The organism is Holdemania sp. 1001095H_141210_F2, from assembly GCF_015558105.1.
Lineage (GTDB): Bacteria > Bacillota_I > Bacilli_A > Erysipelotrichales > Erysipelotrichaceae > Holdemania.
Genome location: NZ_JADNPO010000006.1, coordinates 1 through 57,209, shown reverse-complemented (window position 1 = coordinate 57,209; position 57,209 = coordinate 1). Strand labels below are relative to the sequence as shown.

Below are 57,209 nucleotides of genomic sequence, written 5' to 3'. Positions count from 1 at the left end.
TTCGGATAGGCAAAGGTTTTGCGTTCCTCCGAATCCAGACTCATATATTTTTCATACCAGGCGTCAAAGTCCATCGTAAACTCGACGACCGGATTCATTTTGCGGCGCGTTTCAATCTTGGCTTCCGCCGCGGCCGCGCTGATCGAAAAGCCGACGACCACAAAGTTGGCGATCAGAAAAAACGTCAGAGTAAGAAGCAGTGATTTTGTCTTGCTGCGGGATAAGTGCCGCAGCGCACGCTGAATGAAATTCATAGTGTATTTCCTTTCTACGGGCGCAAGGAAAACAACTTTCCTCAAAAGTCCGTTTTGATTTCAATTCAATGATGCAGTACAGCTCAAATGCGAAAGAGACGCTTCGGATCATCAAGCTCAGAAATTCCGATTTCGGAAGCGCTCTGTCTGTCCAGAGTCCGCTTGATTAACCTTTCGGAAGCAGAATCTGAATCTGGAATTCGCCGTCTTTCCAGACTGCCTGAATCGTTCCGCCCAGCCGGGTCACAATTTCCTGCGTGATCGCCAGGCCCAGACCGCTGCCGCCCAGTTTGCGGCTGCGCGAGGCATCCAGCCGGTAAAACGGCTGAAACAGCTGGGCGCACTGACTTTCGCTGATCGGCTGTGACGGATTGGCGATCAGGATTTGAAGCTGATCTTCCCGCTTGCTTAAATCGATCCGGATCGTGCTGTGTTCCGGGGTGTATTTCACAGCGTTTTCCACGCAGTTATACAGACAGCGAAGCAGCAGCGTCGGATCGGTATCCAGACAAGGATAAGCTTCGGCCAGCTGGACACTCAGCTGTTTCTGTCGAATCCGCGGATCCAGCTCCTCGATAATCGTGCAAAAGCAATCGTGAACGGAACAGCGCTGACGCTGCTCGATCACCTGCGCGCTGTTGAGCTGAAGCAGATTTTCGGCCAGTCGATTCAGCCGGCGGATGTTGCGCTGGGTCACTTCCAGCACCTCGGCCGCTTCCTCGGCGGTGTATTCTTCTTCCTGCCGCAGGGAGTCGAGATTGACCTGAATCGAGGCCAGCGGTGTTTTCAGCTCATGCGCTGCATCGGCAGTAAAGCGTTTCTGCCGTTCGAAGGCTTCGTCCAGCCGGCTGATCATCTGGTTGAGCGAATGGCTCAGTTCCGCGACCTCGCGGATGCCGTTTTCTTCCAGCCGGACCGACAGCTGATCTTCGTCCAGCGTACTGATCGAGGTCGACAACTGACGCAGCGGACGTGTCAGGCGGGAAACGGTCAGATAAATGCCCAACGTGCCCAACAGAATGATCGCCGTCATCAAACCGACAACCTGAATCTGAATCTGATCGTTGGCCGCGGTTGTGATCGCCACCATGCTTTGTTCCACCTGCTCAGGAAGATTTACGTTGTAAAAATCCGCAAGATTGGAATTGATGACAATTTGATCAACCTTGATCTCCTCACGGCCGCTGTTTGCGGTTGGGGCGGGCTGCAGGTTGTATGCTTCTTTAACCGAAACGGCATAATCAGTTATCACGGTCGTCGCCTGCCTGGCTACCCCGATCAATTCGTGGGAACTGAACATCATGGAGGAAAGGGTAAGCAGCACACAGGCCGCGGTCAGAATCGCCGTGCACAGCAGCGTAATCTTGACCTGTAAACTAAGCTTTTTCATCCGGATTCTCCTTCAGGCAATACCCTAGCCCGCGCTGACATTCGATCCAGTCTTCCCCACTGGCCGAGGCCAGCTTGCGGCGCAGGGAAGACAGGTGAACTTTAAAGGCGTTGGAAAACAGATCTTCGTCTTCGCCCCAAACCTGGCAGATAATCGTTTCCGCGCTCAGCCGCTTGCCGTCGTGCAGCGCCAGCGTTTCCAGAATCTGCGTTTCCCTGGCGGTCAGCCTCAGCCGCTGATCCCGCACATACACCTGATGACTGCCGGTGTCGATCCGCAATGAACCGCGGCAGACAACGGCGTCCTGGCGCACAAAACGGCGTCCGGTCAGATTGCGGATGCGCGCGAGCAGTTCCTCGAAGTGAAACGGTTTGACCAGGTAATCATCTGCGCCCAGGTCAAGCCCCCTCACCTTGTCCGCCACCGTCCCGCGGGCCGATAAAATGAGAATCTTCTGCTGCGGCTTCTCCGCGCGCAGCCGGCGAAGCAGATCCAGTCCGTCCAATCCCGGCAGATTCAAATCGAGCAGGACGCAGCCGTAATCCTCAGCCAGCGCCAGATCCAGCCCTTCCCGACCCTCGCCGGTCCAGTCGACCTCGTAGCCGTTTTTCCGCAGCCCGCGCTTCAGCCCCAGCGCCAGATCTTCCTCATCTTCCACAATCAACAGTTTCATGCGGTTCTCCTTTCACTCTCCGGACATCTACGATTATAACTATTCGCAGGTTAAGCTAAAGTTAAGAAAGCAGAGTCTGCGAACAGACTCTACCCTTTTTTGTGTTTTAACAGAACGATCACCAGACTGACGACCGCCGCGCTCAATCCGATCACATAGAGATAGCCATAGCGCCATTTCAATTCCGGCATCGCCGTAAAGTTCATACCATACCAGCCGGCGATCAGCGACAAAGGCAGGCAGATCGTCGTGACTAACGACAGCGTCTTCATCGACTTGTTCAGCTGATAGTCCAGCTGGGCCTGATAGGATTGCTGCGTCTGGGTCAGGCGGTCGCGCAGCAGCTGCACATTGTCGCGATAGCGGAGGATTCGATCGTTTAACAGTGTGAAGCTGCGCAGCTCGTCCTCGGCGAACAAGTCGTTGCTGTTTTCTTCCAGATGATCGTTGATGTTGATCAGCTGATCATAATAGCGGTTCAGCGTCAGCAGCTCTTTGCCCAACTGGAGAGTCTGCTGCCGAAAGTGCGGCGCTCTGGCGTCGAACACTTCTTTTTCCAACGTGTCGATCCGTGTTTCCAGATCTTCATGAATATCCGGATCCTGTATCAGAATCTCCCGAAAGAAGCCGGTGACCAACCGCGGCAGCGTCGCTTTCTTTGGCTGCAGCGACTGAAGCATGCGATTGACGGCTTCGCCGGTGCTGTCGTCTTCGTCGAACAGATCGACGACTAAAAAACAGTTTTTTACAATCAACAGGCCGATCTTATCCCGTTGTCCCAGAATCTGACCGGGATTGATCAGATGCAGCACGCACCAGAAGGCATTCTCGCTGACGCTGACGGCGTTGCGCATCAGGGATTCCCTTTCCGTGGGGATCGGCAGATGCAGTCCGGCCTGTCGGGCCAGCGCTTGCAGCTGTTCTTCACTGATAAAGCCGACGGTCAGATGTTCACAGGGGTAGTTCAAATTTTCTGTTTGACGACAGGTTTCTGTAATTTCAACAAGCATAACCACATCTCCCTTTTTCCTGGGCGCCGTTGATTTCCGAGGCCCGTTTGCTATCATTATACAACGAAAGTTGTTCATACCGATCGTGCGTTTTTTCAGCCGGCCTGATCTGAAACGGAAAAGAAATTTCCGCAGTCAAAAATTTCGGCGCGGACAAGAAAAAGATTTTTCCAATTCTGTACTTTGCGGACAAAGGATGGAAAAATCTTACGAATTAAGCGGTTAAGAACTTCATGGTTTTATAAGAAAGCGGAGATTGCCTTTTTTGCCCAGCCGGAATCCTTGAGGATCGCCCGGCCGACGCCGATCAGATCGGCCTTCCTGCTTTGCAAGAGCGCCTCCGCGGCCGAGACTTCCGTGATTCCGCCCGTCAGCAGCACGGGAATCGAAACCGACTGTTTTATCGCGGCGGAATAGTCCTGAAAATAGCCTTGTTCGCTGTGGCCCGGACGAACATAACCGCCTAAGCCGCCGGTGATGTCGATCAGATCAACGCCGGCTTTTTCAAATGCCGCGCATGCGGATATTGCGTCTGCCAGCGTACTTCCGTTTTCAAGCCCCTCGCACGCGCCTAACCGCAGTGCCAGCGGATACTCCGCACCAACCTGACTGCGGATCGCTTCGATGATCTGACAATGCAGGCGAATCCGGTTTTCCAGCGAGCCTCCGTAGTCGTCCGTTCTCCGGTTGGTCAGCGGCGAATAAAACTGGTTGAGCAGATAGCCGTGGGCCGAGTGGATTTCCACGCCGTCAAAGCCGGCGGCCTGGGCCCGGCGGGCAGCTTCCTTAAAATCAGCGATCACTTTTTCAAGATCCTGCGCTGTCATGGCTTTGGGCAGGCATTCGTCTTTCGCCTTGGGATGTTTGACCACGCTGGGCGCTAACGGGACATAGCCGGTAACTTCTTCTTTCGCCGCGCTTCCGGCATGATTGAGCTGAGCGAATACCGGCGAACCGTTAGCGTGAATCGCCGCTGTCAATTCGCGCAATCCCACGATATCCTCATCGCTGGAAATCGACGTCTGGTTTGCGCTGGCCTGCCCTTCCGCCGAAATAAAGCTGTGTTCCATGATGATCAAGCCCAGTGCGCCGCCTGCGGATTTTTCCTGATAGTAGTGAATCAATTCCGGCGTAACCTTGCCGTTTTCCGCCTTGGACGTCGCCATCGGCGGCATGACCAGCCGGTTTTTTAAGCGCAAATGCCCCACTTGAACGGGTGAAGTCAGTAAAATCATTTCGATTCCTCCTTTAGAACCTGATGAGAAAGTTATACCATAAAATTCCTTAATGTTAAGTCTTTCGCTCAAAACAGAAAACGGATATTTTTGATTTCCGCCTTTCAAACCGAATAAAACAAATCCGCCGGTCTATTCCCAGCGGATGACTTGTTCATCTTCAACAGCGTGAACCGATAACCAGCGGATTCATTTTGAACGTCGGTCAGTTCCATTTGTTCTATCCTCAATCCAACGTCAGAAAGACCACTCTTGCTTGGTATCACAAGCCGGATAATTTCGATAATTTGAGAAATCTTCGGAATCTCCTAAGTAGTACAATGTATTTTCTTCAATCATAAAATAACCGGAGAACACTTCCCCTTCAGTAGCAAAGTCATTGTAGGACTCAGGACCATCAAACCCATAGCGCTTCGGACTGGCATAGCTCACAGAAAATTTATAAATATGATCGCCTGATGACCGATATTCACCATCCAGCCATTTATCATATTCGGTTTCCATTCGGCTTGTTATGTGAAGTCGGGCAAAATCATTTTCTGAAGGATACAAAATGAAAACGAGACTGTCTCTTAAAAAAACGGATTCACCTTCAGGCAGACTGAAACGATCGTCAATCTTATTTTCTTTCCATTGATGACATACGAAGACGGCATTTCCAGCTTTAGGATTTTCTTCAAAATAAGTATCTCCGCTGACAGTATCGGGAGTGCTGGATATCATCGGTTCAGGATCCACTGTGGATCGAGGATTCTCCTGCACTTCAGCGGCGCAGCCATAACAGAGCAGGAGTAAGACGATCAAACCTGTTTTTTTCATTCTGTCCTCTACCTTCGTTTGAGTTTTACTTCTCTTTCTTCATACCGCGTTCCTGGATACCGCTTGTTGTGATTCATAACACACTTTACGTCATGCTTCCATTGTAAACGAAAAGTTCTTCCAGACAATCCTTGCGGATTCTATTTAATCATAGTAACTCTCTTCCTTAAAGCCATAAAAAAACGGAAGAAACGACCTCAGTCCCTGTTCCTTCCTACTCTATGAGCCTATTTATCATATCTTGAAAAATCAAGTTTGTAAATCCCCTTGCGATCAACTTTAACCTGAAGAGAAAATCATCCTATTTTCCAATTCTGAAAAATATTCATTTTTGGAAAATAGATTCGTTAAATGTGTTTACCGTCGATTCATCTTTGGGCAATAGACCTCTCAATAAAATTGTTTTATTTCTTTTTAATCTTTTTAATAACGCGCTCATGTCTGCGCTTTCTTGAACACAAATGCGTTTAAGCTCCTCGATAAACCTGAATTGATTATTCATGTCCGAATAGTTCCGCTATCCAGGATTTCGGTTTCACCGGGCGTCCGCAGCTGAACGCATCGAAGCTGCCATGGATCAGGCTGCCTTTGCCGTCCCCCTGCGTGATCACCACGATATTATTCTGATATTCCGCACGGATGTCCTCGTTCACTTCAAATCGTTTGATATTCTGAGCGACGATCACCGGGCGGGACTCTGTGTCCACGCCGTCAGTTAACTCGGAGTACACTGCATAAATCTGATTTTTCAGGCCGGCTTCCTCATGAACACGGGAATCCGCCTGAATCTGAAATCGAACTTCTTCCGTTTCTCCAACGATCGTACAAAGAGAACAGAACAAACATAGACTCATCATTACCATCAGCTTCTTCATAAAAAACCCGCCCTTCCTGTTGCTTTCAGGATGGACGGATTTTCCATTTTTATACCAGGATCTTGCACAGCACAAGCTTACAGATTGAAGTAGACGAACAACATCCGGTCCTTGCCATTGATGTCCTTGACCACCTCGGCGCGCACATCGCCGAAGGTTTTTCTGACCTCCGCCAACAGCGCCGCTTTCTGATTCCAGCCAATTTCAAACGCCATCATCGCTCTGTCCTTCAGCACCTGCGGCGCGGCCGCAAAGACCTGACGGTAGAACTTCAAGCCATCTTCGCCGCCAAACAACGCGACATGCGGTTCATAATCCTTGACCGAAGCTTCCAGTGTTTCCTCCTGCGGAATGTACGGCGGATTGCAGATCAGAAGATCGACCTTCATTCCCGCGTCGATCACCGGCTGCGCCATATCGCCGATCAGAAACTTCACGTCGACGCCTAAGCTCGCGGCGTTCGCTTTCGCCACTTCCACTGCTTCCGCGCTGATGTCGGTAGCGCTCATGCGGATTTTCGGTTCTTCCTTGGCCAGCGACAGCGCGATCGCGCCGCTGCCGGTACCGATATCCACCGCGTCGATCGTTTCCACATCCGCGAAATATTCATCCAGATCCGCCAGGATATTCGCCACCAGCTCTTCCGTTTCCGGACGGGGGATCAGGACATTTTCATTGACCTTTAACCGATAGCCATAAAACCAGGAATAGCCCAGGACATACTGCATCGGTTCCTGTTTCAGAATCCGCTTCATCCCTGCCTGATATTGTTCGACCAGCTCCGCCGGCGCTTCGTCCTCATAATGCAGATACAGATCGTAGCTTTCCTTCTGGCTTAGCTCCAACAGAAATACCTGCGCCGTTTCCTGCGGAATCTGCGCCTGTTCCAATAACGGCAGCGCTTCGTGAATCAGCTCGCGGAAACTAGGCATTATTTTCGCCCGCCAGCTTCTGCCGCTGTTCTTCCGCCAGCAGCGCCGCAATCACGTCGTCCAGCTTCCCTTCCATAATCCGGTCCAGCTGGTTGATCGTAAAGCCGATCCGATGATCGGTCACGCGGTTCTGCGGATAGTTGTAAGTCCGGATCTTTTCCGAACGGTCGCCCGTTCCGATTTTCGCCCGCCGGACTGCGCCTTCTTCTTCCTCTTTCTGACGATTGAGTTCTTCAAAGACCCGCGCGCGGATTAAGCGCAGCGCGGTTTCACGGTTTTCATGCTGGGAACGGCCTTCCTGACAGTTGACTGTAATTCCAGTCGGCACATGCACGATCCGGACCGCAGAATCAGTCTTGTTGATATGCTGCCCGCCGGCGCCGGAAGCCCGGTGTGTTTCAAAAGTCAGATCCGCAGGATCGATCTCAATATCCGTTTCCTCCGCGTCCGGCAGCACCAGGACGGTCGCTGTCGACGTATGAATCCGCCCCTGAGTCTCCGTCTTCGGCACCCGCTGCACGCGATGCGCGCCGGATTCAAATTTCAGCTGACGGTACACCTCGTCGCCCTTGACCAGAAATGAAATCATGGAGAAGCCGCCAGCTTCCGATTCGCTCATTTCCAGCACCTGGATTTTCCAGCCCTGCGTTTCCGCATACCGTACATACATCCGATACAGATCGCCGGCGAAAATATTTCCTTCGTCGCCTCCGGCTGCGCCGCGGATTTCCACGATACAGTCGTGATCGTCGTTGGGATCCTTCGGGATCAGCAGCACTTCGATCTTCGCGATCAGCGCTTCTTTCTTGGGAAGCAGTTCTTCCAGCTCCATCTGCGCCATTTCCTTCAGCTCCGGATCATGTTCCTTCGCCATTTCCTCCGCCTGCTCGATATGCGAATTCAGGCCCTTTAATTCCTCGTAAGCCTCCACGGATTGTTTCAGCGAAGCCTGTTCCTTGCCCAGCTTCGCCAGCCGTTTCGGATCGGAAACAATTTCCGGAGACATCATTTCCTCGTTGATTTCATTGTAACGTTCTTCAATCGACTGAAGCCGTTTCATCATTGCATCCATTATTTACCCTCCTTATGCAGTTTTTACTTCCTGCGTTAAATCAATCAGCCACGCGCCCTTAAAGTAACGCTTTAAGCCGATGACCATGCGTACCAGCTGTTCCACCTGAATGATCAGGAAGACCAGCGCAATGCTTGTGAAATGCAAGCCTTCAACCAGAATGAAGGCCAGCGGCAGGCCGACGATCCACATGATTCCCGCATCCAGAAACGCCAGGAATTTGGAATCCCCGCCGGCCCGCAGCGCCGAGAACACCAGCACATTGAACATCCGCAGCGAGATCCGGATCGAGAAAATCCGGACGATCAGCACCGCTTCCTGAATCACGTTCGCGTTCTGCAAGCCGAACAGATCGACCATCGGATGAGCGAAGCCCAGAATCAACAGCGACGACACGGCCGACAAGACGACGGCCAGCGCCACAAACCAGTTTCCCTGCCGTTTTGCCAGCTCCAGATCGCCCTGCCCCAACGAAGCGCCCAGAATTGCACCGTTGGCGCTGTTTAAGCCCTGGACGATAAAGAAGAACATGTTGGAGATCTGGTTGCCGACATAGTAAGCGTCCATCGCTTCGGTGCCCAAGCGCCCGAAGGCGCGGATATATAAAGTATTGCCGAAACCGAAAAATAATTCATTCAGCACTAACGGATACGCCCGGCGTAAGATCGGCTGGACAAAGTCCGAGCTGAGCGCGAACATTTCCCGCGGCGTTCCGATGAACGACTGCTTTGATTTATAAGCGTAGACGATATGAATCACCAGACCCGTCGTCTGCGCGATCAGCGTCGCCAGCGCCGCGCCCTGCACCCCCATCTGCGGAAATCCGAAGTGTCCGAAGATCAGGCAGTAGTTCAGGACGATATTCACCGCCATGCTGACAAGGCCGATCAACATCGGCACATGCGTTTTCTGTATGCAACGGTAAGCGAACGAGAACATTGTGATCAGTGCCCCCGGCAGATAGGAGATCATCGCGATCATCAGATACTGCAGCGCGGATTCGATGACCGTCGGATCCGGAATGTAAAAGTGCATCAGCTGACGGCCGAAGAAAACCGAAGCCGCCATCCAGACCAGCGCGTTGATCAGGCTCAGGATCACGCCCAGACCGAACGCCTTTTTCTCACTTTTCAAATCCTGCTTGCCGAAGAACTGCGACATGAAGATCCCCGCGCCGCTGGCGACGCCGAAGCCCACCGTCATCATCAGATTTTCAATCTGGGCCGCAGTGCCGACGGCGGTCACCTGACCAATCCAGGAAACCATCATACTGTCGGCGATCCCCATCGCGCTGTTGAGCAGCTGCTGCAAGGCCAGCGGAACGGAAATCAGAAATACTTTTTTATAGAAATCTTTCGGTGCGATCCACTTTTTCAGCGCTTCAGTCATGGTCCAGCCCCAGATGGGACGGCTTGTTTTTAATCTGGTGGCAGTGCCGGCAGCGCGCTTCATAGCTTTCCGACGCGCCGACCAGAATGATCGGATCATCGTAATTGGCCGGTTCGCCATTGACTAAACGCTGCGTGCGGGTCGCCGGAGCACCGCAGATCGTACAGACGGCCGTCAGCTTCGTGACAAATTCCGCCTTGGTGATCAAAATCGGCATCACGCCGAACGGTTCGCCCTTGAAATCCATATCCAGGCCGGCCGCCATCACCCGCTTGCCTTTTTTCGCGTAGTAATCGCAGATTTCTATAATATCTTCATCGAAGAACTGAACCTCGTCGATCGCGATCACATCGACCGAATCGTCGACATAGTTCAGAATTTCCTTCGCTTCCCGGATCACGATGCTGTCGACTTCGCTTCCGGCATGGGAAACGACTTTGGTTTCGCTGTACCGGTTATCAATCGCCGGCTTAAACACCAGCACTTTTTTCTTCGCAAATTCCAGCACCTTGATACGCCGGATCAATTCTTCTGTTTTTCCCGCAAACATACACCCGGAAATGACTTCCACATATCCCGGGCGGTATTGATGATACATCATAATTCCGCTCCTCTTCTTCCGTCATGGTCTTTGTTTTATTTATCCTTTCCTATTGTACAGGAATTGATGTCTACTTTCCACCCTTGGACAACGGTTAAAAGCCGAAAGAATCAATATTTTCATGGATGACGCGAAGCAGCGTCTTCTGATACTCCGCCTGATGTTCCGGCGTATAAATCTCGCTTTCCAGATCATCATACAGCCCTTCCGCCACGTTTCCCGGATCCGCAGCGCTGCGCCGGATCGCTTCCTTCAGCGCCTCGGCATAGAAAGTTAGACCCCAGGCTTCAGCCGCTTCTTTGCCATAAATTAACATGTCCATGCCATGATTCGCCAACAGCTGAGGGACGCCGCCGCAGCCGATTTCCTCGTTGACGATCGGCAGGGTCAGAACATGCCGGTGAACATCCGGAATCTGCACGAGCAGTTCCGGTTCTTCCAGACCTTCGCGATAATAATGAAACAGCCAGTTGCTGACAGCTGTCAACAAGCGATTGTCCGTCATCCTTTTCAACTTTTTCTTCGTTACATTCCGATCCTTAATCATTAAAAACAACCCATAGATCAGTGCGAGGACAAACAGTGCCCCGCTGAACATCGCTAACATCAACGCTCCCCCTCATTCTTTTTAAAATCCCATCATCGAAAGAATCCCATGGCCCCCAAATCAGAAAAAAATAAGGGGCTTGCGCTCCTTATCCTTTTTCGCGTTGTTATTTCTTCAATCCGTACTTCTGATTGAACTTTTCGATCCGGCCCTGAGCCGCTGCGAAACGCTGTCTTCCTGTGAAGAACGGATGGCAGTTTGAGCAGGTATCGACGCGGATATCGTCTTTGACTGAACCCGTTTCAAACGTGTTGCCGCAAGTTGTGCAGGTGACTGTGACCTTATGGTAGTTTGGATGAATTCCTTTTTTCATAATTACTCTCCTTCCGCCTTGGACCCCTTGGCGTGTCCAAAGTAAGTGCTTATATATCTTAGCATAGCCCCATCGCAAAAGCAATCCTAAATTTCTTAATTTTCGCCTTGGTTAAGCGCTTTTCCTGACTTGGAAAGATTGGAATTTACGGCCGGAACTCCTTTTTTCAATCCTGTCTGAGAAATGGGGTTGAGAAGAAAGGAATGATCTTCCAGACGCCTTTTTCTTCATCCTGCTTTTCCCTGAATGGTTTAATCCTGTCCTGACTTGCGATTTTTTTACTTTTCCTTGATTTCTTCACTAAAAACGAGCTTAAAACCCGGTATAATATCGTTAGAAAAGGAGCCTTTCCCCATGAATATTCATGGCGGAAAGACTCCTTTTCCATAGATAATGAAGCTTAATCCAGATCCTCGCCGTTGGTTTCAATGACCTTTTTATACCAGAAGAAGCTGTCCTTGCGGTACCGCTTCAGATCGCCGCGGCCTTCGTTGTCCTTATCGACATAGATGAATCCATAGCGCTTCTCCATCTCGCCGGTAGATACGCTGACCAGATCCATCGTCGACCATGGCGTATAGCCGATCAGCTCTACCCCGTCGTCGATCGCCAGCCGCATCTGCTCGATGTGCTGACGCAGATAGTCAATCCGGTAAGCATCATGAATCTTACCGTCCGCCGTCAGCGTGTCGCGGGCGCCCAGACCGTTTTCCGTTACCATGACCGGAATGCCATACCGATCATAAATATGGTTCAGCGTGTAGCGCAGTCCTTTCGGATCGATCTGCCAGTCCCACTCCGTCGCGGTTAAATACGGGTTCTTCGCCCCACCCATGACGTTGCCGGACACCTGCGCACTGGTCGGATCCGAGCTGATGCAGTTGGACATGTAATAGCTGAACGAATAGAAATCCACCGTGCCCTCGCGCAGCTCCTTTAAATCCTGTTGAGTGATCTCAAATTCAATCCCGTGGCGTTCAAAGTAACGCTTTATATAATAAGGATAAACACCCTTGACCTGCACGTCGCCGCTGAAGCAGTTGCGCATCAGGTCTTCCTGCTGGGTCATCAGCACGTCATCCGGATTGCACGTCAGCGGATACACCGTGATATGGCAGATCATCGTGCCGAACTGGAAATCCGGATTGATCGCTTTGCCCAGCTTCACCGCCCGGGCGCTGGCGACAAACTGATGATGCAGCGCGGCAAACCGCAGGTTCGGGTTATCGACCTGATCGGTGAAGAACTCCGTGCCTTCGTTGAGGATGCCGGCATGATTCCAGTTGCCCAGCTTGGTCGTCAGGCAGTTGATTTCATTAAACGGAATCCAGTATTTGACGACGTCTTTGTAACGCTCAAACAGAACCCGGCAGAAATTCAGATAATAGTCGATGCAGCGCCGGTCGGCCCAGCCGTTGCATTCCTGCGTCAGCGCGAACGGGTTTTCATTGTGATAGATCGTAACCAGCGGCTCGATCCCCGCCGCTTTCAGCTCGGCGAACACGCGGTCATAGAACGCCAGACCGGCTTCGTTGGGTTCACTTTCATTGCCGTTGGGGAAAATCCGCGTCCAGTTGACGGACATGCGGAAGATATTGAAGCCCATTTCCTTGCACAGCGCGATATCCTCTTGATAATGATGATAGAAATCGACAGCCTCATGACTTGGATAGAAGTAGCGGTCTTCGTCGATCACCGGGGTGATCCGGCGCGGTTCTTTATGCGTGCCGTTGGTCATGACGTCGGAAATACTGACGCCCTTGCCCTCGGCCTGCCAGGCCCCTTCGCATTGGTTGGCCGCCGAAGCGGCGCCCCAGAAGAAGTTTTCCGGAAAGCTTTTCAGTTGTTTCATTGGTTTACTCCTTTTCTTCAATTTACTGAACTAAATTTCATTTACATTTTCATTATAGAGCATGTAACCGGTTAAATCAATAAAAATAATTTCATTATTTATAGTTGACTAAATTATTATTCAGTGATAATCTGAAAGTGTAAAAATTAATTTACCAAAAAGGGGGATTCAGATGAGAGAAAAGATTGCAACACCCAAAGCACCGGCAGCGATCGGGCCTTATGCCCAGGCTGTCCGGCTGAACGATTTTTTATTCGCTTCCGGTCAGATTCCGGTCGATCCGGAAACCGGCGAGATCGCAGGCGACACGATTGAAAGCCAGACCCGGCAGGTGATGAAAAACATTCAGGCAATTCTTGAAGCAGCGGACATGACTGTCAGCGACGTTGTGAAAACGACATGCTTCTTAGCGGACATGAACGATTTCGCGGCGTTCAATCAGATCTATGGCGAAACCTTCACCCACTGCCCGGCCCGCTCCTGCGTCGCCGTGCGGGAGATTCCCAAGGGCGTCTTGTGTGAAGTCGAAATACTAGCGCATAAATAAGGAGGAAAACAGAATGAAAAACAAACAACTGGTCGAAAACATCCTCAAGCATGTCGGCGGCACCGCCAACATTGCCACCGCGGCTCACTGCATGACCCGCCTGCGCCTGAACTTAAAGGATACCTCGCTGGTTGACGAAGCAGCGCTCAATCAGGTCGAAGGTGTGATGGGCGTCGTCAACAAGGGGAAACAGACGCAGATCGTCATCGGCACCGACGTCGCCAACGTGTATAAGGATTTCATCGAACTCACTGGTCTTTCCGAAGAAGCGGCGGTCGAAGAAAATCTGGACGACGTCAAATCCGATCTGAAAAAGAAGAAGGGAAATCTTTTAACCGGCTTCTTTGAAACGATTGCGGGCATCTTCAATCCAATCGTTCCCGCACTGGCCGGCGCCGGCTTAGTCCGCGCCATTCTGACGATCGCCGTCGTATTCGGTCTGGACAGCTCCGGCAATACCTACTTTGTGATCAACACGATTGCCAACGGGATCTTTACCTTCCTGCCGTTCTTGTTAGCAGCTTCCGCCGCAAAGCAGTTCAAGATGAACCAGTTCGTCGCGCTGACGATCTGCGCGGCGATGATGTCGGGCAACTGGGCCGGCTTAATCGCGGAAGGTACGACGACGTTCTCCTTCCTGGCAATTCCGTTCACGGTTGTTAATTATTCGTCCTCTGTGCTGCCGATGGTCTTTGCGATCTGGTTTGCTTCCTGGGTGGAACGCATGATCGACAAATTCATTCCGGGCGCGCTGAAGATCATTCTGGTTCCGTGCTTAACGATGTTAATCGCGACGCCGATCGCCTTGATGACAATCGGGCCGGTCGCCAACTGGGTAGGCCTGCAGCTGGCGGCGGTTGTGACCGTTCTGTTTGAAAAAGGCGGCGTCTTCGCCGGTCTGATCTACGGCGGCATCTATTCTGCGATGGTTGTCCTGGGTATTCATCACGGCATGGTTCCGGTTCTGGTACAGGGCATCACGACGCAGGGCTTCAACTATATTTCGCCAGCCAGCGGTTCTGCGAACATGGCGCAGGCCGGCGCGGCATTCGGCGTCTGGCTGAAATCCAAGAACCCGAAGACCAAAACGATTGCGGCATCCGCCACGATCGCCGCGGTGACCGGCGTTACCGAACCGGCGATCTACGGCATCAATTTCAAGTTTAAGAAACCGTTTATGGCTGCGGCCATCGGCGGCGCCTGCGGCGGTGCATTCGCTTCCTTCTTCGCTTTGAAAGCCTATGCGATGGGCGGCCCGTCGTTCCTGAACTTTGCGATGTTCTTCGGCGACAATCCGAGCAACGTCTGGCTGGTCATGGCGGCGTTTGCGATCTCGTTTATCGTCTCCGCGGTGCTGACGGTCATCTTCGGCTTCGACGAAAACCGCTGAGTCCATCCCCTTTCCGCTGAACTGCCGGTCCCTCCCACGCCGACGGTTCAGCTTGCCGCTCCCTTGGAAAAAGGGACATAGTCTACAATGGATGATAAGAACAGGGCTGCGCCAGGCAGCCCCTGTTTCATAGAAAGGAAACAACACGATGAAAGAGAAAATGATTCCCGCTTTCCGCAAAGCCGAGGGCGGTCTGTTTACCGCTGTGGAAAAAGCCGACGTCGGCAGCGCCTATCAGGAAATGGAGAAACAGGGCGTCGCGTTGATGGGCTGGGCTGATCCGTTTATGCCGGACGCCTCCATGCCCAAGCACGTCGAGCAGGCGTTGATCGACGCGATCCGGCATCCGTCCGCGCCGCACTACACCGCACCAATCGGTTCCTCCCAGCTGAAAGCGAAGATCGCGGAAAAGCTGAAAACAAAGAATCACCTGCTTGTCGATCCTGAGCGCAACATTCTGATCACGCCCGGCTCGGACAGCGGTCTGTATTTCGCAATCCTGCCGTTTATCGAGGATGGCGACGAAGTTCTGATTCCCTCGCCCAGCTATCCCAACAACACGCTGAACATTGAAATCATGGGCGGGCGCGTCGTTCCCGTCCCGCTGCGTCCGGAAACCGGCTATCAGCTGGAAGCAGAGCTGCTGGAACAAACCGTCAGTGAAAAAACAAAAATGATCGTGCTGACCCATCCGAACAATCCGACGACGACCGTATATAACCGGCAGTCACTGGAAATTCTGCGGGACTTTGTGATCCGCCACGATCTGATTCTGGTCTGCGATCAGGCGTTTGAAGACTTTTGTTACGAGAACGAAATGATCACCCCGGCCGCCATGGACGGGTTGTTTGAGCGCACTGTGACGGTCTTCTCCTTTTCCAAGGGCATGGGCTTGAGCGGTTTGCGCGTCGGTTATCTGGTCTGCGGCGATGAGATCATGGATTCGCTGTACGCCAACGCGGTTTCCGTTTTGGGCGCAACCAACACCGCCTGCCAGAAAGCATTGATCGCCGCTCTGGAGGATCCGTCGTTTATGCAGGAATTTGAACGGGCGTTCGACGTCCGCCGGCATGCTGCGGAAAAGATTCTCAATTCCATCCCCAACGTGCACGCCGATCTGCCGCAGTCCGGCTTCTTATGCTGGGTGGACGTGTCCCGATTGGGCGATTCCTCGCAGATCGTGCAGTATCTGGTGAAGCACGCTCAAGTCGCCGTCAACGATGGGAAAAATTACGGCCCGGGCGGGGAAGGTCATCTGCGCATCGTGCTGGGCGTGTACCGGGACGACGCCAAGGTGATCGCCGCTTTAGAACGAATCAAGGCCGCGCTGATTCAGTGGCAGGAGGAAAACCATGTTTAATTTGTTGAAAAAGAAAGAAACCGAGCCGACGGTACTGGCTCCTTGCGATGGCCGGATCGTTCCGCTCGAGCAGGTGCAGGACACGACGTTCAGTCAGAAAATGATGGGCGACGGCTTCGCGGTCGTGCCTGCCGGAGAGTATATCGTCGCGCCGTTTAAAGGCACGGTGCTGATGGTCTTCCCGACGCTGCACGCGATTGGTCTGCGCGCGGAGGACGGCCTGGAGTTTCTGATCCACATCGGCATGGACACGGTGAACGAAAAGGGCAAGGGCTTCGAATGCTTCGTCCGCGAAGGCGATAAAGTGAAGCCCGGCACGACCTTGATTCACTTCGATCGGGAAGCGCTGCAGGCGAAAGGGTATGATATGACGATTCCCTGCGTGATCACCAACGGAGCGCAGTTCTCAATCACCCGCTTCATCACGGCGGAAAATGTCAAAGCTGGAAAAACAAGCGTACTTACATATAGCCAGAACCGGGGTTGATCATTTACAATAAATGGAAGAAAAGAGGAAAGACTATGGCTTATCAATCTGTCGACCTGACCCTGGTAGATCAGGAAATTCTGAACTCCTATTCCAACATGATCGAAGGGCTGGCCTGTTATCTGGGGGAAGGGTATGAAATTGTCCTGCACTCCTTGGAAAATTACGAACATTCCGTAATCAACATCATCAATGGATCGCATACCGGAAGAAAGATCGGTGCGCCGATCACCGATCTGGCGTTAAACATGCTGGAAAAAATCGAAAATACGAATAAGGATTATATCACCTATTTCAGCACGAACAAAAAAGGCGAACCGCTCAAATCAACGACGATTGCGATCCGCGGGGAAAAGCGGAAGATCATCGGCCTGCTTTGCATGAATTTGTATATGAACACCTCGCTGAATGATTTCGTAAAGACGTTAGTCCCGCAGACGCCGGGGTTATTAGGCCAGCCGGCGATGGAAAACTTTGCGGACAATTCCGACGAGCTGATCGAATCGACGCTGCGCAGCGTCCGCGAGCGGGTGATGAACGATTCGTCCATCGCGCCGTCGAATAAAAACAAAATGATCGTGATGGGATTGGATGATTACGGGATTTTCAACATCAAGGATGCGGTGATCAAGGTCGCCAATCTGTTGGACATTTCCAAGAACACCGTTTACATGCACCTGCGCAACAAACAGAATAACAAATAAGAAAATCTCCGGGAAGCCTGCGTTCTCCGGAGATTTTTTCAGATTGGGATGAGCGAATTCGACGTTATCAGCAGGATTGTTTCAGCAGGGTCTTCGCTTCATCGACGCTCAGCACTTTGCCATAAGAAACGACTTTCCCCTTCACAACCAGCGCCGGCGTGCTCATTACGCCATAGGCGGCGATCTCAGTCCAGTCCGTCACATGCGCGATCGGCCAGTTCAGCTTCAGCTCTTCCGCAGCCGTTCTGACTGCCTTTTCCAGCGCGGCGCATTTCGCGCAGCCGGAACCCAGAATTTTAATCCCGGCCTCCTCTTCGTTCGAATTCACCGTTGCCGCTTTGATGGAAGGCGTTTGACAGCCGCAAGCCTTCCCGGTCGTTTGTTTTCCAAAAATCCGCATTGCTTTTTCCTCCTTAGATTAAAAATCCCTGAAAGCCATTGAACAGATAACCGACCAGAATAATTCCAATCGTGCAGACGGCGATGAACACCGCCAGCAATTTCGGTTTCACAGCTTTTTTCAGCATGATCATCGACGGCAGGCTTAACGTCGTCACCGCCATCATAAACGCCAGGATCGTGCCCAACTGCGCCCCTTTGGCCAACAGTGCTTCCGCAACCGGAATCGTGCCGAAGATATCGGCGTACATCGGAACGCCGACTAAGGTCGCCAACACGACGCCCAGCGGATTCTTACTGCCCAGCAGCGCTTCGATCCACACTTCCGGAATCCAGTTGTGAATCACCGCGCCAACACCGACGCCGACCAGAATATAAGGAAACACCTTGCTTAACGTTTCCTGAACCTGTTGGCGGGCATAAGTCAGCCGGTCTTTGCGGGTCATTGCGACATCGTCCACTGTTCCGGCCCGGGCTGAACGGATGAAGTCCTCGACTTGATCCTCAAGCTGCAGCTTTTCAATCAAGGTTCCGCCCACGACTGCGATCACTAAGCCAATGATCACATACAGCACCGCAATCTTCGCACCGAAAATACTCATTAATAAAACCAGACTTCCCAGATCCACCATCGGCGATGAAATCAGAAATGAAAACGTCACGCCTAACGGCAGCCCCGCACTGGTAAAGCCAATAAAAAGCGGAATCGACGAACAGGAACAAAACGGCGTCACCGTGCCCAGCAGCGCGGCAATCAGGTTCGCCCCGACGCCATGAAAGCGCGTCAGGATTTTCCGGCTGCGCTCCGGTGGGAAATAGCTTTGAATATAAGAAATCAACAAGATCAGCAGACACAGCAGCACCGTGATTTTAATCACGTCATATAGAAAGAAGTGAACGCTCCCGCCCCATCTTGAGGTCACATCCAAACCCAACTTTTCCAAAAGCAAGCCAATCCCCTGATTCAGCCACCGCATTCCCAGAATCTGATCCTGAATCAGCGACAAAAGATTTTGTAAGAACTCCATTTTACACTTCCTTCCTCTTTCAGATCAAAATATTTTGATATGTTGAAATTTTTTAAAAGCCATCCGCCGATGACTTCTACATTTCGTCCGTTTTCCACCCTGTCAGGAAAGCCAGTCTTCGCACAGCGTGTTCAATGCCTTCCTCGTTCAGCCGGTAATGCGTCCATTTCCCATCCTGACGGCTGACGACAATGCCCGAATCACACAGAATCTTCATATGATAGGATAACGCTGACTGGCGGATATCCAGAATCTCGATCAGCCGGCAGGCACATTTTTCGCCATCTTTGAGCAGCTCCAGAATTTTCAGCCGGTTTGCATCGCAAAACGCTTTAAAGATTTTGGTGTCGCTGGAATATTCCTCCATCGTTTCCCTCCCTCATATCAAATTTTTTTGATGTATTTTGATCATACAGTCAAACACTGAATTTGTCAATCTTCAGATCAAATTTTTTTGATATGATATCAACAATCAGGACGCGGCAGACAAACTCGCCAATCTGCGGGATATCTTCAAAAGCACGGTTGGCCTGCCTCTGCACAGCAGGCAGAACAATAAATTCTCCGGGGCCTTTGGGTTCGGGGATTTTCTTCATTTATATGGATTTTTCTTTCTGCGTAAAAGCCAGAACAAAAAAACGGGAGTGCCGGTATCGGGGTGTTCATTTTCCCTGTGCGGCGTTCCCGTTTTGATTTTTCTGTGCTGATCTTCGAAAGTTACAGCCAGAAGCGTTGGTAATAAATCCCGCGCAATAAGGCATGCGCGCCTTCGACGATCAGAGCAATCGCGAAGAGGGCCGACAGAGCCACTGTGCCGATCATTGGCTTGAAGAACGTCAGCAAGCCCAGAATCGTCATCGCCGCGCCGATCAAAACCAGCCAGCCCCAGCCGTCAAAGTTCAGCTTTTTCAGATCAAAGCCGCCGACCAGCTTGGACAGGCCGGAGAACATGATCCACATACCGAAGATATACGGCAGCACCGACGCGACCAGCACGCTGTTGCCCAGAAACATAAAGCCGACCAATACGCCGAGAATTCCGTCCAGCAGCTGCCAGCCGGAACCCAGCATCAGATTATGAAATACAAAATAAATCGTCAGGTCGAAAATACCGCTCAGCAGGATGACAAACCCGATCATGCCAGCCATGGAGATCAGCGACGCATCGGGATTAAACAACAGCGTACAGCCGGAAAGGATCAACAGAATCCCTGCGATAAACCACAAAATCCGAGTCATTGAATTCTTCATCATGTCCACTCCCTTTTTTGCATCAGACCCATGTTCTGATTACACCTACATCTTAATCCTTTTTCTTTCCAAAGGAATAGACAGCCGCGGAAATCTGTCGAAATCTGAAACAATCCGCCAAGATTGTCAAAGCTGCAGGGCGCCATGGCAATCTGAAATGGCCTTTTTCAAGCAGACCGCTGACATTCATGCTTTTTTACAGAGCACTCAGGCCGGATCATCCGGGGTTAAATAGCGGGAAACAAATTTCGCATACGCCGGATCTTCCCGCAAGAAAGCCAGCTTCTCATCCCGCTGCAGTTCTTTGAGCAGCGAGCTTATTAAAATGGTGTTGAACGTGCCTACGTCATTGGTGTTTTTAATATGCGGATAGAGCGGGGAAATCGACGGATCCCACGGCTGTTTGAGCGCTTCCAGCATGCGCTGCAGAGCGTCCAGACACGGCTTCGCCTCTTTTTTCTGCAAGGCCAGCAGGAAATCAGCGATCGCGTGATCGTAAGGCATCAGATCAAACTGTTCCGCGGTTTGGCGCGACAGCTCGCCATAGCGCTCAGCCCGCTCGCTCTGCCCCTGCTTCCAGCTGAGATCCATTAAATTACTCAGCTGTGTAATCAGGTTGTTCGCGGTCTTTAACAGCTGGCGTTCCATGAGATCCATTGCCTTTTCTTCCTCGCCGCTGGCAAGATGCAGGTTGATTTTCAGCTGCTGCTTATCCACGGCCAGCGGTTCGGGCAGCTGATCGAGCAGTGTCCGGGCTTCGTCCAGCGCTTTCCGCTCCAGAGCGTCGGAAAACAACATCACGATTGCGGATTCCCGGACATGCCGGTTTTCCCCCTTTGCGCATAACCACAGCCAATCGTCAGCCTGCGCCTTATACCGCGAGGCGTCTTCCGGCCGGGTCATCGTAACGGAGCCTTTAATCATCGTCGCCATGCCGTAGATCAGCGTCATGCAGTTAGGATATTCCCGGATCCTGTCCCGTGCCATTTCAAAGGCGGCTTCCAGATCGCCGTTTTTCACCTGCTCCGCGACTTCGTTCATCAGGTTGGCAACTTCCAAGTCTGTCAGCTCGTCTTGAAAGGAAAGCAATGTGTTCAAATCTGTTTTTAACAGCCGGGCTAACGGCGGCAAAAGCGTGATATCGGGATAGCTGTTGCCGTTTTCCCATTTGTTGACAGCCGGGGCGGAAACCCCCAGCAGTTCGGCGACGCGGTCCTGCGTCAGCCCCAGCTCCTTGCGGCGCTGGCGGATCACTTCGTTCATCTTCATCATGAATCTCCTTTCATGTCGTTTGCGGATCGTTAAGAAAAAGCTTTTTCCAAGTTTATCTTAACAGCTGCCCAACGCTTGTACAACTGAATGGAAAGAAGGTTTTGGTTAATTTTTTTAACTGTCAGTTAAGCAAAAAAAATCAGATCCGCAGGCACAAGGGCTCGCAGACCTGATCGACAGGTGAAGCTTATTCGTAAGATTGGTCATGTCTTCTGCGGATAACCGGTTAATCCAGAGAAACCGACGCCGTGACGCGTTCTTTCAGCTGGCAATAGCCGGAACATTTCCGGGCTGCCGGAAACGTGAACGCCATCGACCGGCCCAGTAACAACATCGAGACCCAGGTCCCCTCGCGCAAGGTCGTCAATTCCAGATGGAAAATTACGATCAGAAGCAGGCTGAGTCCGATGAAAAACATATCCGCCCGGCTGCGCAGAACACTGAACGGGATGGCCCACCGCTGGGACAGCACCATGACCAGCTGCTCAAACGGATGCCGAATCAAATCCGCCGTCATCATCACCGCCACGCCGTACGACGCCAACAAAATCCCGGCGATCATCGCCAGCCACTGGACGCCGTAGCTGCCCGGAATCCAGGTTGAGAAGCCCGGCAGATCATAACAGAACACGTTGACGATCTGTCCCTGCAGCCAGGCGACCAGCACCTGCAGCAGCTGCAGCTTGGGAAACTGCCGCCGTTGAATTAAAATCTGAATCAGGACGCAGCTGCAGTTAAAGATGATGATCAACGTACCGCTTTTCAGCCGGGTCAGAAACGCCAGATTCTGCGTAAACGCCACGACGGCGGTCTGGCCCAGTCCGGACTTCATCATAAACGACAGGCCCAGCGCCGTGATCGCCACGCCCAGTACCATTTCAATCAGCTGTAAGCCTTTTAAAGTCTTTGTTTTCATGCTTGTTCCTTTCCGATGGGAATCCCGGTGTAATTTTCAATCACCCGCAGCACGCCATAGGCCGTATTCGCCGGTGCAATGTGATTGACCTGCGCCAACAGCGGTTCCTCTGCGTTGCGCATGATGTGTCCGTAGCGGAATTCCTGCAGCATTTCCAAATCATTCTCGCTGTCGCCAAAACACAGCACTTCCTCGTTTGCCAGGCGCCGCGATTCGCAAAGCTGCCGCAGCGCCGCCGCTTTGGAAACCGCGCTGTCCGTCATTTCAATCACATCCCCGTGAACGACGCTGACCTTGAAGTCTGTCGCAGCCCGCGCCCAATCCGCCAACGCCGGCCGGGAATCATAAATTTCAATTTTATAACAAGCGCCCAGCTGTTCCAGCGGCGTGTCCGTCAGACTCAGAAAGCCATGTTCCTGCGCGAACAGCGCCGGATCCGGCAGCCGCCTGACTAACGTTTCCATCCGCTGCCGGTAGGCTTGCGGGTCGCTGCACCAATTTCCCTTTTCCATCGACGCAACAGCCAGAACTCCCCGCTTTTGGATTTCATGAAGCATGGCCTGCGCCGGTTGGGTCTTCATCGGCCAGCGCTGCGTCAGCTTTCCCCCGCGGTCGTAAACCAGCGCGCCATTTAAGGCGATCACCGGACAGCGGAAGGCGTACTTCGCAAACAGCGGTTCGACAATTTCCATCGCCCGGCCGCTCGCCAGCACCCATTCAATCCGGCGCGCCGACAGCTTCTTCATATAATCCGCAATCGTCTGATCCAGACAATGATTCGCGTTGCACAGCGTCCCGTCCAGATCCGTCGCAATCAGCTTGATCATCGCCGTGATGCCCCCTTTCATTCCAGAAGAAAATGACGACTGCGCGCCACTTTCTAAATTCTATTTTTTTCCAATTTACGCTTGAAGCTGAGCCAGAATCAGATCGACCATCTCGTCGGCTGCGCCGTATGGGAAATACGTGTTGAACGATTCAAACACAATCCCATATTCCTGCTTGTTGACGGCATAGTAATGAAAGCCGTTGGCATACGCGCACAAAAGCGTCGGTTTGCCATCGTATTCGCGGATCCGTTTGCCCAGCACCGTGTCGATTTCGCACGGCACCGTCACGATTCGGAAGCTGCCGAAATCCACGATCAGACATTCCGGCTCGTAATGCAAATGCGTCTGCGCCAGCTTGTCCTCGACATCGCGCAAATAGCACGCGGTAATCCGGTGCGCCCGGTCGCTGTCCGGATCGAGCGTTTCCAGCTCCGCCTTGAGTTCCCGCTGTTTTTCCAGCAGGTATTCGTTGGTCTGCGGATTGTAGTCGATCGTCATCTTCACTGACCGGACGTCCAGTTTCTCCACGGTCAGCGGATGAGGATGTTTCGGGTCGATGAGCTGGGCCGCGATGCCTTCGCCATAGCGAAGACATTCATTCCAATCCACGCCCTTTTTCATTAACCGCGGACTGACGTCGCCGGCTTCGCCGTTGAAAATCATGACCGGCATGCCCGTCGCTCCCTGCACGCTGCGGCGGAGCACACCGAAGAAATCAGCGGTGATATACAGGTTCTGCGCGCCCAGAATCGTCGGATGACACGCCAGGTTCAGCAGCTGCACCAGCGGCAGACCGCCCGCAGTCCGCAGTGTCAGGATCTCGCAGCGGTCGTTGTATTCCTCGCCGGGCCGGTTGCGGTTGTTATAAAAGCCGTTGATCGTAACCTGATCGAGCGTCGCCTGCGCCTCGCGCAAATGCCGCAGCGCCCATTTCGCGGAATAGATCATTTTATCCTGAATCCGCTCCCAATACTCCAGATCCGGATCCAGTTCTCCGTTCATGCCATGGGACACCACCGGACTGTTATGAGTATGCGAACAGCTGACGCAGATATGCGACACGTCCAAGCCGCAGGCTTCGCTGACCGCCTTGCGGCAGGCGTCGGTAAACTGCTGCTCGGCAATCGCGATATCCAGCGTGAAAAACACCATCGTTTCCCCGGCTTGTAAAATCAGCGTATCCAAAAGCAGATCGTCGCGCAGACCGCAGGCCGTCCGCAGCCCTTCGCCGCTGACCTGTTTCTGCTGCGCCGTCTGGTTGAAACAAAACCGCGCTTCATTGTAGCCTTCCATTTTGCACGGAAGGATGGGATTAATGATTTCCCGTGTATAAGCCGCTTTCATCGTGAACGCCTCCTTGTTTGACTCAACTTTCACTTGGCGAGAGGCGGCGGAAACCGATCCGGCCCGCCGTCCTTCTCCATTTTAAAGCCGATTTCTGCCTGTTTTCCAGTTGACCGCAAGCTCAGCCAATCGTATAGATACTGCTTCCGGCCTGGACCTGACCCTGCGGCTTGCACGCAAGCGCGCCGTCCTTCTTCGTTGCGATGACGATGACGACCGGATCCAGTCCCCGGGTTTTGACAAGCTCCGGATCAAAGCTGCCGATCGCTTCGCCCGCAGCGACGCGCTGACCTTCTTTTACATGGATCGCAAAGCCTTCGCCCTTCATGCCGACGGTGTCCAACCCGATGTGCATTAAGATCTCCTCGCCGTTATCGGTTGTAAAGCCGATTGCGTGCTGCGTGGGGAAGACCATCGCCACCGTGCCGCTGACCGGAGCCGATAACTTTCCATTGGCAGGAATCACGGCCATGCCTTCGCCGACAACCCCGCTGGCAAAGGTCTTGTCGTCGACCTGGCTCAAGGCGATCAGTTCGCCGTCCACCGGAGCGGCCACCGCCGTCGGTTCCGACTTGATCTTTAAGACAGCCTTCTTCTCGGCCTGAATCGCCCGCTCGCTCTTTTCCACATTCTCGTCAAACGGTTTGATATACGTCAGCACCAGCGCGATCACAAACGCCACTGCGTAGCACAGCGCCACGACCGGCATCGTATCGCCGAAGATCGCTAAGGAAATCACTGACGGAGTGGAAACGACATAACCATAGCCCCCTAAGATGGCGCTCAAGGCTCCGCCGACGCCGCTGGCGATGGAAGCCGCCATAAACGGCCACTTGAAGCGAACCAGCACGCCGTACAGACCTGGCTCCGTAATGCCTAAGACTGCGGAGATTCCCGCTGACAGCGCGATTTCTTTGTTGTTTTTATTCTTCAGCCGGAGGAAAGCTCCAAAAGCTGCGCCCGCAACTGCCAGTGCGGAAATCCCGTAGATCGCGATCAGCGGATCCCGGCCATACACTTCCAGGTTGGACAGGATGATCGCCGTCAGGGACAGATGCATGCCGGTGAAGACGATGAACTGACGCGTAAAACCGACGATGAAGCCCGCGACGATCGGTGAGAAGTCAAACAGCCAGTTGACCGCCATTGCGACATAGCTGGACAGGTAGTAGCCGATCGGCCCGGTGATGCCCAGGGCGACAAAGCCCATGATGATAAACACGCAGATCGGTGCGAACAACATCCGCAAGAAATCCGGAATGACCTTGTTGACGCCCTTGTAGACATATTTCAGCACCCAGACCGACAGGATAATCGGAATGACAGATCCGGAATATTTCGCGTAGGTCACCGGGAATCCAAGCAAATGGATCGCCGTGCCGGCATTGTTGATTACCGTCGGATACATCAACATGCCCGCGACCGCCATCGCCATGAACGCGTCCGTGTTGAACTTCTTCGCGCTGGAATTGGCCAGCAAGAACGGCAGGAAGTAGAATGGAACGTCCGATATAATGCTTAAGAACGTATGCATATCGCTGCCGGAGGTCAGTACCTTCATCATCACAAACAGCGAGATGAAGCCCTTTAACAAGCCGCCGCCCAGAATGCACGGCAGACATGGCGCTAAGCAGCCGGCCAGGAAATCCAGGATCGCGCTGAAGCTGAATTTCTTCTTTTCTTCGTTCTTTTCCCCGAAATCATCCGGTACCTCGCCACCCGAGGTCATCGGATATTGTTCGATCATCATTTCATAGATGCGGCCGACTTTCTGGCCGATGATGACCTGCAGCTGGCCTGCTTTCCACTGTGCCCCCAAAACACCCTCGACGTTTTCCAAGGCGTTCACGTCGGCTTTCTTTTCCTCTTTGAGCGTAAAGCGGATGCGGGTGGAACAATGCATCGCCGTGTTGATATTTTCCGTCCCGCCGACCAGCCGGACGATCTCGTCGATCATTTTCTTTTCCTGAGCGTTGCCCTTCATGCGTTCTTCTCCTCGTTTCTGTTTGTTTCTTTTGTTGCCGGCCTTCCCCAATCGCGGCCGTTGGAGCGGATCAGACGGGAATACCAATAGAAGGAATCCTTCGGAATGCGGCGCAGATCCAGCGTTTCCTCGTCTGTCGTGTTGATATAAACCAGACCATAGCGCTTCGCCATCCCGTTGCCGGTGCTTAACAGATCGGTAAACGACCATGGATTATAGCCGATCACCTCGCACCCGTCTTCGATTGCCAGACCAACCTGATAGATCTGATCGCGCAGGAAGGCGATCCGATTCGCATCGTGCACCTGGCCGTCCGGGCCGACCTGTTCGTGCGCGCCCAGTCCGTTTTCCGTGATCATCATCGGCAGACGGTAATGATCCCAGACATACCTTAGCATATACCGCATCGCGACCGGGTCGATTTCCCAGTCCCAGTCCGTCGTTTCAACGTAAGGGTTCGGCGCCAGGGCATATTCACCCGGGAATTTCGGATAGACGAACTGGCCTTTTTTACCTTCTTTATTCAGCGCCAGCTCCAGATAGCTTTCCTCTTTCGGGCAATGCTTCGCGACGTTGGAACGGTAACAGTTGAGGGCGAAGTAATCAATTTTCGCCTGGCCGATCAGTTCCATATCCCCCGGCCGGATATCCGGATCAATGTCGTGCAGCTTCCAATACTGCTTGACAAATCCGCTGTATTCGCGGAACGCATACAAGTCGTTCCAGATTTTTTCCGTCAGTTCTTCGGCGTTCATCGCCGCGATCTGATCCTGCGGCTTGCAGCTTTCCGGGTAAATCGGAACATAGCCCGGCACCGGACCGATCTTGCCGCCCACGACTAATTCATGGCAGGCGATCACAGCCTTGGCATGGCACAGGTTCATGATGTGGTTAATCCGCCACTTGTCTTTTTCCCAATCGGTGCAGCCCTTGTCCAACCCCAGCCACTTGCCATAGACGATCTGCATGTTCTGCTCGTTGATCGACAGCCAGTATTTAACACGGTCGCCGAACGCCTCGAAGCAGACGCGGACGTAGTGATCGAACAGATCGATCACCCGCCGGTCGCGCCAGCCGCCCAGTTCATCCACCCACACCGGCATGTCATAATGGTACAGGGTGACGATCGGCGTAATGTTGTGCGCGAGCAGCTCGTCGATCAAATCGTTGTAAAACTGAATGCCTTCCGGATTGACCTTGCCGTCGGAAGCGGGAATGATCCGCGGCCAGGCGAGTGAAAAGCGGTAAGAGGTGAAGCCGCACTCCGCCATCAGCTGTACGTCTTCTTTCCAGTGGTGGTAATGATCGGCGGCGATTGAATTGTCAGCATAAGGTTTTTTCGTCTTACTGTTGAGGTCGATGATGGCCGGTGTGCGGCCGCCTTCGGCGACCCCGCCTTCAACCTGCCAGGCCGCAGAGGACGCTCCCCACAGAAAGCCCTCCGGAAAAATTGGATCTCGTCCATAGTCCATTGTTTTCTCTCCTTTGCCCCTTCCGCAATGCGGATTGGCGGCGCTTATTGAGAGTCTCCATATTTTCTGACGTAGACGCTGTACAGCACATCCAGCACATAGATCGTTCCATAGGTATAATAGACGGATTTCGCTTCCTGCGACCGGTCGGCGGCGCTCAGATGATAGATCGTATCATAGACGTCGTCGAAGTCATGGCTGCGGTTGAGCGTAAAGAGGATTTTATACGCCGGATTGTCCCGCAGGTAATCGCGCGAAGCAGCGGCGAACAGTCCGGATCCGGAAATCACCAGAAGCAGATCCTCTTTCTGCAAATGCTTTACGAAATCAATATTCTCATACATATCGGAAACCATCCGGATGACCTTGTTCTGAAAGATCATCGAATGCTGGAACTGAGCGACCGAGGTCGCGCCGACGCTGGAGGTCAGAAAGACGACCTCGCGGGCGTCGTGAATCCGTTCGGCCAGCCGCTCGACTTCCGCCGTGTTCATGCGCTGATCCAGCTCGGCGATCATCGCGTTGATTTCCTGCGTCAAGGTTTCGCGGTAGTTCTCCCGTCCGGCATGCTTCTGAAAGCTTGCCCGCTGATCGTCGTACTGGGCGAATTCATCTTTAAACGCGACGAAGTTCTCATATCCGATCGCCTGACAGAACCGGCGGATACTGGAACGGGACACAAAACAGTCGGCGGCCACGTCATAAATATTGAGCCTCGACAATTCATGATAGTGCTCGAGAAAATATTCAGCGAGAATGAAATAGGGATCTCCCTGATTGTTTTCATTCAGCACGTTAAACAAGGAGTTCAGCAAACTGAGCCGATTGATCTTCATACCTAGGTTCCTCTCTGTTCTATTGAATCCTGTTTACCACTGTTGTCGCCTTCATCTTAGCATGCGCTTCCATCGTTTTGGGGTTCAGAAATCGACCCTGAATCTATGCCCGGAAATCCGCTTTTGTTAAAGGAGATCAAGCGCTTACAATCAAATTGGAAAAAGGCCGGGGAAAACAGGTTTCTGCACCCTTGAATGTACGGCAGTTTTTTTATCGTTGTCAACCCGGAAAAAGAAGAAATAAAAGGAAAAAAGCGAAAAAGCAGAAGGCGGGGATGAGCTTTGCGGCCAGCGAAGCGGGATAACGGCAAAAAAAGAACCGCGGCGATCACACCGCAGTCCGTAAAAGGGAATCAATAGAGCCTGCTTTTCGCCTCAGATACAGACAGAAAGCAGGATCATTGGAATTTTTTGTCAGATGAAAGTCAGCGCACTCAGGCTTTGGATCACATCGGCAAGGTCTAAATGTTGTCGATCGGATACATCGGGCGCAGAATCGTGCGGTACCGAATCTTTTCCGTGCGCTGGTTCGTCGCACCGTCGGTCAGTGACATCACGCTGAACTTCGCCAGTTCCTTTAAGCGCGGGTAAATGTAACCCTGCTTGACGATGATCAGATCATAATCAAACAGATTCAGACCGGCCGCGGTATATTGTTGATCCTCCGCGAAAGAAACGGCTTTTTCCGCGATGATCACGTCGATCGCCGTGCCGTCCAGCGTGATCGTCGTGCAGGTGCCGACGGACAGCGTTTCGCCATAATGGTGATGCAGCTCACCGGTCGCTTTGACCGTGCCTTCCAGATGCACCTTCGCCGACAATTCATCCAGATTCGCGCCCAACTCGACGCTGACATGGGTACCCGGCTGTTTGTCTTTCAAAGCCAGAGCGGTTTCCGCATCCGCGATGCAGGCGAATACAACCCGCTTGCCGTGCAGATCTTTCGCGGCCAGGCACTGCTTTAAAATCGTCGTGTTGCAGCCTGGACCGCCGGCGGTGCAGTTATCTCCGGAATCGGTGATGACGACCGGGGATTGAGGATATTCAACCGCCTGTTGGAACGCGTCTTCCGGCTCCAGCGCGTTGCCGGTAAAATGGAACTCCCGGCGCTTGCTCCAGGCAAAGGCCGCGATCTGATCAGCTTTCTCTTCCGCATACGCCCGATCGTTCTCTGTCTGCGGAACGACGATGACGCTGGCGCCGCATTTCGCGTTGTCATGGCGCACATAGCCGATATGATAGGAACAGCACAGAATCCTCGGATCCGCCTCGATTTCATCGAGCAGCTTGTTGATGGAAACCATCGGTTCATCCAGCGAAACACTGCGCTCCCCGCCGACTAAAATCGGAACCTTGCGGTACACCGGATGAATGTCGCGGCGGTTGTTCAGTAAGTCGATAAACAGCTTCGCTACCAGTCGGTGACAATCCGGCCGGTCGGTGTGGGGGGAATGGCGGAAAGTGCGGATAATCTGACAGTTGTCGGCCTGTTCCTGCGACAGATTGCCGTGCGGATCCATGACCATTGCGATCGGCAGGTAAGGTCCGATAAGCTTGCGGATTTCGCGGATGATCGTATGCTCGCCGCTGCCCCCTTCCAATCCGAGGACATTGCTAGCGCCATGCAGGAAGAAAAACATCCCGTCGATCTCGTCGATGTGTTCGCGCACGCCGTTCAGGAATTGTTCAAGAATGAAGTCGAACGCTTCCCGGGTGACGCGGCCCCCAGCCCGGCCGTCTGCGTAAATCGTCGGAATGACTTCGATTCCGGCTTCCTCAAACAAATCGCGGACATACAGCGCGTCGACGACGTCTTCGCCGGTTTTCATCATAAAATCCTGCAGCGCGCACGTTTTTTTCACGCGGGCGTTGGATTCGGCGACAAAGCCGCCAATTAATACTTTCATGTGGTGAACCCCTTTCTTCGTTTATTTACCCCAAGTATACGCATCCTGAAAAAAGAAAGGGGGTCAGAAATTGACCCTCAACTTTTTTCCATAAAAGAAAGAACGGAAAGCTCAGCGCTTTATTTTCAGAACCTTTTGACGGTTGAGCATCAGCGGCTGGTAGTACGCCACGGTATCGCACATCGGCAGCACGTCTTCATGTAAGATAATGCCCAGCTCCTTTTGAATATAAGCCCGGCGTTGGCGGATTGTATCCCACAAAATCGGATCTTCTTTCTCGATCTGACGGCGCAAAGCCTCATCCGCCAAAGCCACGGTGCTTTCCGCTCCGGTTCCCCCATAGCCTTGCATCGACGGGATGATGTCGATCTGAAAAAGCATCCCGCTGGCTAACGGAATCGTGGACCCCGGGGTGATCGGCGAACAGAGCCATTCCTCATCCGCGCTCAAATGTCCCGGATTCAGCGACCAGTGATACTGCGCCTTGGGCAATACCCTTTCGATACACTCGTACAGCTCGCCGCCCAAAAGGCCGACCTTCAGCGTTTCCAGCCATTCCGCGACGGCGGCATAATAGGGCATGGCCAGCTTTTCCAGATAATCCTGCGCGCCTTCCGGCAGCTGCGACGGATCGCTGACGGCATAGCCGGCCCGGCTGGTCAGTCCGCCCTTGTACCCGGTCGTTAACGACAGCTTATCGCCAAGTTGGATTGCCTTGCCGCAAGGATACAGATTTGCTTTTTCAAAGCGGTCGCCGGTGGAAAAGATCGTTACGACGCTCGGGCGCTGCCCTTCGGCGTTCATCAGCGAACCGATTTCCAGCTCGGTCTTTCCCGGGGCTAACGCTTCCATCGCCCTCAGCACGCAGTCGGAAGCCAGCGAAGCGCCGTATTCATAATGGATCAGTTCGTTGGCGTTGTTCGTGATCCGCGCGCCGTTACGCGGATCAATGAACAGTCCCGTGGCGTTGATCAGCCGGCCCCCGGCCTGACGCAAAGCCTCGACGATGAACGACGGCACGTCAAACAGCGTACTGTTTTCCTCCGTCTGGCTGGTGAACAGCTTCCAGCCGGCCACGCCGACCTTCATGCCGGATTCAATCCCGGCCTGCGTGAAAAAATCACAAAGACGGCCGTCATCCGTCATCGGCTGATTCGGCAGTGAGAAAAACGGAACATGCAGCATCGTCGCCGGAATCCGCGAATAGTTGACCATTTTCGTATTTTCATTTCCCAGCAGCAAGACCGCTTGGCCAGTCTTGAACAGCAGCAGCATCGACTCCTCAAAGCGGGTCAGAAAACCGGTTAAATACTCAAAGTTGGAACCATGTTCCAGATCACAGTAAACCGCCAGACAATCAAGCTGATGCTTTGCCATGCGGGCCAGAATTTTATCCCGCCGCTCCCGCATCGTCTGATCGCTCAAGAAGACCGGCTGGCGTTGTTGATGAAACCGCGGGACAGGCGCGCTGTCCCAGATTACTTTTCGTGTCATATTTTTCCTCCCTGAAGATAAACTTATCCAATGCCGGCAGGGCTGGCCAGAACCGGCCGCGGATTTTGTTATTCCGATTATAGCATCCCGACAGAGGCAACGCGGGACAATTTTCGCTCCTGACAAAATTTCATGTTCTCTGCGCCTTTTCCTCACTGCCACGCCGCGTAAAACCGAATCCGCCGGCAGACCGGCAACATTTCCAGCCGTTTTTTTCTCTTTCACACGCTTCTGATCCAGAATTAAGTTTGGTCGGCAAAGAGCCAATGTTGGAAAAAAGATTTGTATTCCCCAACGATTCCCCATACAATAAAAATAGAATTCAATCCTCTGGCTGCGGCCTGCCTCCCGGTTGCGACCCTCAGACGTTTTTTTGAACATACCAGAACAGAAGAAAGCAAAGGGGGATTTGCTTTTTCTCTGAATAAGGGGTGACTTCGATGAAGAAAAATATTCTGATCCGCACAAACTTGCTGGTGTGCCTGATCATCGTGATCGGCTTTTTAATAACGGCCTTCCTGAGTTATCAGATGAATTACACCGTTTCGCTGGATAACATTGAACAAGTTTCCAGTCTTACCTCCGAAGGAATCTATTACCAGCTCACCACGCTGTTTACCAAACCGGTCAACATCTCGCTGACCATGGCCAACGACAGCCTGCTTCGCACAACGCTCTTGCAGGAACAGGAAAATCTGGACAGTTCCGAGTATATTGAGACACTGCGCGAGTATCTCAACAGCTATCGGATAAAATACAACTACGATTCTGTTTTTCTCGTTTCATCTGCGACTCATCGCTATTACAATTTTGAAGGACTGGATCGGACGCTGGAGCCGGAAAATCCGGAAAATGACTGGTATTATGATTCCTTAAGTTTATCTCAGGATTACTGGATCAATGTGGATAACGATGAAGTCGCCGGAGCGAATAATAAGATTACGGTCTTCATTAATTGCAGCATCCAGGAGGATGACGGCACGCTTTTGGGCACGGTCGGCGTCGGCTTGCAGATTGATTCGCTGCAGGCGCTGATTCAGGAATATGAAAATCAATACAATGTTGAAGCCTATCTGGTTGATCAAAACGGCATGATCGAGATCGCATCGCATTATACCGGCTATGAAAAGGTCAATTTCTTTTCACTTTTCGATTATCCGCAGGATATCCGGCAATCGTTATTGATCTGGAATAAAGGCGAAGCCGCCGACAGCTTCTGGACCGCGCAGGATGGACGGCGTTCCGGTGAAGATTACCTGATCACCCGTTATATTCCCGAGCTGGACTGGCATCTGGTCGTCCGGCAGGATACCGGCAAGTTTCTGGCTGAGCTTAGACAGGAGATGCTGCGCTCGGCTTTGATCATCCTGATGATCATCATCTTCATCCTGATCGTCATCACCCGCGTCATCCGCAGCTTTAACCGCCAGATCGTCGCGCTGACGCAATCCATGGAGCAGGAAAAACGATCCATCTTCAAAAAGGCGACCGAGGAGTTATTCGACGACATTTACGAACTGGACATCACACGCAACCGGCCGGCGAATGAAGCGACGGTTCAATATTTCATGAGTCTGGGCGCAGAAGCCAACACGCCGTATGATGAAGCATTAAAAATTGTAGCGGAAAAACAGATCAAAGAGGAATACCGGCAGGGTTATATCGACACCTTTAAGCCGGAAAATGTCATCAAGGCGTATAAAGCAGGGCAGGACACGTTAAAATATGAATTCTTGATGTCCACCGGCGGCGATTATTTCTGGATGCGGATCACCGCCCGGATCATTGCACAGAAGAGCGACGGTTCGCTGCACATGCTGACCTACCGGCAAAACATCGACGCTGAAAAACGGCAGGAGAACCGGCTGCAGGAACTGGCGCAGCTGGATGAAATGACCGGACTGCTGACAAAGACAGCCACCCGGCGGCACATCGAACATTTATTGAAAGAGAAACCGGATCAGCTGTACGCTTTCTTCATTCTGGATATTGATACGTTCAAGCAGGCAAATGATCTGTATGGTCATGCCTTCGGCGATTCGGTGATAGAAAAATTTGCGGCCGTGCTGCGCGCTCAGTTCCGCGAACAGGATATCATCGGCCGGATCGGCGGCGATGAATTCGCGGTCTTCATTCCGGCGCCGGATATCGCCTGGGTAAAGAACAGAGCTCAGCGGTTGTTAAAAGCGCTGCACTATACGCACATGGCTTTGGGAAACAGCTGGGATGTCAGCGCCAGCATCGGCGTTGCGCTGACGGCGCGGGAAGCACAGGATTTTGAATCGTTATATCAGAAAGCGGACTCCGCCCTCTATATGTCCAAGAAAAACGGCCGCAACAATTACACGTTAAAGCCGTAACGGTGTGCTCAAACAAAGATCCGGGAATTCCCCAGGCGGAATTCCTTTTTCAGATCAGATTATTAAACCTTCCAAGAACAGACGAAACTTTCTCATCCTGTTTGACCCGGCGAGTCCGCAGACCGATTTCTCTGCATCTTTCACTTGCCGCAATTTTCTGACTTCATTTCCTATTCCCTGTGAAACCCTGTATAATGTCCTTAGTGAAAATTCAGCACAGGGAGGCTACCATGGAATCAGCGATTACAATCCTCAATCAAATCATTAAAATGTTCCTGATGATGGCCGTCGGCTATCAGCTGTATCGAAAGAAAACGATCAACGACGACACGACCGCCCGGTTATCCAATATTCTCTTAATGGTCGCTACTCCCTGCACGATTGTGACTTCTTTCAATCAGGAATATTCAGCAGAGAAATTACAAGGATTAATGTTCGCTTTCCTGTTAAGTCTCGCGGTATACGCCGTCAACATCCTCATCGCTCAGCTTCTTTTCAAGCCAGAGGAACGGGTTGAAAAATTCTCGCTGGTGTTTTCCAATGCCGGTTTTCTGGGGATTCCGTTAGTCACCGGCTTATTGGGGATTGAAGCGGTATTCTATCTCGCCCCGTTTATCGTCTGCTTCTATTTGTACGCCTGGACGTATGGCGTTGTTGTGATGTCGGGAAAGAAAGAAAACATCACGCTCAGAAAAATCGTGACGAATCCCTGCATCTGGGCCATGATCCTGGGCGTCGTCATTTTCCTGACAGTGAAACCGTCGCCGCCTTTTATGGAAGCCATAGAGTCGCTGGGATCCCTGAACACGCCGTTGGCCATGTTGGTGTTAGGAGCATATCTGGCAAAAAGTCCGCTCGTCCACATGTTCAAAAACAAAACGGCCTATCGCGTCAGCTTTGCCCGCCTGGCGTTGATCCCCGCGCTTTTATTGGCAGCGTTTTGCTTCATTCCTGAATCCTATGCCACGATCCGCACGGTCATTCTCATTTCTGCCGCGGCTCCCTCCGCGGTGCTGGCTCCGGTTTTTGCCCAGATGTTTGATCAGGATATTACATTAGGCGCACAGATTGTCAGTCTTTCAACACTTCTCAGCTTGTTCACCCTGCCGCTGGTCTTGTTTATCTCGGAAATGATTTGGTAAACGCCGCTGTTTTCGCTAAGCTGGATTCTGGAAATAAATTGAAATCCGGAGAGAGGAATTTTAATGCGAGGAAAGACATTACCCGTCAGGGCATGAATAACGAAACAGGGATGATGACCGCAAAAATGGATAGGGATGAACAAGGGAACATTTCCTGTGTTATTCATATCGGCGATTCTATTGACCAGAATCAGCGTGAAACAAGCAAGAATATAAACTTCATATTATCAAGACATGGAAAAGCCATTTGCGATGGAAAAGAAGCTGGTTTAAGAAAAGGAACTTGTCCTATTTGTAAAAAAGGTTCTGAGCCTGGCATCCTTAATCCGTACGATGAAGCTGTAAGCCTTATCACAGTAGTTGTAAAACGATAAATTGGGCTTGTCCGATAGAAAAATATGAATTTGAAGGGAGGTCATGTTTGTTAAAAAGTTTAAGCTTTTTATCATTCCCATATTATTTTTCATTCTGATAGATCAAACTGTAAAAATAAGGATATCAAGAGGATTCATGCAGTATGAATTCGATATCCTTTCTGGAATCCTCAGGTTTAATCCTGTATTAAATACACGTTTATCTTATTTTGGAAATTTTATTGAACTATTATCAGACTCCTTCGTAACGATTCTTCTAAATGTTTTTGCTTTAGGGATCTTGATATCGGGCTATTTATTGTATAAGAGAAAAATAGAAAATACTAGTTTCCCAGTAAAAATGATACTGATTTTCGGCTTAGCTGGATGCTTGTGCAGTCTGATTGATAAGCTGTTTTGGGGCGGAAGCTTAGATTTTCTACAAATTCCCAACTTCTTTATTTTTGATTTGAAAGACTGTTATATTACGATAGCAGAAATTCTATTTGTTATTCTTGGAATTTTACATCGCCAGGAAATATCAGTGAAAGAGTATCTACGTTTTTGCTGCAATAAGTTTAAATTGTAAAAATCCAGTTTCAAAAATAGATAAATTAGAAGCTGGAGAACTAATTATGGACTATATCGTTAGAAACATAAGACATTCGGAAATCCCAGTTGAATGAGTGGAACAAGGAATCAAATCAGATTTAAACACAAATGGTCAATCAAGCTGACATACAGACAATCGGCTCCGCAAATTGGATAAGCCCAATATTCAGGGAGAAAATCAACTTATTCACCTGATAAAATTAAAATCTGGCGCAAAGTCCAGATTTTTTATTTCATTCCGTTTGTGACAGCCCCATTCGAATCCATTGCTCCCTCGGTGCTTCAGATTCGATCATTTTTTCTTTCAATAATCGGATCATCCTCGCCCTTTCCTGCGGCCTGTCATCTATTAAATTCTGTTTCTGTTCGGGATCCTCGGTCAGATGAAACAGGAAGTCGCCATCCAGCGCGGAATTCTGATCAGTATGACAGGGAATCCGCAACACCGGCATTTGATGGGAAAATTGATTCAGCCGCACAAGCTCCGCGCCGTTTAATTCCTCCCGAGAGAAGAATTCCCGCATGTGCGTCGGCATCAGGGTATATTCCGCCAGCGGCTGGTTATCCGGCGTTCGATTGGCGCGCATATAAAGCCATTCGCCATCCGTAACATTCACATGACCACCGAAGATTCCAAACAAAACCGCGTCATGAATTACCCGATCCTGACTCACCACAGGAAGCAGGGAACATCCCGCCATGCCGGCGATTGGCGGAACCGCGAAATAATCCAGCAACGTCGCAGGAATATCCACCGTCTGCGCCAAGGCCGACCGGCGCTGGTTTTCAGGCTGCCCCGGCACATGGATGAAGCAAGGCAGATGCACGATCTCATTATACAGCGGAGGTTTGTTCTTCCCCAGCCAGTCATGCTCGCCCAATAAGAAACCATGATCCGTATTCACGATCAGCAACGTATCCTTCCACATCTCATGGTCATCCATAAAATCCAGAATTTTGCCAAGATAGGCGTCGCACATACTGATCAGCGCGGCATATTCCTTGCGCAGATCCTCCAGTTCATCCAGACTCAGCTTTCCTGTAAGCGGGCCATAGACCGGCCAGTTCAGCCGCGGCGGCTGCGTCAAACCATATAAATCACGATACCGCTGCGGAACCACAAACGGCTCATGAGGATCAAAGCATTCTACCTGAACGAACCAGTTTTCCCGGTTTCCATGCGACTGGAGAAATTCCAACCCCGCATTCATCGTCTTTATTGAAGAATAATCCTCTTCCCGACGCTGTTTTTGTCGATTCGCGTAATGTTGAACAAAAGAAACGCCGGATTTCGTTAACGGATGTTGGCGCGGCAGCTTCAGGTCGATATCCCGCGGCTGCCAGCGATCCCCTTCCTGACCGCGGAAGCCTTCCCAGCTGTTATACCGGTTATGATATGTGGCTCCGCCGTCTTCAAAATAATGCGAATGATCCGTGATCAGATGGGTATAGATTCCATGATTCTTTAATTGATCCACAACAGAAATATCAAAGGGTTCCAGCGGTCCCCAGCTGCGGTGAAGAAAGTTCAGCTTTCCGGTATGCAGCTCGCGCCGGGCCGGCATACACGGCATGCTTCCTCCATAAAAATGATCGAAAGTGACGCAGTGTTCTTCCAACCGCTGAAAATTCGGCGCGATCACCCAGTCATTGCCATAGTTCGGCAGGTAACTGCGTGTCAGCGTGTCAAACATGATCATGATTGCCCGCATAATTTACTCCCACAACAGCTTCTTTCTTAAACCTGGGTTTAAAATTTGTTTCCGCCGCAGAAAATCTTCAACCAGATTCAGCGTGTCATAATAACAGATGTGTTCCTCGCTGGAATTCCAATTAAAGAATCCATGATCGCGATCGGGATAGACGACTAATTCGCAGTCATTGCCGACAGCACGCATTCTTTTATGAAATTCCTTAATACTCTCCACAGATACCGCGCGATCCGCTTCCCCTTGTATCAGCAGCGTCACAGGCAGACCTGGGCGAATATATTCCATTGGAGATAACGTCTCTAATTCCGGATCATCAAATTTTGGCATTTTCTTTTTCAAGTCCTTAATCTTCTCCTGTTTGCCGTTAATATTGATTGTATCATCCTCCGACAATCCGTCAAAGGATGAACCCAGGGATGAAAACTGAATTCCCGGATTATATAAAATCATTGCGCAGGGAACGGAGGATTCATCACTTTCATCTAACGAATTGACCATAGCTGCCACACTGGCCATCGCTCCGCCCGCAGAACCACCCGCTACCACAATCCGTTTCCGGTCAATTCCTAATTCTTCCGCATGAGCGATCACATAGCGGAGCGCTGATTTACCGTCAAGCAGACAGTCTTTTACTGTAATTCCCGGCAGCGTCGTCAACCGGTAATCCGGCGTTAACGTTACCATGCCTAAATGAGCGAAGTATTCCGCCTGCATCCGAAAATGACTGGGATTTCCTTTATAGAATCCCCCGCCAAAGTAGAACAGGACGGCTGGACGGCAATCTCCCGCAGCCCAGCTTTCTGGTTTAAAGATGGACATCATCAAATCCTTTTGCGGTGTTTTTTGATAACAGAGAGTTTCCATCATTACATCTGAATAGACGTTTTCCTTAATGACTGGCATATTTATCGCTCCTTACTCACGCTAAGATCCCTGTAAAATATCCGATCGTAGAAAGAATTAGAAACAAACCCATAATCTTTAACGGTGTTACCTTTTTCTTACGAATCAGCCAAAGAGTTCCGCCTAAAGCCGCCATCGTCAGCAAACCAGGATAGACTTTATCGAAAAGCGCTTGAACGTTAATCTCCAATTCTCCGAAAGTGAAAGATAAGCCCGTAGTAACGTTGGCCGTACTGGCCGTTACCGCACCGACGACCAAGATCCCTAGGATTTCAACCGCCGAGATAAAACGATCTTTAATTCCGGATGAAATAATTTGTTCCGCACCGTTGATTCCCATTTGAACGCCAGTTTTGAAAAGCGACCAGGTCAGAGGATAACAAATCAGGAAATACGCGCCGATCAGGAAAAGAACGCCAATGACCGATCCACCATCACTGAGACTGATGGCGATAGAAAGCAGGATGGGGATCAATAACCCCTGAATCAGGGAATCGCCGATCCCTGCAAAGGGCCCGGCCAGTGCGGTTTTCACGCTTTGGATAAGTTCATTGGGAATCTCATCCGTTTTCGCTCTTTCCATTTCCAATCCCAGCACAATCCCCGGCACAATAATTCCGACTGTCGGCTGTGTATTGAAGAATACACAATGATTCTGACATAACTCGATTTGTTTTTCAGGATCATCCGGATACAGTTCTTTGGCCGAGGCGATCATCATGTTGACCATGCCCGGGCCCATCATTCTTTCCATGGTAAAGCAAACGCCGGAACCGAACAGGAAACTCCACATCGTCTTCCGTAAAAAGTGTTTATCCTTACTTAAATTCTGCAACTGAGTCATGCGTTTTCTCCCGCCTTTCCCTGAATCATAAAAATCACATAAGCGATCGCGCCGCCAATAATCGTAATCGTAATGACGTTAAGCCCGACAACTTTAAGTAAAGCGAAACCCAATACGAAGAAGATCAGCTGACTGTTATTCTTCAACAGACTATTTAATAAGATCGCAAAACCCAGTAACGGGATGATTTTAGTAAAAACCCCCAGAATTCCCATGATACTGGCGGGAACTGCGGATACGATGACGTCAATCGCCGCTGAACCAATCAAACACAAGATCGTAATGATTGACATGTTGATCACCAAATTCAGCGCGGTAGGCACTGCAAAATGTGTCCAGTAAGCCTGTTTCAATTTTCCTTTGGCAATCAGATCATCTGCTTTGTGCAGTATAATTTGATTCACATTCATTAATAAGACCTGGAGCATCTGAGCCAGAAAGCTGAATGGAACCGCTAAGGCAATCGCCACTTCCGCATCGCCGCCCTGAAGCAGCGCCAGAGGAATCGCAAACCATTGACTGATGTCAATCGGCGGCATGGATGCGATCCCGCCGACATTCATCGTCCCAATATACATCGCCTGCAATACCGCTCCCACCATAATTCCTTTGGTTACATCCCCCATTACAAGACCGCAGATCATTCCCGCGATCAATGGTCGGCGGAAAATCTGGAAGCCCCAATGTCCAAGCAAAGCATGAGAATTCATAAGCCACCCAAAGAAGCCGAGCAGCAAGGCTTGAAAGATACTCATTAAGTTCTCCTCCTCTTATAGTTTGTTAAATTTTTGTTGGATTCGTTCACGGATTTCAGACCATTCAGTCCGCGCCGAATTGGGAATCATCTGCAGCCATATCCGGACACCCGCTTCTGTCAGTTGTTCGACAGCTGTGAATTCATCCCTCGTGAAATAAGTTGCCGGTACGATCTCTACGCAAACTCCCGCATTTTTCCGTTGGGATAAAGATGCAATATTTAAATCTTTATTCAATTCAGGAATTCTTTGAATTAATTCGACCATGGGTACCGGAGTCTTCATTAAAATTAATGTCTTCACGGCATTGTTCAGCGCTTCTTTTACTTTATCGACGCCTTCGTTTAAAGTATAGACCGCGGCCTTCATGGTTTTCGGGACAGCCATCGTAAAAATTCTTTTTAACAGTGCATTTTCGGCAGTGGCATCGTCGATAACGATAATCTCCTGTATATCGTAGGTCTTGACGATTTGAGTCATACATTGTCCGTGGATCAGCCGTTCATCGCTGCGAATGAGTTGAATCATAGAGAGTCCTCCTGTTTGTTTTCAGCAAATTTTGTAAGCGCTCGCTTTGCTTAATTCCAGTTTATATTTCAATCAGGACCACCGTCAAGATCATTCCGGAAAGGGATTTTTTAAATTGTAATATTTATCAATTTAATTTATACTTCTAATATAATCGTGCATTCAAAATCAAAATTATCCATATTTTATCATCTGAAGGAAGAATAGCTATGATTAACGTTATATTAGCCGGTAAGTTTGCGATTGATTCTCCGGCATTGCCGGCAGGCTCGTTTAATATCATCGCAAGGGTATCAAATTTCATCGACGCAAAAGAAAAGGTTCAGGAATACATTCCGGATTATTTAATCGCGGAACTGGATCTGGTCAACGGCACTGCCTGGGATTTGTTATATCTGATTCAAAAGCAATCGTTGCCGACACGTTTTGTTCTGATTCATAATGATTTAACCTATCCCACTGTTCGTCGGGCTTTCCGCAGCGGGGTGTGGGATTACCTGCCGGATTGGGATCCTGCTCTTTTGAATCTGCCCGCGATTCCCATGATTGGCCGGGAATCCGATCCGCGTTTAGGTTTGCAGCAGTTATTGGGTTTGATCAAAGATGGGCAGCTACGGCCTTCTGCGGCCGCTGACGCACAAATTTCAGCCGCTCTTGCCAGTTATCCCGCTGCCTATCACATGATTTATTTCCGAATTGACAACATTCATCAAGCCTATGCCAAAATCATCAAAAACCGACGGCAATTCCGCAATTCTTTGCAAAATCTAATTGCGCAGACGCTTACGATGAAACATCAGCTTTTATTTATTAAGAATCACTCCGGCCTTTTCCTGGTTTCTGATCAGGATATAGACGGGCTGCCCGAACAACTGACAGCTTTGCAGAAAAAACTTGCAGAAACAACGTCCCTGACGCTTTCTTTCACTATGTCTGAAGTCTGCACCAGCTTAAATGGCTTCGCTCAGAAGATGATTCAACTCATCGACAATCATGAAACATGTTTTTTTAAGCAGCCCGGAATCTTTTTGAAGCCTTCTGAAATTATTGCTTTTCGGTCGCTCCAGCAATTCAATCCTGTCTATCAGAAGGAACGTTTCCAGCAAATTCAGGAAATAACATTGGAAAATCTTACAGATGTCAAAGAATCAGCGATCCGCTATTTTATAAAGCATCATATTTATCCACATGATATTCAGGAATTTTTTATTACTTTATTTACCAAGATTCGTTATCTAGGCTTGCAGAGAGGATTTCGTGATTTCCGTGATTTCTCACAGTTAATCCTGACGATCCAGTTTTGCGAATATCTTGAAGATCTGAAGGTCATTTTAGATGAAGCTGTACGTACAATTTTCCGATGGATTCAGGAAAATGGAAATTATCAATACTCAAAAATTGTAAGAGAAACTTTAATTTTTCTGCAAACTCATTATACGCAGTCTCTGACCTTGACCCAGCTGGCGGACTTTCAAAGTGTAAGCGAAGCTCATTTAGCCCGAACCTTTCAAAAAGAAGTCGGGATATCTGTTATGGCCATGCTAAGAAAAATTCGTTTGGAACATGCCGTTTATCTATTGGAAAACACACAGGAAAAAATAAAAACAATCGCCGTTCAGTGCGGCTATACAGATAGCTTATATTTCAGCCGGATTTTTCATCAAGCAACCGGACTTTCGCCAATTCAGTACCGGAAACAGAATCGAACAGACAAATAAAAAAGATCTGGATATTTTCCAGATCTGATCATTGAAAGGGGTATTTGCATTTTTATTCCATAACAAGTATTCTGAAGCCATTTTATCTATCTAATTTTCTTTCATTCTTGCCGTCAAATGATCGTAAAGGCGGGACGGATAAATCACATTTTCCAATCCTGTCACCCGGTATTCCTTATCGGGTCTTAATGTGATCGTCGAATCGGCGACAATCTCGACAAATTCATCCAGCGTTAAGCTCGGATCCATCTGCAGGGCCAGCGCGTAAAAACCAGCCAGGGTGGATATCGTACCATAGTTTACATCCAAACGGCTCGGATAGTAAACATAGTTTTCTTCTCCCGGAAAAGCCAGGACCCGGTTGGCATAAGGAAGATACAACACATGATCTGGAGTTTCCCCGGCCTTATCGAAATAGTAGGAATTCACATCATCCAGCGGGGCATACGGAATTTTAGCCAGCGTGGTGAAGTAATGACCATTAAAGTAGGGCATTCTGGTCAACACTTCGATCCCCGCTTGTTTCAATTCCTCGACTTTCGTCTGATATGCATCATAAGCGCTGTCCTGATTGTTCATATCCGAGAAAATAAGAATCATCCGGATCGGATCTTTTTTCAGGGTTTTGTTATATTCCAACAAGGAATCCAGATTTTCAAGGATGGAGGAAAGGTCTTGCTTCCCCTTTTCATCATATCCCGAATTGACGATATAAGCGATTGAAGCCTCCGGGGCATACCCCAGCGACTTTCCCGCCAGATTGGACAACATTGCGCCGCTTCCAAGCGTACTGATCAAATTTTGAGATAAGGGATCTTCGTTCCCATAAAAGAGTTTCAAATTATCTTTGTATTCAGGATGATCAACGTAAAGCTGTGGTCCGATGATCGCGATTCCCACGCCTTTTCCAGTGATTCCATTTTCATGGAAAAGCGCTGCGCCTAACGGTTTGCCCCAGGCTTGTTTCCAAAATTGCTCAATGTCCAGGTTCGTCAACGTATCCGGCCATTTTGTACTTGCGGTAAACATCGTTTCATTCGCAAGCTCGGATAACGTCAGCGAAGATAAATCCAGCGTTGAAAGATCTTTCGCTGTAAAATTATAAAAATAAAAATTTTGGGATGTCTTAATCTGATAATCGGATAGACTTGGGTTTGACAGGTTCTTATCCGGCCTGGATTCCAGAAATTTTTCCATTTCCTTTCCCGCTGAGGTCCCATGAATTCCCGGTTTCAGACGACCTTCGCTAAAACAGCCGCTCAAACACACTATCAATAACAGACCCATGATCAAAACTTTCTTCATTTCCGATCCCTCCTTATCCATTTCTATCTCAATCATACTCCAAATTTCAAACAATCGGAAACAAGGATTATCAATTTAATTCAATGACAGTTTTTCAAGCCTCCAAACTTGCGGTCTAAAATAAAAAAGACCTGCGCAGACACGCTGTCCGCTCAGATCTTCTGATTTCATAATGGCGCTATTCGATCGTTTCCCGCCAGATGTTTGCGCCCAAGGCCCGCAGCTTGCCATCCAGATCATCGTAGCCTCGTTCGATGTGATAAATTTCATGAATCTCCGTCACGCCTTCCGCTAGCAAGCCCGCCACTACCAGACTGGCGCCGCAGCGCAGATCCGTTGCAGTAACCCGATCGCCATAGAGCGGCGTGATTCCTTCGATCGTACAGCTGCCCTGACCGACGCTGATATCCGCGCCCATCCGCTGCAGTTCGATACAATGTTTAAACCGTTCCGGATATATCGTTTCCTTGATCGTCGACTTGCCTTCCGCCTGCGTCAGCAACGCCGATAACGGCTGCTGCAAATCTGTCGCAAACCCAGGATATGGCAGCGTTTTGATATCCACGCCCTGCAGCTTCCCGCCGCCGCGGATCGTCACGCTGTCCACGTCGACTTCCATATCCACGCCCATTTCCTGCAGCTTTGACAATAACGATTCCAAATGCTGCGGAATAATGTTGGTAATCTTCATTTCCTTAGCCGCCGCGGCCGCCATGATAATAAACGTGCCCGCTTCAATCCGGTCCGGGATGATCTCATGGAAGCAGCCGGATAAATAATCCACGCCGTCAATCGTGATCACATTCGTCCCCGCGCCGCGGATATGCGCGCCCATCTTGTTTAAAAGCGTCGCAACGTCAATGATTTCCGGCTCCTTCGCCGCGTTTTCAATCGTCGTGCGGCCCTTTGCATACACCGCCGCCATCATGATGTTGATCGTCGCGCCGACCGAAGAAATATCCAGGAAGATCTTTGTTCCGATCAATTCTTCCGCTTCGATCGTATAACACCCTTTCTGGTAGTCGACCTTCGCCCCCAGCGCTTCAAAGCCCTTGAGATGCAGATCAATCGGCCGCGGCCCCAGATAACAGCCGCCCGACATTTTAATTTTCACATGCTTGTATTTGCCTAACAAGGCTCCCATGAAATAATAGGAAGCCCGCAGCTTCGTAACCGCCGGATGTTCCAGCGGGCAGTTGATCATCTCCGTCGGATCGATGATCAGATGCCCCCGATCCTTATGCACCACCGCGACGTTCAATTCCTCTAACAAGGTCGATAACGACTCCACGTCCGCGATATCCGGAACGCCGCAGATCGTCACCGGGCCGTTAGCCAGAATGGAGGCCGGGATTAAAGCCACCGTCGCGTTCTTCGCCCCGCTGATTCTGACCTCTCCGTTCAGCTGATGACCGCCTTCAATCTTAAATACTTCTTCCATCGGTTGGGCTCCTTTCATTGCACTATCATACTATTAAGTTTGGCTGAAAACGTGATTGTTCCCTGATTCAATGAACGCGGAAACCTTACTCGCAATACAGCTGACGAATCTCTGCTTCCCATTGATCCATCAGTTTCTGCAGCTTCTTTTTGTTATTCTTTCTGCCCATCCAGGAAAAGCTGGCGATGGCCAGTTTTTTCTCCATGCTGGACGGCAGGAATTCCTCGCTGTACGTCACCTGACAACGATCCTCGCCCAGCGCGGCGCATCGGGTGTCAATCACCTGCGTACCGTCAAACATATCGACCCGCAGCTGGACATGACCCGGCTTGTCGTATACCGCGACCTGCGCCTTGCCGACCCGCTGCTTCCTTTCTGAAACCAGAACCTTCTTATCATATTTCATGCCCTCATGAATCTGGGCGATTGTCAATTTCTTATCGGTTTCGATCTGAATATCCTGCGCAATCCGCCGTGCCATGAAATTGAAAAACTGCACGGCAGAACAGGGAAACTCGTGCTGTATCTGCATAAACCTCATCCTTACCTTATCCGTACCTATTATACCGTGAACTCCCCGGCATTGCCACAATTTCCAAGTCCTTACCGGCAGTTTTCGCTTTCCTGAACTTTCCTTTCCCGCGCCGTTTATCCCAAAACTTCCGGCAGGCGCTTTGATCAACATAAATAAGGATCGCTTTTTTTTCGATCAAACTGACGTTGGAAAACCGAACGGAATGTTCCGCTCTCCCACTGTGCTTCCACTCTGTTTCATTTCTTCCGGTACTTCATGCTATAATAGAGATAACAATCCACCGCAAGGCAAAGAATAATGTAGGACAGACAAAGCCATCGCCGCTTTTCCAGCCGAAACGAAATCACAATTCTGATTAAGACTTCCGGGAGAAAATGAACCATGGATAAACGCAGACACCGAAAAACTCACACTCTGGCGCAATTTTTACGGCGCTATTTTCTGACGACCGCTTTGGGTGTACTCGCGCTTTTGGGGAGTGCTGTGCTCCTGTTTCTGCTGGGACTTCAGGCTGGATGGTACACGCGGCTCAATCACAATGAGAAACAGGCCCAGGAACTGATCGGTAAAATTCAGCGGCAGGATTTCTTTGATCCGGCTGAGGTTGGCGATGGTCTTGATTATGTGCTGTTCAGTCATGAACAGCTGGCAGATACTTCGTTGTCCCCGGACAGCGCGCTGACTGATTTTTCTCTCTATACCGGCAGCTACACCGGCAAGATCGGCACGCAAACCTGGTTCCGCACCGACCTGCGGGCGGAAGTCGTCATCCTCTTATTCCGCTATGAAATCCGCCCCGCCCTCCCGGCACTCGCCGCGCTGATCCCCAACTTGCAGGGGCCGTTGATCGGCGCACTCGGCTTGTCGCTCTTTCTGTACCTGTTGACGACGGCCAATCACTACGGGCGGAAACTTGTACAGGCTTTGAACACGTTGGAAGAATCCGCAACGCAGATCGCTTCCGGCAATCTTGATTTTGAAATTCAGGATACCGCGTTCACCGAGTTCAATCAGGCGTTGAATTCCGTTGATACGATGCGCTCCGCACTGAAGGATTCCCAGATCCAGCAATGGGATATGCAAAATCAGCGGGAGATCCAGATCACCGTGCTGGCGCACGATTTAAAGACGCCGCTGGCTAAAATCCAAACCGACGCCGAACTTTTGCAAAAGGAAGCCCGTCAGCAAGGCATCGTCTGGAAGCCATCAATCGCCATGTCGGTCAGCTTCGTCAGGTTGTATTTCAGCTGCAGCAGGCAGCGTGCAGCCAGAATCAGGCGGAACAGCCCCGCGTCACCGCTATCGACGCGCTGGTCCGGCGCTGCATGAAGGAAGTATCCGGATTGTGCCGCAATAAAGCGATCACATTGACGGTATTCTGTCCGCCTTTCCAGGCCCGAATCCATGCGGAAACGCTGCGCCGGGCGCTGATCAATCTGCTTGATAACGCAATCCGCTACTGCCCCTCAGGCAAGACGGTTCAGCTGATGGGCCAGATTACGGAAACCTGCTGGATCCTGAAAGTCAGCGACGAAGGTCCCGGTTTTCACGCGGAAAGCCTGAATCATATCGGCGAGCCATTCTACCGTTATGAATCAGCCCGCAGCAGTCATGGCCATGCGGGTCTGGGCTTATATACCGTTTCGCAGGCAATGCAGATTGAAGGTGGCCGCATGATTCCCGGCAACGTTCCGGATGGCAGCGGCGCTCAGGTAATTCTGCAATTTCCATTATCGACGCTGGCTGATGTAAATGAAGCGGCCGCAAATTCAGATTAAACGTCAAGTTGAAACTGGAATTCGCAAAAAAAGACAATATCATTTTCGATGACCTTTACCAAAGACGAATTGGATTCACCCTGGCTTGCCGGCTGCTATTAAACCTTGAACTCAAAGCTGAAGCCGAAGCCTTTGACCTCATGCGTATCGTTGGCAATCACAAACGCTTCCCTGTCGATCGCCGTCACCATTTCCATCAATGCCGGATACTGATTTTTCGTGATGACGACCAGGATGATCTTCCGCTTTTCACAGGTAAAGCCGCCCTGCGCTTCGATCAGCGTCGTGCCGCGTTCCAGTTCGGAATGAATCCGTTCAATGATCTGTTCATATTGATCGGAGATGATCTGAATCGCTTTGGCCTGCTGGCCGCCGAACATCAGCACCTTATCAATCGCCACGGAAGAAGCCCAGACGGAAACAAAGCCGACCAGCACCGCTTCCAGGCCATAGGTAAATGCGCCCAGCAGCACGGTCAGCGCATCGGTGATCAACACCAGCTTGGCAATTTCAATGTGCGTCAGCTTATGGACGATCAGCGGCGGAATATCCATGCCGCCAGTACTCGCTCCGGTTCGTAACGCCATCCCCACGCCGGTACCGCCTAAGAGTCCGCCATACAGGGAAGCCAGAATTGGATCAAGATCCAGCACCGGCACCCGGCCGCTGAAAAACGTCAGAAACACCGGATAGATCAACGAACTCAAAATGGTCTTCATCGCGAAGTCTTTTCCCAGAAAACAGGCTCCGACGATAAACAACCCGACGACCAGCAGATTGACCATCAGCGTAACTGGCAGCGGAATCAACGGCTGCAGCGCAACCGCCACGCCGGCGACGCCGCCTGACAAGATATCATAGGGCAGGATGAACATACTGACGGCCAGCGCCAGCACCGCATTGCCCGCCACAACCCAGACAATATCCTTCCCCTTTTGTTTTAACGATTTCATAAGCGACCTCCTCGTTGACAATTCATCCTTCTTATTATAAGCTTTCCCCCGGCATAAAAAAAAGAAAACCCGCAGATTTCTCCGCCGGTTTTCGAGGATCTCAGTTTTTAAACGATTACGCCTTGTTTGCGGAACCGAACTGGTTCATCATTTCGATGACCTTCTTGGTGATCGCTTCTGCGCCTGGTTTCAGCAATTTACGCGGATCATAGCCCTTGCCGGCCAGATCTTTGCCTTCTTCAATGTACTTCCGGGTTGCGGCTGCGAAAACCAGCTGCAGTTCGGTGTTGACGTTGATCTTGGAAACGCCCAGGGAGATTGCCTTGGCAACCTGATCCGCCGGGATGCCGCTGCCGCCGTGCAGAACTAACGGTTTTCCATTGGTGGAAGCCTGGATTTCAGCCAGACGGTCAAAGTTCAGACCCTGCCAGTCAGCCGGATATTTGCCATGAATGTTGCCGATGCCCGCAGCCAGGAAATCAACGCCCAGCGCCGCGATGTTCGCGCATTCCTGCGGATCTGCCAATTCGCCCATGCTGGCAACGCCGTCTTCTTCGCCGCCGATGCCGCCGACTTCACATTCAACGGAAATGCCCTTCGAATGAGCCAGTTCCAGAATTTCTTTCGACTTCGCAACATTTTCTTCGAAATCGTAATGCGAACCGTCAAACATGACAGAAGTGAATCCCGCTTCAATGCAGGCCTTGGCTCCTTCAAATGAACCATGATCCAGATGCAGAGCAACTGGAACGGTGATGCCCATGGAGTCATGAATTTCTCTGACCATGGCGACAACATTCTTGAATCCAGCCATATACTTGCCAGCGCCTTCCGAAACGCCTAACATGACTGGTGACTTGGCTTCTTCAGCTGCGGCCAGGATGGATTTAATCCATTCCATGTTATTGATGTTGAATGCGCCTACTGCATAATGACCTTCATGCGCTTTTTCGATCATTTCTTTTGCGGAAACTAATGCCATAAATGTATCCTCCTATTTTCTACGCCCTTATTCTACTCCATTTTTTATAATTTGAGAAGTCTGCAACCGCGCTTTTGCATTAAAAAGAACACATCCCGAACAATCCTCAGATTTCAGTCAAAAATGCTGATCTGCCACTTTGTGAGAAAATTTGAAGAAAGCACAGATTTTAAATCTCCGATGCCAAGATTCGCTCTCAAAACAAAATACTTTGAAAAAAAAGAGGATAATTTTACCCATTTTTGGTTAACTTATGAAGAATTATTAACTTTTTTGTGTATAATACTATTGTCAGGGTGTAATATAAAGAGGGTTTACAAGTAAGGATTACCGATTTCATTTTATCACCTGCTTTAGTGATTTTTTTACTTAACTTCACTAAAAAAATGATTGTCATAGTAGAAATTGTTGGATATAATTCCAACCGGAGGAATAGTATGAATAAAAGTTCAGAAATTTACGACATCGCTTGGGATCTCGCTTCGATCGTAGACAACCTGGATGATTCCGTCCTTAACGTAATTCGAAAAGGGACGCAAGGGATAGATCCGAATGCTTCCGCATCGCTGGATCTGGCCTGCACAATGCTGAATAAGAACATCGAACAGCTGAAAAGCTTAGTTGCATCCCTGGAAGAAATTACTTTCAGTCTGGAAGAAGAACTGGAAAAAAGAGGACCGAACGAGAAAGAGAACTCCTCAACACCGGCAAATTTATCGTAAACTAAGAGAACTGTCAGAGCATTCAAGCTTTGCGACGGTTCTTTTTATTTTAGGTAAAAGAGGGAACGTGCAGATCCGCAGATTTTCAATAGGGAAGATAACGATGTTTGAACAGGACTCTTTTTCGATCTTCCGCTCAACCGTTTTTTGTGCAGGGGGGAGCGGCATTGACTTCACTGTCATCTTCATGAAGAGCGCGGTTGTTTTTTCAGTGAAGGAACTGAAAATAGTTTGATCAGCTTCTTTGCCGCTGCGGACTCAGGATTCAGCCTGGGTACTTGCCAATCGGACTGAATTTCATTATAGTTATAGCCAAATTAACAGGAGGATTTCATCATGCAATCACCGCAGGAGATTATGATCATCCGTCAGCTGGACCGCGATTTGGCGCTGGCCGGCGACCGGCTGCACAGCCGCCAGATTTACCAACGCACCCTTTGGATACCGGATGAAGAACATCGTCAGGCTCTGGCCGAGACCTTAGACCAGCTGCGCTATCGTGTCGATCAGCTGACAGACGACAATGAAGCCTCGCATTTTTTTATCCACCATTTCCATGACGTTCTTGATTTTCTGACTTGGGAAGCGGAAGATTTCTGGACGCATCCGCAGGTTCAACTGGGTGAAATCCAACATGCGTTAAAGCAGCTGTGGTCCGTGGATCAGCGGCGACGCAGTCTGCGCATCGCTATTTTAGGCGATCAATGGGCTGCGCTGCCCGCTTGCCTGCAGGCTCTGGAACGCCGGTTCCCCGATTTTGACGAAAAGGATCTGCCGGTCATCTTATCCCGCAGCGCTGCGCTCAAACGCCAGGCCGAACAGATTATCCCTCAGCTGGACGCCCAGGAAGTGGAAGTCAAGCATCGTCTGAGCGAAGGCGTCCAGGCGCTGTCCCGCTGGATTGACCTGCTGCGCGAGGCCGGTGTCAATGAAGGTCAGGAAATCAAAGACGAGGATCAACGCCTGAACACGGATCCGGAAAGTTACCGGCGCACGCTGGCCATGAAGCTGGGTGTCGATCTGGAAGATCTGCTTTCCTGGTATAAAGATGAAATTGAAGCGACGCGGGCCAACGTCTTCGCGATTGCCAACCGGTTAAGCGATACGCCGGTGACGACGATGACTCAGGTTCGAGCACTGCTGGACGAAAAGGCCGGGGCTTGCGAAAGCGCTGAGGAAATGTTCCGCCGCGGTCATGAATATCTGGCCCGCGTCAAAGCGGTCAGCAAGCAGAAACTGTGGCATCCGATTGATGAAATTTGCGATCTGACCGGAGTGCCGGAGGAACTCAGAGAATCCTTCCCGTGGGGTGGTTACATGGACGGCTGTCCGTACGAACGTCCGCTGCACGGCCGGATGTTCTTAAATGAAACCAACTACACCGCCGTCAGCGACGGCTGGATTAAGGTCAATACGATTCATGAAGCCTATTTCGGCCATCACATCCAGTTTTTGCGGGTCAACAGCGATCCGCTGCCGGAAACGATGCGCCGCGGGCCAAAGGCTGACCCGCTGATCGAAGGCACAGCGCACCGCAGCGAGCACGTTTACGAATCAATCTTTGCGGAAGATCCTTACTTTCCGCTGTTCACAGCTTACCGCCGGCACCATACGTCAGTGCGGATTCAGGCTGATCTGATGCTGCGGTGGGAAAACCGCACGATCGGTGAAGTCGTTGAATTATACCGGCGGGAACTGGGCTTTGATGCGAAGACCGCACGCGGTCAGGTTCTGGCTCAGGAAGACATGTTCGGTTATTTCACCTGTTACTGCTATGGTCTGAAAAAGATCGAACAGCTGGAAAAGGAACTGGGGCTGCCGGCGGATGAGATGACCCGGCGGTTATTTGAAGCGGGACAGATCAGTATGGAAAGCTTGCGCCTGTTGTTAACCTGCAGCGAGCAAGCCCGCTGGTCAATTCTGCACGACTATCCAAGCCTTTACCGGTTTGCGTAGGATCATCATTAAGAGGCGAGGAATCCGCAATGATAAAAGCACTGTTTTTTGATCTGGACGGCACGTTGTTAACCTCTGAGAAAACATTGGCGCGTTCCACATGGGAAGCGCTGCAGGCTTGCCGCAAGAAAGGTATTTCCCTGTTCATCGCCACGGCCCGGGCGCCGCTGCTGGAAACAATGCTCGGCTGGACGGAAATCGAACTGAACTTATTTGACGGCGGAATTTATTGCAACGGCGCCTGCGAAAAGCTGCATGGGCAGACACGATACACGTTTCTGCCCGCCGCAATCGTCGCCAGCTGCGTGAAAGCCGTTCAAGCAGTCCCTGAACTGCATCTTGCGCTGCAGCTGAAGGATGAATTCCACGCCTTCAATGAACCGTTAGCCGACTTTGCCTATCCGTTATGGGGCATTGATCCGCGCCTCTGCGTTTTGCTGGGGCCGGAAGTGGTTAGACAAACGGTGAAAATTCTGATTTACTTTGAAAATCTTGTTGATTCCGTCACTGCTCTGTCCTTGTCGCTGACAGATCGCTGCCGCGCGATGAGCGTGAATCAGGCGAACGTCTATCTGACCGATCAGGGCAAGGTGCTGCAAATCACAAATCGCCAGGCAAGCAAATTCAAAAGTATTGATCACCTGCGCTGCCTGCTGAATCTGAAACCGGAAGAAATCGCGGTGTTCGGCGATGATTGGAATGATCTGGAAATGTTGACCCGCTTTCCTAACAGCGTCGGCATGGGGAATGCCGATCCGAAATTGCTCAGTCAGGTCCGTTATCAAACGCAAAGCAACGATAAAGATGGAATTGCCTACGCCATGCATACGCTCCTGGGGTTGATCTGAATCGGTATCCATGAAAGAAAATCAGTTAGTTCTATCCTGTTTTTAAGAGAACGGCACGGAAGCTCCTGCCGAGCAGGTTACAACAACTCAGCGAAGCCGCAAAGACGTCAGGAATCATAAATATTGAAATCAACAATTTGTGGCAATGAATGAAGCTGGGATGTCGCTATTCATTTAGGCGGAAGAAAAAAGAGATCCTGATCCGCTTTGAATGTCCGATAGATTCAGAGTCCGGGATGTTCTCGCAGATTTAGAAAACACCCTGTTCTTATTGATCACTCCCTGAAGCACGCTGAGCATCAACCTGTTCCGCTTTCTCATTTTCAACCCTTCCCTTGGACCCGAGGCCCTTTTGCCTATCTTACGGATTCCTGTCTGTCTTTCTGCTTCCTCCTTAAGAAATGGGAACCCGGGGAAAAAATATTTTTTTATTTGTTTGACATCGGGCTAAAACCTGTTATACTGAAGAAGTAATATTAAGCAATAGCTATGATCGCGTAACGGGATTGTAATTATCACTCAATGTACAAAAATCCCTGAAGTTATGCGATTTTTTATACCTTGAGTAGCTTCTTATTCCCACTAAAGGAGGTACTTAAAATGAGTACAGGAAAAGTAAAATGGTTTAACGGCGACAAGGGCTACGGATTCATCACGGATGATCAGGGCCAGGGCGATATCTTCGTTCATTTCTCAGGCATCAACGGCAGCGGCTACAAGTCACTGGAAGAAGGCCAGAAGGTTTCCTTCGAGATTGAAAACGATGCTCGCAGCAACAAGTCCCGCGCTGTTAACGTCACAGTTCTCTAAAAAACTGAAAAACCCGAAAGGGTTTTTTTCTATGTTCTCACTGACAGTTTCGTCAGTTTTCCAGTCCTGCCTGCCCCTCAGATCGTCCTGTTTTAAACGCTTCGCAGAACCTTCCTATTTTACCATTTCTTCAATGGCATTCTCGATCTCTTTCTGATATAATATGAAATTGAGTTTTTAAGGGGTATAGACTATGAAAAGACTGGCTTTCGATAACGAAAAATATGTGCAGATGCAGTCTGCCAAAATTAAAGAACGCATCAAACAATTTGATAACAAGCTTTATCTGGAGTTCGGCGGCAAGCTCTTTGACGATTACCATGCCTCCCGCGTACTCCCGGGATTTCAGCCGGACAGTAAAATAAAAATGTTGATGGAGCTTCGGGAATCTGTCGAGATCGTCATCGTCATCAATGCGACGGACATTGAGAAAAACAAAGTCCGCAGCGACTTGGGGATTACCTACGATCTGGATGTCTTACGTTTGATCGACGCCTTCCGCAGCATTGACCTGTATGTCGGCAGCGTCGTCATCGCACAGTACGCCGGCCAGATCACCGCAAATCTGTTTAAGAAGAAACTGGAAAATCTCGGTATCAACGTCGTTCTGCATTATCCGATCCCCGGCTATCCAAGCAATGTTTCCTACATTGTTTCCGACGAAGGCTATGGCAAGAATGAATACATCGAAACCACCCGTGAACTGATCGTCGTCACCGCCCCGGGACCCGGCAGCGGCAAAATGGCAACCTGCCTGTCGCAGTTGTATCATGATTACAAGCGAGGCATCAAAGCCGGCTATGCCAAATTTGAAACTTTCCCGATCTGGAATCTGCCGTTAAAGCACCCGGTCAATCTGGCCTATGAAGCGGCGACGGCGGATCTCAACGACGTCAACATGATCGACCCGTTCCACCTTGAAGCGTATGGCGAAACTGCGGTGAACTACAACCGCGATGTGGAGGTATTCCCGGTCTTGAATACTTTATTTGAAAAGATTGCGGGCGTATCCCCGTACAAATCGCCGACCGATATGGGCGTCAATATGGTCGGCAACTGCATCATCGACGATGAAGCGGCGCGCCGGGCCAGCGAAGATGAAATTCTGCGGCGCTACTATCAAGCGCTGTGCGATTACCGCCGCGATCTGGCAACGGAAGAATCCGTTCAGAAAATCGAACTGATCATGAACCAGGCCGGGATTGTAAAGGAAGACCGCAAGGTGGTTACCGCCGCCTTAAATAAAGCCGCGGAAACCGAAGCGCCGGCCGTGGCCATCGAACTGAACGATGGACGGATCATCACTGGAAAAACTTCCAATTTGTTAGGCGCCTCCAGCGCCGCACTGCTGAATGCGTTAAAGGAAATCGGCGGCATCAACGACAATATCCCGCTGATCTCCCCGAATGTCATCGAACCGATTCAGAAGCTGAAAGTCGAGCATCTCGGCAATCATAACCCGCGCCTGCATACCGATGAGATCCTGATCGCCCTGGCGATTGCCGCGACGAATAATCCGGTATCCCATCTGGCGATGCAGCAGCTGAAAAAGCTGAAGGACTGCGAAGTTCATTCCACCGTGCTGCTTTCGGAAGTCGATTCGTCGACATTCAAAAAGCTGGGCATGAATCTGACATGCGAGCCGGTGTATCAGAAGAAAAGATTGTATAATCGTTAACAAAAGCTGCGACACAAAGATTCATCCGAGTCTTCTGTGCCGCAGCTTTTCATTTGCATTTTTATTTTAACTGGAAACTTTATTCATCCTCTGCTCATTCTCCAACAAGCACCCGCCGGGTGCTTTCTTCCACGGCAAAAAGGTTATCCAGCACTTATTGAAGCGGAAATCAACGCGACCGCTTCCAAAATATTGGACACGACCGGCTTGCCGGAAGTGACAAGAAGCCTGCGGCTTTGGTGGCCGCGGTCGATCAGAATGCAATCCCAGCCTAACGCTTCCGCAACCTCCGCGTCATGCAGGGAATCCCCGATCATGATCATTTCCCGATCCGGCTGCGGATTTTTCTTCAGCCACGCCTGGGCGGCGCTCAGCTTCTCCCGGGCATAGATATCGGAAATTCCGATCAGATCGCTGAACCAGTCCGTACATCCGCATTGTTCTGTCTGCATGCGCAGATGATCCTGCCGGGAAGCGGAAAGAATCAGCGACGGTACCCCCTGTTCCCGCAGCTGCCGGATCCCCGGCTCCGCATCCGCAAACAAGCCGCAGCGCACGGCCCGTTCGTGATATCCGCGCATGTATTCCGTTGACAAAGCCTCAAAGCTTTCCCGTTCCAGATCAAAACCAACCTGCCGGTAGTAATTGATCACCGGGAACGTAAACACATTCTGGTATTGATCCACGCTTTCCAGCTGCGGCAGATGCCGCCGGCGAAGCATCGCGTTGACCGTTTCGATGCAGACCTCCACATCGTCCAATAACGTCCCATTCCAATCCCAGACTACCATTTTCATCCTTTTTCACCTCACTCGCTATGATTCTTGCCTGAAACGCCATTGATAAACACGCTTGCGCAAAGCGCAAAACGTTTTCTTTGCGCATCACTTTTTCCAAACGAAAAGGCAGACTGCGCTGCCCTTTCCCCATCAGAAACTTTCGTCGTTTGATTCTTCAAACGGAACTTTTTCGGTTCTATAAATTTTGGTGTTGGTGGAAACCAACGCCTTTTTTTCTTGAGCATAAAAAAA

General features: G+C 50.6%; 57 protein-coding genes (1 of these 57 running past the window's edge). 17 read left to right on the top strand and 40 right to left on the bottom strand.

Features of this window, described 5'->3' with window-relative positions; all coding sequences use genetic code 11:
• The 14 genes from I2G61_RS05620 to I2G61_RS05555 all read right to left on the bottom strand — a co-directional run.
• On the bottom strand, positions 1–254 hold the 5' portion of the coding sequence (locus I2G61_RS05620) for an ABC transporter permease (protein WP_072683196.1). Its footprint begins 1,288 nt before the window's first position; 254 of the gene's 1,542 nt are visible here — the first part of the coding sequence; its start codon is at positions 252–254; the stop codon falls past the left edge of the window.
• Positions 255–420: 166 nt separating this feature from the next.
• Positions 421–1,644, bottom strand: a complete 1,224-nt coding sequence (locus tag I2G61_RS05615) for a cell wall metabolism sensor histidine kinase WalK (protein ID WP_072683195.1) — start codon at positions 1,642–1,644, stop codon at positions 421–423.
• Positions 1,631–2,317: a response regulator transcription factor gene (locus I2G61_RS05610; protein WP_072683194.1), complete on the bottom strand. Its 687-nt coding sequence runs from the start codon at positions 2,315–2,317 to the stop codon at positions 1,631–1,633. Before I2G61_RS05610 ends, I2G61_RS05615 begins: the two co-directional genes overlap by 14 nt.
• Positions 2,318–2,406: 89 nt before the next feature.
• A complete protein-coding gene (locus I2G61_RS05605) occupies positions 2,407–3,327 on the bottom strand; it encodes a CorA family divalent cation transporter (protein ID WP_072683193.1) in 921 nt (306 codons plus the stop codon).
• A 239-nt stretch (positions 3,328–3,566) separates the two neighbouring features.
• A complete protein-coding gene (locus I2G61_RS05600) occupies positions 3,567–4,562 on the bottom strand; it encodes an NADH:flavin oxidoreductase (protein ID WP_072683192.1) in 996 nt (331 codons plus the stop codon).
• Between the two features lie 237 nt (positions 4,563–4,799).
• Positions 4,800–5,381: a hypothetical protein gene (locus tag I2G61_RS05595; RefSeq protein ID WP_195548032.1), complete on the bottom strand. Its 582-nt coding sequence runs from the start codon at positions 5,379–5,381 to the stop codon at positions 4,800–4,802.
• Between the two features lie 494 nt (positions 5,382–5,875).
• Complete coding sequence (locus I2G61_RS05590) at positions 5,876–6,256, bottom strand: hypothetical protein (RefSeq protein ID WP_072683190.1); 381 nt, start codon at positions 6,254–6,256, stop codon at positions 5,876–5,878.
• A 77-nt stretch (positions 6,257–6,333) separates the two neighbouring features.
• Entirely contained in the window at positions 6,334–7,188 is an 855-nt protein-coding gene (gene prmC, locus I2G61_RS05585) for a peptide chain release factor N(5)-glutamine methyltransferase (RefSeq protein WP_072683189.1), read from the bottom strand.
• On the bottom strand, positions 7,181–8,260 hold the full coding sequence (prfA, locus tag I2G61_RS05580) for a peptide chain release factor 1 (protein ID WP_072683188.1): 1,080 nt from the start codon (positions 8,258–8,260) through the stop codon (positions 7,181–7,183). Before prfA ends, prmC begins: the two co-directional genes overlap by 8 nt.
• A gap of 12 nt (positions 8,261–8,272) precedes the next feature.
• On the bottom strand, positions 8,273–9,649 hold the full coding sequence (locus I2G61_RS05575) for an MATE family efflux transporter (RefSeq protein WP_195548031.1): 1,377 nt from the start codon (positions 9,647–9,649) through the stop codon (positions 8,273–8,275).
• The gene (locus I2G61_RS05570) at positions 9,642–10,247 is read right to left on the bottom strand and encodes a thymidine kinase (protein ID WP_039864017.1); all 606 of its coding nucleotides are present in this window, start codon (positions 10,245–10,247) and stop codon (positions 9,642–9,644) included. The genes I2G61_RS05575 and I2G61_RS05570 overlap by 8 nt, the downstream gene beginning before the upstream one ends.
• 97 nt (positions 10,248–10,344) lie before the next feature.
• On the bottom strand, positions 10,345–10,857 hold the full coding sequence (locus I2G61_RS05565) for a hypothetical protein (RefSeq protein WP_072683186.1): 513 nt from the start codon (positions 10,855–10,857) through the stop codon (positions 10,345–10,347).
• A 106-nt stretch (positions 10,858–10,963) separates the two neighbouring features.
• Positions 10,964–11,170, bottom strand: coding sequence for a 50S ribosomal protein L31 (gene rpmE / locus I2G61_RS05560; protein ID WP_072683185.1), 207 nt, complete (start codon positions 11,168–11,170; stop codon positions 10,964–10,966).
• A 400-nt stretch (positions 11,171–11,570) separates the two neighbouring features.
• On the bottom strand, positions 11,571–13,022 hold the full coding sequence (locus I2G61_RS05555; RefSeq protein WP_072683184.1) for a glycoside hydrolase family 1 protein: 1,452 nt from the start codon (positions 13,020–13,022) through the stop codon (positions 11,571–11,573).
• A gap of 172 nt (positions 13,023–13,194) precedes the next feature.
• On the opposite strand from I2G61_RS05555, the gene I2G61_RS05550 reads away from it, so the two are divergent.
• From I2G61_RS05550 to I2G61_RS05530, 5 genes are all read left to right on the top strand, one after another.
• Positions 13,195–13,569, top strand: coding sequence for a RidA family protein (locus tag I2G61_RS05550; RefSeq protein ID WP_006058241.1), 375 nt, complete (start codon positions 13,195–13,197; stop codon positions 13,567–13,569).
• Positions 13,570–13,582: 13 nt separating this feature from the next.
• A complete protein-coding gene (locus I2G61_RS05545; protein ID WP_195548030.1) occupies positions 13,583–14,959 on the top strand; it encodes a PTS transporter subunit EIIC in 1,377 nt (458 codons plus the stop codon).
• A 148-nt stretch (positions 14,960–15,107) separates the two neighbouring features.
• The gene (locus I2G61_RS05540; RefSeq protein ID WP_195548029.1) at positions 15,108–16,319 is read left to right on the top strand and encodes a pyridoxal phosphate-dependent aminotransferase; all 1,212 of its coding nucleotides are present in this window, start codon (positions 15,108–15,110) and stop codon (positions 16,317–16,319) included.
• A complete protein-coding gene (locus tag I2G61_RS05535; protein ID WP_195548028.1) occupies positions 16,312–16,806 on the top strand; it encodes a PTS glucose transporter subunit IIA in 495 nt (164 codons plus the stop codon). Before I2G61_RS05540 ends, I2G61_RS05535 begins: the two co-directional genes overlap by 8 nt.
• Before the next feature lie 35 nt (positions 16,807–16,841).
• Positions 16,842–17,510 carry a transcriptional regulator gene (locus I2G61_RS05530; RefSeq protein WP_072683179.1) on the top strand — a complete coding sequence of 223 codons (669 nt, stop codon included), beginning with the start codon at positions 16,842–16,844 and terminating at the stop codon, positions 17,508–17,510.
• A 67-nt stretch (positions 17,511–17,577) separates the two neighbouring features.
• Here the strand turns inward: I2G61_RS05530 and I2G61_RS05525 are convergent, their stop codons facing one another.
• The 14 genes from I2G61_RS05525 to I2G61_RS05460 form a co-directional block, all read right to left on the bottom strand.
• The gene (locus I2G61_RS05525) at positions 17,578–17,910 is read right to left on the bottom strand and encodes a thioredoxin family protein (protein WP_195548027.1); all 333 of its coding nucleotides are present in this window, start codon (positions 17,908–17,910) and stop codon (positions 17,578–17,580) included.
• Between the two features lie 13 nt (positions 17,911–17,923).
• A complete protein-coding gene (locus I2G61_RS05520) occupies positions 17,924–18,937 on the bottom strand; it encodes a permease (protein WP_195548026.1) in 1,014 nt (337 codons plus the stop codon).
• Positions 18,938–19,013: 76 nt separating this feature from the next.
• Positions 19,014–19,304, bottom strand: coding sequence for a helix-turn-helix transcriptional regulator (locus I2G61_RS05515; RefSeq protein WP_195548025.1), 291 nt, complete (start codon positions 19,302–19,304; stop codon positions 19,014–19,016).
• Positions 19,305–19,353: 49 nt separating this feature from the next.
• On the bottom strand, positions 19,354–19,533 hold the full coding sequence (locus I2G61_RS05510; protein ID WP_195548024.1) for a hypothetical protein: 180 nt from the start codon (positions 19,531–19,533) through the stop codon (positions 19,354–19,356).
• 121 nt (positions 19,534–19,654) lie between these two features.
• Positions 19,655–20,188, bottom strand: a complete 534-nt coding sequence (locus I2G61_RS05505) for an HdeD family acid-resistance protein (protein WP_072683174.1) — start codon at positions 20,186–20,188, stop codon at positions 19,655–19,657.
• Positions 20,189–20,395: 207 nt separating this feature from the next.
• On the bottom strand, positions 20,396–21,457 hold the full coding sequence (locus I2G61_RS05500; protein ID WP_072683173.1) for a helix-turn-helix transcriptional regulator: 1,062 nt from the start codon (positions 21,455–21,457) through the stop codon (positions 20,396–20,398).
• Positions 21,458–21,686: 229 nt separating this feature from the next.
• Positions 21,687–22,376, bottom strand: a complete 690-nt coding sequence (locus I2G61_RS05495; RefSeq protein WP_083538372.1) for a YitT family protein — start codon at positions 22,374–22,376, stop codon at positions 21,687–21,689.
• Positions 22,373–23,203, bottom strand: a complete 831-nt coding sequence (locus tag I2G61_RS05490; protein WP_072683172.1) for an HAD family hydrolase — start codon at positions 23,201–23,203, stop codon at positions 22,373–22,375. The genes I2G61_RS05495 and I2G61_RS05490 overlap by 4 nt, the downstream gene beginning before the upstream one ends.
• 75 nt (positions 23,204–23,278) lie before the next feature.
• Entirely contained in the window at positions 23,279–24,550 is a 1,272-nt protein-coding gene (locus I2G61_RS05485) for a hypothetical protein (protein ID WP_072683171.1), read from the bottom strand.
• 121 nt (positions 24,551–24,671) lie between these two features.
• Positions 24,672–26,534, bottom strand: a complete 1,863-nt coding sequence (locus I2G61_RS05480; protein ID WP_072683170.1) for a glucose PTS transporter subunit IIA — start codon at positions 26,532–26,534, stop codon at positions 24,672–24,674.
• Entirely contained in the window at positions 26,531–28,006 is a 1,476-nt protein-coding gene (locus I2G61_RS05475) for a glycoside hydrolase family 1 protein (protein ID WP_072683169.1), read from the bottom strand. The genes I2G61_RS05480 and I2G61_RS05475 overlap by 4 nt, the downstream gene beginning before the upstream one ends.
• Positions 28,007–28,050: 44 nt before the next feature.
• Complete coding sequence (locus I2G61_RS05470) at positions 28,051–28,842, bottom strand: MurR/RpiR family transcriptional regulator (protein ID WP_072683168.1); 792 nt, start codon at positions 28,840–28,842, stop codon at positions 28,051–28,053.
• Positions 28,843–29,303: 461 nt separating this feature from the next.
• Complete coding sequence (locus tag I2G61_RS05465; RefSeq protein WP_072683167.1) at positions 29,304–30,749, bottom strand: M81 family metallopeptidase; 1,446 nt, start codon at positions 30,747–30,749, stop codon at positions 29,304–29,306.
• A 111-nt stretch (positions 30,750–30,860) separates the two neighbouring features.
• Positions 30,861–32,243, bottom strand: coding sequence for a Xaa-Pro peptidase family protein (locus I2G61_RS05460; protein WP_083538368.1), 1,383 nt, complete (start codon positions 32,241–32,243; stop codon positions 30,861–30,863).
• Positions 32,244–32,683: 440 nt separating this feature from the next.
• Here I2G61_RS05460 and I2G61_RS05455 point away from each other — a divergent pair, with 440 nt between their 5' ends.
• The 4 genes from I2G61_RS05455 to I2G61_RS05440 all read left to right on the top strand — a co-directional run bounded on the left by I2G61_RS05455 (position 32,684) and on the right by I2G61_RS05440 (position 36,687).
• Positions 32,684–34,603, top strand: a complete 1,920-nt coding sequence (locus I2G61_RS05455) for a sensor domain-containing diguanylate cyclase (RefSeq protein WP_195548023.1) — start codon at positions 32,684–32,686, stop codon at positions 34,601–34,603.
• A 230-nt stretch (positions 34,604–34,833) separates the two neighbouring features.
• Positions 34,834–35,745: an AEC family transporter gene (locus tag I2G61_RS05450; protein WP_195548022.1), complete on the top strand. Its 912-nt coding sequence runs from the start codon at positions 34,834–34,836 to the stop codon at positions 35,743–35,745.
• Entirely contained in the window at positions 35,739–36,119 is a 381-nt protein-coding gene (locus I2G61_RS05445) for a hypothetical protein (protein ID WP_229100687.1), read from the top strand. Before I2G61_RS05450 ends, I2G61_RS05445 begins: the two co-directional genes overlap by 7 nt.
• Before the next feature lie 43 nt (positions 36,120–36,162).
• The gene (locus tag I2G61_RS05440) at positions 36,163–36,687 is read left to right on the top strand and encodes a signal peptidase II (RefSeq protein WP_072683165.1); all 525 of its coding nucleotides are present in this window, start codon (positions 36,163–36,165) and stop codon (positions 36,685–36,687) included.
• 256 nt (positions 36,688–36,943) lie between these two features.
• Here the strand turns inward: I2G61_RS05440 and I2G61_RS05435 are convergent, their stop codons facing one another.
• The 5 genes from I2G61_RS05435 to I2G61_RS05415 are packed head-to-tail and all read right to left on the bottom strand — an operon-like array spanning position 36,944 to position 41,452.
• A complete protein-coding gene (locus I2G61_RS05435) occupies positions 36,944–38,422 on the bottom strand; it encodes a sulfatase-like hydrolase/transferase (RefSeq protein WP_195548021.1) in 1,479 nt (492 codons plus the stop codon).
• A gap of 3 nt (positions 38,423–38,425) precedes the next feature.
• Entirely contained in the window at positions 38,426–39,325 is a 900-nt protein-coding gene (locus tag I2G61_RS05430; RefSeq protein ID WP_072683163.1) for an alpha/beta hydrolase, read from the bottom strand.
• A 16-nt stretch (positions 39,326–39,341) separates the two neighbouring features.
• A complete protein-coding gene (locus tag I2G61_RS05425; RefSeq protein WP_072683162.1) occupies positions 39,342–40,169 on the bottom strand; it encodes a PTS system mannose/fructose/sorbose family transporter subunit IID in 828 nt (275 codons plus the stop codon).
• A complete protein-coding gene (locus I2G61_RS05420; RefSeq protein WP_072683161.1) occupies positions 40,166–40,924 on the bottom strand; it encodes a PTS sugar transporter subunit IIC in 759 nt (252 codons plus the stop codon). The genes I2G61_RS05425 and I2G61_RS05420 overlap by 4 nt, the downstream gene beginning before the upstream one ends.
• Before the next feature lie 15 nt (positions 40,925–40,939).
• Positions 40,940–41,452, bottom strand: a complete 513-nt coding sequence (locus tag I2G61_RS05415; protein WP_072683160.1) for a PTS sugar transporter subunit IIB — start codon at positions 41,450–41,452, stop codon at positions 40,940–40,942.
• A 209-nt stretch (positions 41,453–41,661) separates the two neighbouring features.
• Here I2G61_RS05415 and I2G61_RS05410 point away from each other — a divergent pair, with 209 nt between their 5' ends.
• The gene (locus I2G61_RS05410) at positions 41,662–43,170 is read left to right on the top strand and encodes a helix-turn-helix domain-containing protein (RefSeq protein ID WP_072683159.1); all 1,509 of its coding nucleotides are present in this window, start codon (positions 41,662–41,664) and stop codon (positions 43,168–43,170) included.
• A 90-nt stretch (positions 43,171–43,260) separates the two neighbouring features.
• Here I2G61_RS05410 and I2G61_RS05405 read toward each other — a convergent pair whose 3' ends face one another.
• The 3 genes from I2G61_RS05405 to I2G61_RS05395 all read right to left on the bottom strand — a co-directional run bounded on the left by I2G61_RS05405 (position 43,261) and on the right by I2G61_RS05395 (position 46,448).
• A complete protein-coding gene (locus I2G61_RS05405; protein WP_195548020.1) occupies positions 43,261–44,475 on the bottom strand; it encodes a hypothetical protein in 1,215 nt (404 codons plus the stop codon).
• Positions 44,476–44,653: 178 nt separating this feature from the next.
• Complete coding sequence (locus I2G61_RS05400) at positions 44,654–45,916, bottom strand: UDP-N-acetylglucosamine 1-carboxyvinyltransferase (RefSeq protein WP_072683157.1); 1,263 nt, start codon at positions 45,914–45,916, stop codon at positions 44,654–44,656.
• Between the two features lie 85 nt (positions 45,917–46,001).
• Positions 46,002–46,448 (bottom strand): DUF3284 domain-containing protein, encoded by a 447-nt coding sequence (locus I2G61_RS05395; protein ID WP_195395686.1) that lies wholly within the window; start codon positions 46,446–46,448, stop codon positions 46,002–46,004.
• 384 nt (positions 46,449–46,832) lie between these two features.
• Here I2G61_RS05395 and I2G61_RS05390 point away from each other — a divergent pair, with 384 nt between their 5' ends.
• Together I2G61_RS05390 and I2G61_RS05385 are read left to right on the top strand one after the other, a co-directional pair.
• Positions 46,833–47,780 (top strand): HAMP domain-containing histidine kinase, encoded by a 948-nt coding sequence (locus I2G61_RS05390; protein ID WP_195548019.1) that lies wholly within the window; start codon positions 46,833–46,835, stop codon positions 47,778–47,780.
• Between the two features lie 14 nt (positions 47,781–47,794).
• Entirely contained in the window at positions 47,795–48,229 is a 435-nt protein-coding gene (locus I2G61_RS05385; RefSeq protein WP_195548018.1) for a sensor histidine kinase KdpD, read from the top strand.
• 98 nt (positions 48,230–48,327) lie between these two features.
• Here I2G61_RS05385 and I2G61_RS05380 read toward each other — a convergent pair whose 3' ends face one another.
• Positions 48,328–49,182, bottom strand: coding sequence for a YitT family protein (locus I2G61_RS05380; RefSeq protein ID WP_072683153.1), 855 nt, complete (start codon positions 49,180–49,182; stop codon positions 48,328–48,330).
• A gap of 115 nt (positions 49,183–49,297) precedes the next feature.
• On the bottom strand, positions 49,298–50,164 hold the full coding sequence (gene fba / locus I2G61_RS05375; protein ID WP_072683152.1) for a class II fructose-1,6-bisphosphate aldolase: 867 nt from the start codon (positions 50,162–50,164) through the stop codon (positions 49,298–49,300).
• Positions 50,165–50,601: 437 nt separating this feature from the next.
• Between fba and I2G61_RS05370 the strand changes: the two genes are divergently transcribed.
• The 5 genes from I2G61_RS05370 to I2G61_RS05350 all read left to right on the top strand — a co-directional run bounded on the left by I2G61_RS05370 (position 50,602) and on the right by I2G61_RS05350 (position 56,178).
• Positions 50,602–50,886, top strand: coding sequence for a hypothetical protein (locus I2G61_RS05370; protein WP_072683151.1), 285 nt, complete (start codon positions 50,602–50,604; stop codon positions 50,884–50,886).
• 336 nt (positions 50,887–51,222) lie between these two features.
• Positions 51,223–52,842, top strand: coding sequence for a DUF885 family protein (locus I2G61_RS05365; protein WP_072683150.1), 1,620 nt, complete (start codon positions 51,223–51,225; stop codon positions 52,840–52,842).
• A 29-nt stretch (positions 52,843–52,871) separates the two neighbouring features.
• Complete coding sequence (locus I2G61_RS05360) at positions 52,872–53,690, top strand: HAD hydrolase family protein (protein ID WP_072683149.1); 819 nt, start codon at positions 52,872–52,874, stop codon at positions 53,688–53,690.
• 600 nt (positions 53,691–54,290) lie between these two features.
• The gene (locus tag I2G61_RS05355) at positions 54,291–54,500 is read left to right on the top strand and encodes a cold-shock protein (RefSeq protein WP_072683148.1); all 210 of its coding nucleotides are present in this window, start codon (positions 54,291–54,293) and stop codon (positions 54,498–54,500) included.
• A 193-nt stretch (positions 54,501–54,693) separates the two neighbouring features.
• On the top strand, positions 54,694–56,178 hold the full coding sequence (locus tag I2G61_RS05350; RefSeq protein ID WP_072683147.1) for a DUF1846 domain-containing protein: 1,485 nt from the start codon (positions 54,694–54,696) through the stop codon (positions 56,176–56,178).
• Positions 56,179–56,321: 143 nt separating this feature from the next.
• On the opposite strand, the gene I2G61_RS05345 is transcribed toward I2G61_RS05350, so the two are convergent.
• Together I2G61_RS05345 and I2G61_RS05340 are read right to left on the bottom strand one after the other, a co-directional pair.
• A complete protein-coding gene (locus tag I2G61_RS05345) occupies positions 56,322–56,975 on the bottom strand; it encodes an HAD family hydrolase (RefSeq protein WP_072683146.1) in 654 nt (217 codons plus the stop codon).
• 11 nt (positions 56,976–56,986) lie between these two features.
• A partial coding sequence (locus I2G61_RS05340) for a hypothetical protein (protein ID WP_195548017.1) occupies positions 56,987–57,209 on the bottom strand: 223 nt, incomplete at its 5' end.

What these genes read in the sequence shown, in the direction of transcription:
- I2G61_RS05615 (WP_072683195.1), bottom strand. Translation starts at nt 1,644, where the DNA reads ATGAAAAAGCTTAGTTTACAGGTCAAGATTACGCTGCTGTGCACGGCG.
- I2G61_RS05610 (WP_072683194.1), bottom strand. Translation starts at nt 2,317, where the DNA reads ATGAAACTGTTGATTGTGGAAGATGAGGAAGATCTGGCGCTGGGGCTG.
- I2G61_RS05605 (WP_072683193.1), bottom strand. Translation starts at nt 3,327, where the DNA reads ATGCTTGTTGAAATTACAGAAACCTGTCGTCAAACAGAAAATTTGAAC.
- I2G61_RS05600 (WP_072683192.1), bottom strand. Translation starts at nt 4,562, where the DNA reads ATGATTTTACTGACTTCACCCGTTCAAGTGGGGCATTTGCGCTTAAAA.
- I2G61_RS05595 (WP_195548032.1), bottom strand. Translation starts at nt 5,381, where the DNA reads ATGAAAAAAACAGGTTTGATCGTCTTACTCCTGCTCTGTTATGGCTGC.
- I2G61_RS05590 (WP_072683190.1), bottom strand. Translation starts at nt 6,256, where the DNA reads ATGAAGAAGCTGATGGTAATGATGAGTCTATGTTTGTTCTGTTCTCTT.
- prmC (WP_072683189.1), bottom strand. Translation starts at nt 7,188, where the DNA reads ATGCCTAGTTTCCGCGAGCTGATTCACGAAGCGCTGCCGTTATTGGAA.
- prfA (WP_072683188.1), bottom strand. Translation starts at nt 8,260, where the DNA reads ATGGATGCAATGATGAAACGGCTTCAGTCGATTGAAGAACGTTACAAT.
- I2G61_RS05575 (WP_195548031.1), bottom strand. Translation starts at nt 9,649, where the DNA reads ATGACTGAAGCGCTGAAAAAGTGGATCGCACCGAAAGATTTCTATAAA.
- I2G61_RS05570 (WP_039864017.1), bottom strand. Translation starts at nt 10,247, where the DNA reads ATGTATCATCAATACCGCCCGGGATATGTGGAAGTCATTTCCGGGTGT.
- I2G61_RS05565 (WP_072683186.1), bottom strand. Translation starts at nt 10,857, where the DNA reads ATGTTAGCGATGTTCAGCGGGGCACTGTTTGTCCTCGCACTGATCTAT.
- rpmE (WP_072683185.1), bottom strand. Translation starts at nt 11,170, where the DNA reads ATGAAAAAAGGAATTCATCCAAACTACCATAAGGTCACAGTCACCTGC.
- I2G61_RS05555 (WP_072683184.1), bottom strand. Translation starts at nt 13,022, where the DNA reads ATGAAACAACTGAAAAGCTTTCCGGAAAACTTCTTCTGGGGCGCCGCT.
- I2G61_RS05550 (WP_006058241.1), top strand. Translation starts at nt 13,195, where the DNA reads ATGAGAGAAAAGATTGCAACACCCAAAGCACCGGCAGCGATCGGGCCT.
- I2G61_RS05545 (WP_195548030.1), top strand. Translation starts at nt 13,583, where the DNA reads ATGAAAAACAAACAACTGGTCGAAAACATCCTCAAGCATGTCGGCGGC.
- I2G61_RS05540 (WP_195548029.1), top strand. Translation starts at nt 15,108, where the DNA reads ATGAAAGAGAAAATGATTCCCGCTTTCCGCAAAGCCGAGGGCGGTCTG.
- I2G61_RS05535 (WP_195548028.1), top strand. Translation starts at nt 16,312, where the DNA reads ATGTTTAATTTGTTGAAAAAGAAAGAAACCGAGCCGACGGTACTGGCT.
- I2G61_RS05530 (WP_072683179.1), top strand. Translation starts at nt 16,842, where the DNA reads ATGGCTTATCAATCTGTCGACCTGACCCTGGTAGATCAGGAAATTCTG.
- I2G61_RS05525 (WP_195548027.1), bottom strand. Translation starts at nt 17,910, where the DNA reads ATGCGGATTTTTGGAAAACAAACGACCGGGAAGGCTTGCGGCTGTCAA.
- I2G61_RS05520 (WP_195548026.1), bottom strand. Translation starts at nt 18,937, where the DNA reads ATGGAGTTCTTACAAAATCTTTTGTCGCTGATTCAGGATCAGATTCTG.
- I2G61_RS05515 (WP_195548025.1), bottom strand. Translation starts at nt 19,304, where the DNA reads ATGGAGGAATATTCCAGCGACACCAAAATCTTTAAAGCGTTTTGCGAT.
- I2G61_RS05510 (WP_195548024.1), bottom strand. Translation starts at nt 19,533, where the DNA reads ATGAAGAAAATCCCCGAACCCAAAGGCCCCGGAGAATTTATTGTTCTG.
- I2G61_RS05505 (WP_072683174.1), bottom strand. Translation starts at nt 20,188, where the DNA reads ATGAAGAATTCAATGACTCGGATTTTGTGGTTTATCGCAGGGATTCTG.
- I2G61_RS05500 (WP_072683173.1), bottom strand. Translation starts at nt 21,457, where the DNA reads ATGAAGATGAACGAAGTGATCCGCCAGCGCCGCAAGGAGCTGGGGCTG.
- I2G61_RS05495 (WP_083538372.1), bottom strand. Translation starts at nt 22,376, where the DNA reads ATGAAAACAAAGACTTTAAAAGGCTTACAGCTGATTGAAATGGTACTG.
- I2G61_RS05490 (WP_072683172.1), bottom strand. Translation starts at nt 23,203, where the DNA reads ATGATCAAGCTGATTGCGACGGATCTGGACGGGACGCTGTGCAACGCG.
- I2G61_RS05485 (WP_072683171.1), bottom strand. Translation starts at nt 24,550, where the DNA reads ATGAAAGCGGCTTATACACGGGAAATCATTAATCCCATCCTTCCGTGC.
- I2G61_RS05480 (WP_072683170.1), bottom strand. Translation starts at nt 26,534, where the DNA reads ATGAAGGGCAACGCTCAGGAAAAGAAAATGATCGACGAGATCGTCCGG.
- I2G61_RS05475 (WP_072683169.1), bottom strand. Translation starts at nt 28,006, where the DNA reads ATGGACTATGGACGAGATCCAATTTTTCCGGAGGGCTTTCTGTGGGGA.
- I2G61_RS05470 (WP_072683168.1), bottom strand. Translation starts at nt 28,842, where the DNA reads ATGAAGATCAATCGGCTCAGTTTGCTGAACTCCTTGTTTAACGTGCTG.
- I2G61_RS05465 (WP_072683167.1), bottom strand. Translation starts at nt 30,749, where the DNA reads ATGAAAGTATTAATTGGCGGCTTTGTCGCCGAATCCAACGCCCGCGTG.
- I2G61_RS05460 (WP_083538368.1), bottom strand. Translation starts at nt 32,243, where the DNA reads ATGACACGAAAAGTAATCTGGGACAGCGCGCCTGTCCCGCGGTTTCAT.
- I2G61_RS05455 (WP_195548023.1), top strand. Translation starts at nt 32,684, where the DNA reads ATGAAGAAAAATATTCTGATCCGCACAAACTTGCTGGTGTGCCTGATC.
- I2G61_RS05450 (WP_195548022.1), top strand. Translation starts at nt 34,834, where the DNA reads ATGGAATCAGCGATTACAATCCTCAATCAAATCATTAAAATGTTCCTG.
- I2G61_RS05440 (WP_072683165.1), top strand. Translation starts at nt 36,163, where the DNA reads ATGTTTGTTAAAAAGTTTAAGCTTTTTATCATTCCCATATTATTTTTC.
- I2G61_RS05435 (WP_195548021.1), bottom strand. Translation starts at nt 38,422, where the DNA reads ATGCGGGCAATCATGATCATGTTTGACACGCTGACACGCAGTTACCTG.
- I2G61_RS05430 (WP_072683163.1), bottom strand. Translation starts at nt 39,325, where the DNA reads ATGCCAGTCATTAAGGAAAACGTCTATTCAGATGTAATGATGGAAACT.
- I2G61_RS05425 (WP_072683162.1), bottom strand. Translation starts at nt 40,169, where the DNA reads ATGACTCAGTTGCAGAATTTAAGTAAGGATAAACACTTTTTACGGAAG.
- I2G61_RS05420 (WP_072683161.1), bottom strand. Translation starts at nt 40,924, where the DNA reads ATGAGTATCTTTCAAGCCTTGCTGCTCGGCTTCTTTGGGTGGCTTATG.
- I2G61_RS05415 (WP_072683160.1), bottom strand. Translation starts at nt 41,452, where the DNA reads ATGATTCAACTCATTCGCAGCGATGAACGGCTGATCCACGGACAATGT.
- I2G61_RS05410 (WP_072683159.1), top strand. Translation starts at nt 41,662, where the DNA reads ATGATTAACGTTATATTAGCCGGTAAGTTTGCGATTGATTCTCCGGCA.
- I2G61_RS05405 (WP_195548020.1), bottom strand. Translation starts at nt 44,475, where the DNA reads ATGAAGAAAGTTTTGATCATGGGTCTGTTATTGATAGTGTGTTTGAGC.
- I2G61_RS05400 (WP_072683157.1), bottom strand. Translation starts at nt 45,916, where the DNA reads ATGGAAGAAGTATTTAAGATTGAAGGCGGTCATCAGCTGAACGGAGAG.
- I2G61_RS05395 (WP_195395686.1), bottom strand. Translation starts at nt 46,448, where the DNA reads ATGCAGATACAGCACGAGTTTCCCTGTTCTGCCGTGCAGTTTTTCAAT.
- I2G61_RS05390 (WP_195548019.1), top strand. Translation starts at nt 46,833, where the DNA reads ATGGATAAACGCAGACACCGAAAAACTCACACTCTGGCGCAATTTTTA.
- I2G61_RS05380 (WP_072683153.1), bottom strand. Translation starts at nt 49,182, where the DNA reads ATGAAATCGTTAAAACAAAAGGGGAAGGATATTGTCTGGGTTGTGGCG.
- fba (WP_072683152.1), bottom strand. Translation starts at nt 50,164, where the DNA reads ATGGCATTAGTTTCCGCAAAAGAAATGATCGAAAAAGCGCATGAAGGT.
- I2G61_RS05370 (WP_072683151.1), top strand. Translation starts at nt 50,602, where the DNA reads ATGAATAAAAGTTCAGAAATTTACGACATCGCTTGGGATCTCGCTTCG.
- I2G61_RS05365 (WP_072683150.1), top strand. Translation starts at nt 51,223, where the DNA reads ATGCAATCACCGCAGGAGATTATGATCATCCGTCAGCTGGACCGCGAT.
- I2G61_RS05360 (WP_072683149.1), top strand. Translation starts at nt 52,872, where the DNA reads ATGATAAAAGCACTGTTTTTTGATCTGGACGGCACGTTGTTAACCTCT.
- I2G61_RS05355 (WP_072683148.1), top strand. Translation starts at nt 54,291, where the DNA reads ATGAGTACAGGAAAAGTAAAATGGTTTAACGGCGACAAGGGCTACGGA.
- I2G61_RS05350 (WP_072683147.1), top strand. Translation starts at nt 54,694, where the DNA reads ATGAAAAGACTGGCTTTCGATAACGAAAAATATGTGCAGATGCAGTCT.
- I2G61_RS05345 (WP_072683146.1), bottom strand. Translation starts at nt 56,975, where the DNA reads ATGAAAATGGTAGTCTGGGATTGGAATGGGACGTTATTGGACGATGTG.